The organism is Arenicella xantha, from assembly GCF_003315245.1.
Classification (GTDB): domain Bacteria; phylum Pseudomonadota; class Gammaproteobacteria; order Arenicellales; family Arenicellaceae; genus Arenicella; species Arenicella xantha.
Genome location: NZ_QNRT01000003.1, coordinates 303,888 through 361,558 on the forward strand (window position 1 = coordinate 303,888; position 57,671 = coordinate 361,558).

48 protein-coding genes (1 of these 48 only partly in view) are annotated in these 57,671 nt (G+C 46.2%); 33 read left to right on the forward strand and 15 right to left on the reverse strand.

All coding sequences use genetic code 11. From position 1 onward, the window contains the following. Positions 1–386: 386 nt before the first annotated feature. A complete protein-coding gene (gene lpxC / locus DFR28_RS13375; protein WP_113954860.1) occupies positions 387–1,295 on the forward strand; it encodes a UDP-3-O-acyl-N-acetylglucosamine deacetylase in 909 nt (302 codons plus the stop codon). A gap of 111 nt (positions 1,296–1,406) precedes the next feature. Here lpxC and DFR28_RS13380 read toward each other — a convergent pair whose 3' ends face one another. Continuing rightward, on the reverse strand, positions 1,407–1,970 hold the full coding sequence (locus DFR28_RS13380) for a hypothetical protein (protein WP_113954861.1): 564 nt from the start codon (positions 1,968–1,970) through the stop codon (positions 1,407–1,409). A 111-nt stretch (positions 1,971–2,081) separates the two neighbouring features. Here DFR28_RS13380 and DFR28_RS13385 point away from each other — a divergent pair, with 111 nt between their 5' ends. From DFR28_RS13385 to mutT, 4 genes are all read left to right on the forward strand, one after another. Further along, positions 2,082–3,014: a M23 family metallopeptidase gene (locus tag DFR28_RS13385; protein WP_113954862.1), complete on the forward strand. Its 933-nt coding sequence runs from the start codon at positions 2,082–2,084 to the stop codon at positions 3,012–3,014. A 264-nt stretch (positions 3,015–3,278) separates the two neighbouring features. Then, positions 3,279–5,957, forward strand: a complete 2,679-nt coding sequence (secA, locus tag DFR28_RS13390; RefSeq protein ID WP_113954863.1) for a preprotein translocase subunit SecA — start codon at positions 3,279–3,281, stop codon at positions 5,955–5,957. Between the two features lie 27 nt (positions 5,958–5,984). Then, positions 5,985–7,202, forward strand: coding sequence for a bifunctional glutamate N-acetyltransferase/amino-acid acetyltransferase ArgJ (gene argJ / locus DFR28_RS13395; RefSeq protein WP_113954864.1), 1,218 nt, complete (start codon positions 5,985–5,987; stop codon positions 7,200–7,202). 8 nt (positions 7,203–7,210) lie between these two features. Next, on the forward strand, positions 7,211–7,600 hold the full coding sequence (gene mutT / locus DFR28_RS13400) for an 8-oxo-dGTP diphosphatase MutT (protein ID WP_113954865.1): 390 nt from the start codon (positions 7,211–7,213) through the stop codon (positions 7,598–7,600). A 6-nt stretch (positions 7,601–7,606) separates the two neighbouring features. On the opposite strand, the gene coaE is transcribed toward mutT, so the two are convergent. The 4 genes from coaE to pilB form a co-directional block, all read right to left on the reverse strand. Beyond that, complete coding sequence (gene coaE, locus DFR28_RS13405) at positions 7,607–8,239, reverse strand: dephospho-CoA kinase (protein WP_170132098.1); 633 nt, start codon at positions 8,237–8,239, stop codon at positions 7,607–7,609. Then, positions 8,236–9,105 (reverse strand): prepilin peptidase, encoded by an 870-nt coding sequence (locus DFR28_RS13410; RefSeq protein WP_113954867.1) that lies wholly within the window; start codon positions 9,103–9,105, stop codon positions 8,236–8,238. The genes coaE and DFR28_RS13410 overlap by 4 nt, the downstream gene beginning before the upstream one ends. 15 nt (positions 9,106–9,120) lie before the next feature. Continuing rightward, positions 9,121–10,341, reverse strand: coding sequence for a type II secretion system F family protein (locus DFR28_RS13415; RefSeq protein ID WP_113954868.1), 1,221 nt, complete (start codon positions 10,339–10,341; stop codon positions 9,121–9,123). A 193-nt stretch (positions 10,342–10,534) separates the two neighbouring features. After that, entirely contained in the window at positions 10,535–12,235 is a 1,701-nt protein-coding gene (pilB, locus tag DFR28_RS13420; protein ID WP_113954869.1) for a type IV-A pilus assembly ATPase PilB, read from the reverse strand. Between the two features lie 224 nt (positions 12,236–12,459). Here pilB and DFR28_RS13425 point away from each other — a divergent pair, with 224 nt between their 5' ends. From DFR28_RS13425 to DFR28_RS13480, 12 genes are all read left to right on the forward strand, one after another. Further along, complete coding sequence (locus tag DFR28_RS13425; protein WP_113954870.1) at positions 12,460–13,233, forward strand: WecB/TagA/CpsF family glycosyltransferase; 774 nt, start codon at positions 12,460–12,462, stop codon at positions 13,231–13,233. A gap of 92 nt (positions 13,234–13,325) precedes the next feature. Continuing rightward, a complete protein-coding gene (gene pseB, locus DFR28_RS13430) occupies positions 13,326–14,336 on the forward strand; it encodes a UDP-N-acetylglucosamine 4,6-dehydratase (inverting) (RefSeq protein ID WP_113954871.1) in 1,011 nt (336 codons plus the stop codon). A gap of 5 nt (positions 14,337–14,341) precedes the next feature. Beyond that, positions 14,342–15,508, forward strand: a complete 1,167-nt coding sequence (pseC, locus tag DFR28_RS13435; protein ID WP_113954872.1) for a UDP-4-amino-4,6-dideoxy-N-acetyl-beta-L-altrosamine transaminase — start codon at positions 14,342–14,344, stop codon at positions 15,506–15,508. Further along, positions 15,505–16,206: a pseudaminic acid cytidylyltransferase gene (gene pseF, locus DFR28_RS13440; protein WP_113954873.1), complete on the forward strand. Its 702-nt coding sequence runs from the start codon at positions 15,505–15,507 to the stop codon at positions 16,204–16,206. The genes pseC and pseF overlap by 4 nt, the downstream gene beginning before the upstream one ends. Before the next feature lie 5 nt (positions 16,207–16,211). Continuing rightward, the gene (gene pseG, locus DFR28_RS13445) at positions 16,212–17,315 is read left to right on the forward strand and encodes a UDP-2,4-diacetamido-2,4,6-trideoxy-beta-L-altropyranose hydrolase (protein WP_113954874.1); all 1,104 of its coding nucleotides are present in this window, start codon (positions 16,212–16,214) and stop codon (positions 17,313–17,315) included. After that, positions 17,312–17,968, forward strand: coding sequence for a formyltransferase family protein (locus DFR28_RS13450; RefSeq protein WP_113954875.1), 657 nt, complete (start codon positions 17,312–17,314; stop codon positions 17,966–17,968). Before pseG ends, DFR28_RS13450 begins: the two co-directional genes overlap by 4 nt. After that, positions 17,961–19,004 (forward strand): pseudaminic acid synthase, encoded by a 1,044-nt coding sequence (gene pseI / locus DFR28_RS13455; protein WP_113954876.1) that lies wholly within the window; start codon positions 17,961–17,963, stop codon positions 19,002–19,004. The genes DFR28_RS13450 and pseI overlap by 8 nt, the downstream gene beginning before the upstream one ends. A gap of 12 nt (positions 19,005–19,016) precedes the next feature. Further along, positions 19,017–20,285, forward strand: a complete 1,269-nt coding sequence (locus DFR28_RS13460; protein ID WP_113954877.1) for an MATE family efflux transporter — start codon at positions 19,017–19,019, stop codon at positions 20,283–20,285. Continuing rightward, a complete protein-coding gene (locus tag DFR28_RS13465) occupies positions 20,282–21,634 on the forward strand; it encodes a capsular polysaccharide export protein, LipB/KpsS family (protein WP_113954878.1) in 1,353 nt (450 codons plus the stop codon). The genes DFR28_RS13460 and DFR28_RS13465 overlap by 4 nt, the downstream gene beginning before the upstream one ends. Further along, positions 21,634–22,425 (forward strand): class I SAM-dependent methyltransferase, encoded by a 792-nt coding sequence (locus tag DFR28_RS13470; RefSeq protein ID WP_113954879.1) that lies wholly within the window; start codon positions 21,634–21,636, stop codon positions 22,423–22,425. Before DFR28_RS13465 ends, DFR28_RS13470 begins: the two co-directional genes overlap by 1 nt. Positions 22,426–22,518: 93 nt before the next feature. Continuing rightward, positions 22,519–23,865, forward strand: coding sequence for a DUF4910 domain-containing protein (locus DFR28_RS13475; RefSeq protein ID WP_113954880.1), 1,347 nt, complete (start codon positions 22,519–22,521; stop codon positions 23,863–23,865). Further along, positions 23,862–24,656 (forward strand): formyltransferase family protein, encoded by a 795-nt coding sequence (locus DFR28_RS13480; protein ID WP_113954881.1) that lies wholly within the window; start codon positions 23,862–23,864, stop codon positions 24,654–24,656. The genes DFR28_RS13475 and DFR28_RS13480 overlap by 4 nt, the downstream gene beginning before the upstream one ends. Positions 24,657–24,707: 51 nt before the next feature. Here DFR28_RS13480 and DFR28_RS13485 read toward each other — a convergent pair whose 3' ends face one another. Then, positions 24,708–25,757, reverse strand: a complete 1,050-nt coding sequence (locus DFR28_RS13485) for a glycosyltransferase family 4 protein (RefSeq protein ID WP_170132099.1) — start codon at positions 25,755–25,757, stop codon at positions 24,708–24,710. Between the two features lie 169 nt (positions 25,758–25,926). Then, positions 25,927–27,303, reverse strand: coding sequence for an exopolysaccharide biosynthesis polyprenyl glycosylphosphotransferase (locus DFR28_RS13490; RefSeq protein ID WP_113954883.1), 1,377 nt, complete (start codon positions 27,301–27,303; stop codon positions 25,927–25,929). A gap of 362 nt (positions 27,304–27,665) precedes the next feature. Here DFR28_RS13490 and DFR28_RS13495 point away from each other — a divergent pair, with 362 nt between their 5' ends. Both DFR28_RS13495 and DFR28_RS13500 read left to right on the forward strand, forming a co-directional pair. Next, positions 27,666–28,319, forward strand: coding sequence for a peroxiredoxin (locus DFR28_RS13495; RefSeq protein WP_113954884.1), 654 nt, complete (start codon positions 27,666–27,668; stop codon positions 28,317–28,319). A 120-nt stretch (positions 28,320–28,439) separates the two neighbouring features. Then, complete coding sequence (locus DFR28_RS13500; protein ID WP_113954885.1) at positions 28,440–28,964, forward strand: NADPH-dependent FMN reductase; 525 nt, start codon at positions 28,440–28,442, stop codon at positions 28,962–28,964. A 126-nt stretch (positions 28,965–29,090) separates the two neighbouring features. Here DFR28_RS13500 and DFR28_RS13505 read toward each other — a convergent pair whose 3' ends face one another. Further along, positions 29,091–29,672, reverse strand: coding sequence for a hypothetical protein (locus DFR28_RS13505; RefSeq protein ID WP_113954886.1), 582 nt, complete (start codon positions 29,670–29,672; stop codon positions 29,091–29,093). Between the two features lie 233 nt (positions 29,673–29,905). Here DFR28_RS13505 and DFR28_RS13510 point away from each other — a divergent pair, with 233 nt between their 5' ends. Then, on the forward strand, positions 29,906–30,775 hold the full coding sequence (locus tag DFR28_RS13510; protein ID WP_170132100.1) for a mechanosensitive ion channel family protein: 870 nt from the start codon (positions 29,906–29,908) through the stop codon (positions 30,773–30,775). Positions 30,776–30,957: 182 nt separating this feature from the next. Here the strand turns inward: DFR28_RS13510 and DFR28_RS13515 are convergent, their stop codons facing one another. Further along, positions 30,958–31,536, reverse strand: a complete 579-nt coding sequence (locus tag DFR28_RS13515; protein ID WP_113954888.1) for a hypothetical protein — start codon at positions 31,534–31,536, stop codon at positions 30,958–30,960. A 1,097-nt stretch (positions 31,537–32,633) separates the two neighbouring features. On the opposite strand from DFR28_RS13515, the gene DFR28_RS13520 reads away from it, so the two are divergent. The 3 genes from DFR28_RS13520 (at position 32,634) to DFR28_RS13530 (ending at position 37,425) form a co-directional block, all read left to right on the forward strand. Further along, positions 32,634–35,024, forward strand: a complete 2,391-nt coding sequence (locus tag DFR28_RS13520) for a TonB-dependent receptor (protein ID WP_113954889.1) — start codon at positions 32,634–32,636, stop codon at positions 35,022–35,024. A 163-nt stretch (positions 35,025–35,187) separates the two neighbouring features. Next, positions 35,188–36,714, forward strand: coding sequence for a tryptophan halogenase family protein (locus DFR28_RS13525; protein WP_113954890.1), 1,527 nt, complete (start codon positions 35,188–35,190; stop codon positions 36,712–36,714). Between the two features lie 90 nt (positions 36,715–36,804). Beyond that, entirely contained in the window at positions 36,805–37,425 is a 621-nt protein-coding gene (locus DFR28_RS13530) for an SOUL family heme-binding protein (RefSeq protein ID WP_113954891.1), read from the forward strand. A gap of 108 nt (positions 37,426–37,533) precedes the next feature. Here DFR28_RS13530 and DFR28_RS13535 read toward each other — a convergent pair whose 3' ends face one another. Then, complete coding sequence (locus tag DFR28_RS13535; RefSeq protein WP_113954892.1) at positions 37,534–38,757, reverse strand: tetratricopeptide repeat protein; 1,224 nt, start codon at positions 38,755–38,757, stop codon at positions 37,534–37,536. 442 nt (positions 38,758–39,199) lie between these two features. On the opposite strand from DFR28_RS13535, the gene DFR28_RS13540 reads away from it, so the two are divergent. The 8 genes from DFR28_RS13540 to DFR28_RS13575 all read left to right on the forward strand — a co-directional run bounded on the left by DFR28_RS13540 (position 39,200) and on the right by DFR28_RS13575 (position 51,269). Then, entirely contained in the window at positions 39,200–42,817 is a 3,618-nt protein-coding gene (locus tag DFR28_RS13540) for a C25 family cysteine peptidase (protein ID WP_211316996.1), read from the forward strand. 179 nt (positions 42,818–42,996) lie between these two features. Then, positions 42,997–43,812, forward strand: a complete 816-nt coding sequence (locus DFR28_RS13545; RefSeq protein WP_211316997.1) for a mechanosensitive ion channel family protein — start codon at positions 42,997–42,999, stop codon at positions 43,810–43,812. A 221-nt stretch (positions 43,813–44,033) separates the two neighbouring features. Further along, a complete protein-coding gene (locus tag DFR28_RS13550; RefSeq protein WP_113954894.1) occupies positions 44,034–44,957 on the forward strand; it encodes an alpha/beta hydrolase family protein in 924 nt (307 codons plus the stop codon). After that, positions 44,950–45,630, forward strand: a complete 681-nt coding sequence (locus DFR28_RS13555) for an ABC transporter ATP-binding protein (RefSeq protein WP_113954895.1) — start codon at positions 44,950–44,952, stop codon at positions 45,628–45,630. The genes DFR28_RS13550 and DFR28_RS13555 overlap by 8 nt, the downstream gene beginning before the upstream one ends. Continuing rightward, positions 45,627–48,140 carry an ABC transporter permease gene (locus DFR28_RS13560; protein ID WP_113954896.1) on the forward strand — a complete coding sequence of 838 codons (2,514 nt, stop codon included), beginning with the start codon at positions 45,627–45,629 and terminating at the stop codon, positions 48,138–48,140. Before DFR28_RS13555 ends, DFR28_RS13560 begins: the two co-directional genes overlap by 4 nt. Before the next feature lie 14 nt (positions 48,141–48,154). Then, a complete protein-coding gene (locus DFR28_RS13565) occupies positions 48,155–48,844 on the forward strand; it encodes a response regulator transcription factor (protein ID WP_113954897.1) in 690 nt (229 codons plus the stop codon). Further along, on the forward strand, positions 48,834–50,120 hold the full coding sequence (locus DFR28_RS13570) for a sensor histidine kinase (protein WP_113954898.1): 1,287 nt from the start codon (positions 48,834–48,836) through the stop codon (positions 50,118–50,120). The genes DFR28_RS13565 and DFR28_RS13570 overlap by 11 nt, the downstream gene beginning before the upstream one ends. A gap of 141 nt (positions 50,121–50,261) precedes the next feature. Continuing rightward, positions 50,262–51,269 carry a PDDEXK family nuclease gene (locus DFR28_RS13575; protein WP_113954899.1) on the forward strand — a complete coding sequence of 336 codons (1,008 nt, stop codon included), beginning with the start codon at positions 50,262–50,264 and terminating at the stop codon, positions 51,267–51,269. A 100-nt stretch (positions 51,270–51,369) separates the two neighbouring features. Here the strand turns inward: DFR28_RS13575 and DFR28_RS13580 are convergent, their stop codons facing one another. Both DFR28_RS13580 and DFR28_RS13585 read right to left on the reverse strand, forming a co-directional pair. Beyond that, complete coding sequence (locus DFR28_RS13580; RefSeq protein ID WP_113954900.1) at positions 51,370–51,588, reverse strand: GMC family oxidoreductase; 219 nt, start codon at positions 51,586–51,588, stop codon at positions 51,370–51,372. 148 nt (positions 51,589–51,736) lie between these two features. Then, a complete protein-coding gene (locus DFR28_RS13585; protein ID WP_113954901.1) occupies positions 51,737–52,891 on the reverse strand; it encodes an acyltransferase family protein in 1,155 nt (384 codons plus the stop codon). Positions 52,892–53,066: 175 nt separating this feature from the next. Here DFR28_RS13585 and DFR28_RS13590 point away from each other — a divergent pair, with 175 nt between their 5' ends. Then, positions 53,067–53,915 carry a LytR/AlgR family response regulator transcription factor gene (locus tag DFR28_RS13590; RefSeq protein ID WP_113954902.1) on the forward strand — a complete coding sequence of 283 codons (849 nt, stop codon included), beginning with the start codon at positions 53,067–53,069 and terminating at the stop codon, positions 53,913–53,915. A gap of 58 nt (positions 53,916–53,973) precedes the next feature. On the opposite strand, the gene DFR28_RS13595 is transcribed toward DFR28_RS13590, so the two are convergent. Then, a complete protein-coding gene (locus DFR28_RS13595; RefSeq protein WP_113954903.1) occupies positions 53,974–55,905 on the reverse strand; it encodes a DUF5060 domain-containing protein in 1,932 nt (643 codons plus the stop codon). A gap of 159 nt (positions 55,906–56,064) precedes the next feature. Continuing rightward, positions 56,065–56,271 carry a hypothetical protein gene (locus DFR28_RS13600; protein ID WP_113954904.1) on the reverse strand — a complete coding sequence of 69 codons (207 nt, stop codon included), beginning with the start codon at positions 56,269–56,271 and terminating at the stop codon, positions 56,065–56,067. Between the two features lie 274 nt (positions 56,272–56,545). Between DFR28_RS13600 and DFR28_RS13605 the strand changes: the two genes are divergently transcribed. Further along, positions 56,546–57,304, forward strand: coding sequence for a transposase (locus DFR28_RS13605; RefSeq protein ID WP_113954905.1), 759 nt, complete (start codon positions 56,546–56,548; stop codon positions 57,302–57,304). On the opposite strand, the gene DFR28_RS13610 is transcribed toward DFR28_RS13605, so the two are convergent. After that, positions 57,279–57,671 carry the 3' end of a DMP19 family protein gene (locus DFR28_RS13610; protein ID WP_113954906.1) on the reverse strand. It continues 513 nt past the right edge of the window, so only the last 393 of its 906 coding nucleotides appear in the window; its start codon lies off the right edge, out of view — the gene reads right to left on this strand; it ends in the stop codon at positions 57,279–57,281. The two genes, DFR28_RS13605 and DFR28_RS13610, sit on opposite strands and share 26 nt — an antisense overlap.

Genomic DNA, 57,671 nt, shown 5'->3' on the forward strand with positions numbered 1-57,671 from the left:
GAGAGCGATGTTAGTTGAGTACGATGCTGGTGGCCTAAGGGGCGCATTAGTTGAGCAACTGAGCGTAAGATTGGGCGCATTAATACTGTGTCGCAAACCTACACAATTTCTCCCGTTTCGTGTAGGATTTGCGGCTTGGTTGATTTATGCTGGACTTTAGGCTCTTAAATGCGTTTAAATCCAAATTATTTGCATATTTATGACCACCATAATGACTCAAAAATTTGCGCATCAGTCTTTGTTGATTTGAATAATTGCCGCTAGAGACATGCAGTTTTGTTGAAACTCGATAGTTTTGATTCTCTTGTTCTCGGTGGCTCGTTTGAATATTAACTTGGGTAGCTAATTAAATGACGGACGCAGGTAAATGAAAAACGACATAAAGCATGATCAATCAACGTACTCTTAAAAACGTTATCCGGGCAACTGGTGTGGGGTTGCACACTGGTGAAAAGGTATATTTAACCTTACGGCCTGCAGCAGTAGACACCGGAATTGTTTTCCGACGCGTGGATTTAGATCCCGTGGTTGAACTGCACGCTAAGCCGAATAAAGTTGGCGATACGCGTCTCTCAACGGCACTAACGGAGGGCGGTGCAACGGTTTCTACTGTTGAGCACCTGATGTCTGCGTTGGCCGGTTTAGGTATCGATAATGTGTACGTCGAGCTCACCTCTCCCGAAGTGCCGATTATGGATGGCAGTGCGGCTCCCTTTGTATTCCTGATCCAGTCCGCTGGTGTTGTCGAACAAAGTGCTGCTAAGAAGTTCATCCGTGTTAAGAAGCCAATAATGGTTGAAGACGGAGACAAGTGGGCTAAATTTGAGCCGTTCGAAGGCTTCAAAGTGTCTTTTTCCATCAATTTTGATCATCCAATCTTCGCCAAGTCCCCGCAGCAAGCCACCGTCGATTTTTCCACGACATCATTCGTTAAAGAAGTAAGCCGAGCGCGAACTTTTGGGTTTATGCATGAAGTTGAGGCGTTGCGAGAAGCTGGCTTGGCGCTGGGCGGTAGTCATGACAATGCAATTGTCATGGACTCCTATACCATCTTAAACGACGACGGTCTTCGATACGAAGATGAATTCGTCAAACATAAAATTCTCGATGCAATTGGCGATCTCTATTTGTTAGGGCACCAATTGGTCGGTGAATTCAGCGCGTATAAATCAGGTCATGCGCTGAATAATAAATTAGTCTGTGCGTTAATGGCTCAACCAGATGCATGGGAATTGGTCACGTATGATGACCCGGCCGAGGCTCCAATTGCATTTATGCATTTGGCCAACGCTTGATAAATAGCTAAATAATAATAAAAAGAAGAGAATTGACGGTAATCTGGCGTCATTTGAACCGATTCAGGCATTGGTGTCTGATCACTCTATGGTTGGTACTTTGATTTGAAGCTATTGCTTCTTCAGTGTGTCGGCTAGTCGCGCTAGCGCTGCTGAGAGTGGTTCGTGTTTGATACGACGTTGGACTGACTCGATCGAATCGATAGAGGCCGTTTGCGGTTTTTCACGGTAAGTAAGTTTTTGGCTTAGGATCGGAATCTGGGAGTTTGTCTCATCTGTTGCGAGAGAGCTGTCCAGTTGTGGTTTTGGCGCCATACGTACTCGGATTTGACGAAGTTGATTGAATCCGGCGCGATGCAGTGTTTCTAAGAGACTCACTCGTTGGTGTTTCAGTAAGGTAGCTGTGTTCAAGTTACCGCACATTAACACCAAGATGTCGTGGTCTTGTATGGAAAGCTCGGTATCTTGTGCGGCTGAAAAATGGCGACTGCCCTTTTGTGAACGCTGTTGTTCACACCATTCAAACCAGACTGGTGTGAGTTTGAGGGTAAGCTGCTGTGATGCATTAAGTTGGCGGTGAAACGGCAGCTTTTGCACGATTGACGCAAGATTCAAAGAGCGGTGTTGAGTGCCGGTTCGGTTTGATTTGCTTGATGGTGGCTTTGGTTTAGTCATGACGTGAGTTTAGCGGCTTTACGGAGTTGATGTTGCGGGTTTTTCGGTGCGGCGGCAGGTTTGTCCACTCCTAGAAACAGCCATATACAGTTAAATATTATTGGGTTTATTTTGAAAGTAATTTTAATCAAAGATGACGCTGGACGAAATGGTGCGGTGTGTTGGTCGGGCCAAAGACTTCTGCTACTGGGCGCTCTGCTGATGGTGGCATTGCCGATCGGATTGGGGCTAGGTAGCTATTTGATCGTTTCCAAAATCGACCGCTCGTTGAATCCTTTTGTCGACCCCGAGTATCGCATTGCGGTCGAAAGTCGAGTTAATGAACAGCAGGAAGAAATGCTTAAAACGCGTGAATATGTTCGCCAACATATGGACGTTCTAGGTAGTCGAATTGGTAGTTTGCAGGCTCAAGTGTCTAGAATTAAAGCCGTTGAAATGCGGATATCTGAAGTCTCAGGTATCAATTTAAACGACTTTGAGTTCGAGCAAGATCCGCCAATTGGTGGTGCTCAAGCGGTTGAAACCGACTCAGAAGAAGTGGATATCGAGAATGCTATAGAGGAAATAGAAAAAGAGTTGGCCATTCGTGAATCGGAAATTGCGGCGGTTGACTTTTTGTTGTCTCGAAATACGCTCGAGTCGCAGCAAACCCCAGCTGGTTGGCCAGTTGAGGGGGGATGGATTTCATCGAACTTTGGTTCTCGCATGCATCCTATGACTGGCAAGAAGCAATTTCATCGAGGAGTGGATATTCCTGGTAAGTTAGGCGCTAAAATTGTCGCCGTTGCTGATGGTGTTGTTACTCGCTCAGAGAAAAATGGAAATTACGGATGGATGGTCGAAGTTGATCACGGCGACAGTTACACCACTTTATACGGCCACAACCGTAAGAATCTTGTTAAGACTGGTGAGACTGTGGTCAAAGGTCAAGAGATCGCCGAAATAGGCTCGACTGGCCGCTCGACAGGACCACACGTGCATTTTGAAGTGGCAAAAAGTAATCAAAATATAAATCCGGTTAAGTACTTGTATAAAAAGTCTTAAGATCAATCGTTGCTTGATTTGGCGGCTATGTCGCCAAACTACGGCGATTTTTAGACTCTTGTTTAGTAAGGTTTGCTCAAGCCTTCGGCACGTAACGTTTATAATTAGGTAAAACCCGCAAAATCATCAGATTTTGCGTCTTGGAATTTTGCTTTAAAACCTTATACTTGTTAACTACCAAGCGCACTAGCGCGTTCACCACGAATTTTGTGTCAAGCTCAGTACCTATCACAAACTTAAAAACAATCACCTAGGTTCCCTCCTGTGTTAAAGAAAATATTCGGCAGCCGCAACGATCGGCTGGTTCGACAAATGTCGAAACGCGTTAAGAAAATCAATGATTTAGAGCCAGAGGTGCAAGCGCTAAGCGACGAGCAATTAAAGTCAAAAACTCAAGAGTTCCGTGATCGCTTAAGTGCTGGCGAGACCTTGGATGACTTGCTGAATGAAGCGTTTGCGGTGGTTCGTGAGGCGTCGGTCCGTGCGCTGGGTATGCGTCACTATGATGTTCAGATGATCGGCGGTATGGTGCTGCACGAAGGCCGTATTTCTGAGATGCGCACTGGTGAGGGTAAGACTTTAATGGCTACCTTGGCTGCGTATTTGAACGCGCTTAGTGGCAGTGTGCATGTGGTTACTGTTAACGATTACCTTGCTGCTCGAGACGCTGAGTGGATGGCTAAGGTTTATAATTACATGGGGCTTACAGTCGGTGTAATTCGTTCAGGCCAGGCAACCGCCGAAAAACGCGAAGCGTATGCAAATGACATTGTGTACGGAACCAATAATGAATTTGGCTTCGATTATTTGCGCGACAATATGGCGTTTTCTGCCGATCAAAAAACACAAGGGGATCTTAGCTTTGCGATTGTCGATGAAGTCGACTCGATTCTCATCGATGAAGCTAGAACACCGCTGATTATCTCTGGCCCAGCTGATACGGCCGCTGAGGTTTACAGTAAGATCGATGTAATTGTGCCTCAGTTGGTTCGCCAAGAGGAAGAAGATGGCGCTGGCGACTACACCGTTGATGAGAAGTCTAAGCAGGCTTACTTAACCGAAGCAGGTCATGAAAAAGCTGAGCAGCTGATGGTTCGTATCGGTTTGCTAGACGAAGATTCGAGTCTTTATGACATTGGCAGTATTTCGTTATTGCACCACCTTTATGCCGCAATTCGCGCGCACACCTTGTTCAACCGCGATGTTGACTACGTTTTAGAAGACAATCAAATCGTAATTGTTGACGAATTTACCGGTCGTAAAATGCCGGGTCGTCGTTGGTCTGATGGCCTACATCAGGCGATTGAGGCAAAAGAAAAAGTGGCTATTCAGCGCGAGAATCAAACTCTCGCGTCGATCACCTTTCAGAACTACTTCCGCTTATACAATAAATTATCGGGTATGACTGGTACCGCTGATACTGAAGCGGTCGAATTTATGGAGATTTATGGCCTTGAAGTCGTGGTCATTCCAACTCATAAGGAAATGGTGCGTTTGGATCAACCTGACGTCATTTTTCGCACGATGCAAGAAAAATTTAATTCGATTGTGGAAGATGTCCGTGAGCGAAATGCCGCAGAACAACCGGTTTTGCTCGGCACGGCATCGATCGAAGTGTCTGAATTACTGTCTCGTGAATTTACTAAACACAAGATAAAGCATGAAGTGCTCAACGCTAAGCAGCATGAGCGTGAAGCGACAATTATCGCCACCGCAGGACGACCTGGCGCGGTTACCATTGCTACTAATATGGCGGGTCGCGGCACGGATATTGTGTTGGGCGGCAATCTTGAACTGCGTCTCGAGGGAATTACCGATCCAGCGCAGATAGAGCAGATTAAGCAAGATTGGCAGAAGGATCATCAGAAAGTGCTGGATAAAGGTGGTCTATATGTCATCGGTACCGAGCGACACGAATCACGACGCATCGATAACCAGTTGCGAGGCCGCTCGGGTCGACAAGGAGATGCGGGCGAAACTCGCTTCTACTTGTCAATGGATGATTCTCTGATGCGGATTTTTGGTTCGGAACGAATCTCAAATATGATGCAGCGTGTTGGCATGGAAGAAGGCGAGGCGATTGAAAGCCGTTTGGTGTCACGGGTTATCGAAAATGCTCAGCGGAAGGTCGAAGGTCACAACTTTGATATTCGTAAGCAATTACTCGAATACGATGATGTATCAAACGAGCAACGTAAACTGGTTTACTCTGAACGTAATGAGTTGATGGAAACCGAAGACGTATCGGACAATATTCAAGCTATGCGTGAGGAAGTGGTAGACCTTGTGGTGGATCGAAGTATTCCTCCACAAAGCCTGCCAGAACAGTGGGACATCGATCAATTAGAGGATGACCTGCGACTGGAATTTGGCGTAACTTTGCCAGTTTCAACTTGGTTGGAAGAAGATAAGCGTTTGTATGAAGAGACGTTGCGCGATCGCATTTTAGAGAACGTTGAAAAGGCATACCAAGAAAAAGAAACCCAGTATGGGCCTGAAATCATCCGTCATCTAGAGAAGGTGATCATGCTTCAGACGCTCGATACGCAGTGGAAAGAGCATCTTGCTGAGATGGATTACTTGCGCCAGGGTATCGGTTTACGTGGTTATGCCCAGAAGAACCCAAAGCAGGAATATAAGCGAGAAGCTTTCGAAATGTTCACGGCGATGTTGGACCGCGTGAAGATGGAGGTCGTGACTATTTTAGCCAAAGTGCAATTGCGCGAAGAGTCTGAGGTCGGTGAACTCGAACGGCGTCAGCAAGAGGCGTCACAGCGCGATCTCGAAATGCGCCATGCAGATGCGTCTGCGCCAGAGGCTGAAGCTGATCCAGCAGCCGAGTCCGCGCCGTTTATCCGCCAACAACCAAAAGTTGGTCGAAATGAGCCATGTCCCTGTGGGTCTGGCAAAAAATACAAACAATGTCATGGCAAGCTTAGTTAGTTGCGTGCACCTATAAGAGATTAGATCATGGCTGTAGGTTTAAGCCCGCCGGGCAAATTGTTCCCAGTTTCAGGTGTTACTTTGGGCGTCGTGTCCGCGGGTATTCGTTATCAAAATCGGAATGATCTGTTATTGATTGAGGTAAACGAAGGCACTACTGCGGCGGCGGTATTTACCCAGAATAAGTGTTGCGCTGCGCCGGTTTTGGTGGCTCAGCAGCATATGCAGCAGGCACCGGTTCGAGCGTTGTTGATCAACTCTGGCAATGCCAATGCTGTTACCGGAGAGCTTGGTGTAAATAATGCGGTTGGCAGTTGCGCCGCAGTAGCTGAACAGCTAGGTGTGGATGCCAATCAGGTCTTGCCATTCTCTACTGGTGTGATTGGTGAGCAGCTCAATATGACTGCGTTGTATGATGGAATTAAGTCGGTTGTTAGCGACATGCAGGAAGACAATTGGTTGGTCGCCGCTGAAGCGATTATGACAACCGATACTGTCGCTAAAGCGACATCACGTAGAATTGAAGTGGATGGCCAGCAAATAACGATTACCGGAATTGCCAAGGGGTCAGGCATGATTTGCCCCAATATGGCGACCATGCTGGCGTATGTTGCGACCGATGCTGGTATTGATCAGGCGGTGTTGGAGTCCTTCACACGACGTGCTGTGGCAGCGAGTTTTAATCGTATTACCGTGGATAGTGACACATCGACCAACGACGCGCTTGCGGTGTTAGCGACGGGTCGTTCTTCTTTGCAGATAAATGCGGTTGATGATGCTGCCGCCGAGCCATTCTATTGCGCGCTGGAGTCAGTGCTCATTGAACTGGCAACCGCGATCATTCGCGATGGTGAAGGCGCTACTAAATTTGTGCGTATTAATGTTACTGGCGCCTATTCTGAAAAGGATGCCCGCGCGGTCGCATTGTCAATTGCTCATTCGCCGTTAGTTAAAACGGCGTTGTTTGCCAGTGACCCTAATTGGGGGCGAATTTTAATGGCCTTAGGGAAGTCGCCAATCGGTCGATTAGATATGTCGAAAGTGGACATCAATATTGGTGGTGTGTCATTGATTGAGCAAGGCGAGCCAGCCCAGAGCTACACGGAGTCGCAAGGTAAAGCTGTATTTGAGCAGCCGGAAATTACGATTACTATCGACCTCAATGCTGGGGATGTGGATGACCATGTCTGGACCACCGATTTGTCACATGATTATGTGTCTATTAATGCGGACTATCGTAGCTAGTCAGTGCTATGAATCGTATTGTCGTTGCTGTTGGAATCGTTTATGACGAGCTAGGCCGATTGCTCGTAGGTCAACGAGTGGTGCGCGACCGGTACTTCAATAAATGGGAGTTTCCTGGTGGCAAGCTCGAGGACGGTGAGTCGGTGGAGCAAGCTCTTGTCAGGGAGTTTCAAGAAGAGGTCGGAATCCAAATAACGGCCAGCGAGCCGCTGATTGAAGTTAACCATGAATACCCCGACCGCAGCGTTAGATTGTTAGTTCGGACCGTTTTATCATATCAAGGGCAAGTTCGCTCGTTGGAAGGGCAGGCGCTTGCATGGGTTACCTTGGATGAGCTTGATGAGCTCGATTTTTTACAAGGCAATCAAGCGATTATTGATGCCTTACGCGGCGTCTGAGCTAATCTAAAGGCGCTTGGTGTCGTTCTGTTGGCTCAGCGTTAGATACTGATGGTGAAGCCGCTCTGTGGCTTGTCTTGCTGCAGCAAGGGTTGAGTTATTCTCGATCACATCATCGGCAAAGGCGAGTCGCTCAGTGTCAGACAGTTGGCTCGCCATAATTCGTTCAATTTCTTCGTGAGATAAGCCGCTGCGCGACTGTACTCGCCGAATCTTCGTTTCGTGGTCAGCGGTGACTACTAACACTCTGTTCATAATCTTGCCAAATTCAGATGTGCTGGTGAGTAACGGCACCACAACGACACAATACGAGAATTCGACCAACTGTATTTCTTGTAGCGTCGCGATGCGAATCGCCGGATGTGTGATCGCGTCTAGTTTGGCTTTGGTTTGGTCAGACTTGAAAGCTCGTTGACGTAGTTCGTTGCGGTTTAGTGAGCCATCTTCGAGCAGGATTTCATTACCAAAAAACTCCACTAGCGCGGAAAGGGCGGGCTGCCCGGGCTGAACTACTTGTCGAGCAATTACATCCGTGTCGATAATTGGTACGCCTAGGCTGCCTAAGTGGTCTGAAACCACCGTTTTGCCGCTTCCTATGCCACCAGTGAGTCCAACGGTGTAGATCGCCTGCTTGCTCAAGATAGGCCGCTTATGCGTAGATATAGATTATTTAATTGGTCGCCCCAAAGTAACGCGATCCATCCTGCTATGGCGATGTATGGGCCAAAAGGGATAGCGAGCTCGCCGTTCTCCTTTTTGGCAATCATGATCATGACACCGAAAATGCTTCCGAGTAAGGCGGAGATAAGAATGATCTGCGGCAAATATTGCCAGCCGAGCCAAGCACCGAGCATGGCCATCAACTTAAAGTCTCCAAAGCCCATACCTTCTTTGCCGGTTAGGCGCAGGAATACTTGGAACACGATCCAGAAACATAAGTATCCGGCGATAGCGCCGATTACAGCATCACTTGTTTGGCTGAAAACTGGCCATAGACTTAGTCCTAGGCCAAGCCATAAACTGGGTAGCACAATGTCATCGGGCAGTAGTTTGTGGTCGAAGTCGATAAATGATAGTGCGACCAATATCCAGGTCAATAGAACACCGAATGCGGCTTGAACGGACCATCCGAAATGGTATACCACTGCGGCGCTAAGCAGCCCCGTGAGCAACTCAACTAAGGGGTACCGAAGGCTGATGCTGACGCCGCACTGAGCGCACTTGCCGCGTAGCAGTAGGTAGCTGATTAGCGGGATATTCTGCCAAGGTTTAATCGGGGTCTTGCAATGCCCGCAATGTGATGCGGGCTTTGACAGTGTGGCTGGTTCAATTGCATCGTCGGGCGGTAGTTCAAGCCATTCTCTCGACTGCACAGTCCACTGGTATTTCATCATATTCGGCAAGCGATAGATGACAACGTTTAGAAAGCTACCAACCAATAGCCCAAACAATAGGCCGATAGAGGCGAGCGCACTGTGTGGAAGTGCTGATAGCTGTTCTAGCATGACGAACCTTGATGGTTAGAATACAGACGCCATCTTGAATATTGGCATATACATTGCCAATACCATGGTGCCGATAATTCCGCCTAAGACTGCGATCATCAACGGCTCAATAATGCTGCTTAGCGCCTCGACCGCATCGTCAACCTCTCGTTCAAAAAAGTCCGCTACTTTGTCGAGCATAACTTCTAGCTCACCGGACTCCTCACCACTGGCAACCATTTGTAACATCATATTCGGAAACATTTTAGTTTGAGCCATCGAATTTTCTAGTCCGCGGCCAGTGCTGATATCAGCTTTTACATCACTTACAGCTTTTTGATAGACTCGGTTGCCTGTTGCTGCACCAACAGTATCCATGCCATCTACTAATGGAACACCTGCGCCAAATACAATGGATAGAGTTCTTGCAAACCGTGCTAACGAGGACTTTTTTAAGATTGGGCCAAACATTGGCAGTCGGATCAGTAATCTATCTATGGCAAACTTCATTTTTTCAGATCGCTTATAAGCTGCAAAAAATGAGACGAAGCCTCCGGCTACTACAAGTACGAATATCCACCAGTAGCTTTGCATCCATTTGGACATATCTACGATTACTCGGGTCAACGTAGGTAAATCTGCACCTACTCCTTGGAATAAAACCTCGAACTGTGGAATAACGAATAGCAACAGTAAGATTGTGACTAGACATGCAATAAAGAGCACAATGGTTGGATACATCATTGCCGATTTGACTTTGCTTTTGATGGCTTCTAATTTTTCATTGTATGTGGCTACTCGCTCTAGCATTGTGTCTAACTTACCTGACTCTTCCCCGGCTTCAGTTAAGCTAGTGAAAAGCCGATTGAAGTACTTAGGATGCTTTTTTAGGGAGTTGCTGAGAGAGGTGCCTGACTCAACTTCGCGGGCTAGTTCAAGCATTAATTTTTCCATTGCTTGGCTGTCATGGCCCTTGCCGATTCCCCTCAATGTTTGAGCGATGGGTATGCCCGCGCCGATCATTGTCGCCATTTGCCGTGACGCAAATGAAATATCGACTGTTTTGATCGGTCGGCTGCCACTGAATAACGGCTTAGGCTTGCGCCTTATTTTGGTGACGCGAACTCCACGTTGCCGAAGAGTGGCACGTGCCTGAGATAGAGATGGTGCCTCAATGCTTCCACCGGTAGACGCACGTTTTTGGTTAACGCCTTCCCATTCGAATTCAAATACTTTTTTTTGGGTTGTTTTTGCCATAAGAGTTTGTTCTTGCACGCTGAAGCTTTAGTTTGGCTGTTTTGCCTGGAACATCTATAGATGTTGTGCCTTTGCTATTTCGAGTTGTGAGAATAGCGCGGCCTTGATGTTTGGATTACCTATAACTTAACACTAGGCCTACGAATATTATACTAAACTACTGATGTAAAAAGAAAAATATAGTATGAGTATATTATACGTTAGTGACTCGTTCAATTTCTTCAAGTGAGGTCACACCTTCTTTTACTTTGATTAAACCCGATCTTCGGAGGTCGATGGTGCCTTCTTTCTGGGCGGCAACCTCGATATCTTTTTCTGTACATCCTTCCATGATCAAGGTCTTAATATGATCAGATATTGGCATTACCTGAAATACCCCGGCGCGGCCCTTGTATCCTTCTGTGCATGATGGACACCCTTTCAGGTTAGGAGTGAAGGGGGTAAATGTACCGATTTCAGTTTCGGTAAAGCCTGCATCGAGTAGTGCTTTTGGTGGAAGCTCAGTCTCAACGCGGCAATGTTGACACAATTTTCTAACCAAACGTTGCGCAACAATGAGTTGCACAGCTGACGCGACATTAAATGCGGGAACGCCCATATTGAGTAACCGAGTTAAGGTTGCTGGGGCATCGTTGGTATGTAATGTACTTAGAACCATGTGACCAGTTTGCGCTGCTTTAATTGCGATCTCAGCGGTTTCTAAGTCTCGAATCTCGCCCAGCATTAGAATGTCTGGATCCTGCCGCAAAAACGCACGCAGAGCATCAGCAAAACCCATATTGGCTTTTTCGTTAATGTTAACCTGCGTGATGCCCGGTAATTGAATTTCCACTGGGTCCTCAACTGTTGAAATGTTCTTGGTTGGGTCATTCAGCATATTGAGAGCAGAATAGAGCGTCACGGTTTTACCGCTACCCGTTGGGCCAGTAATTAGTACCATGCCATAGGGGCGCTGAACAATGGCCTGATAGAGATCTAATTGCTGTGTAGTAAACCCGAGCGTGGTCAAATCTAAATTTGCCGCGCTGGAGTCAAGAATACGCATAACCACTTTTTCGCCGTATACCGTAGGAAGCGTGTTGACACGAAAATCGTAGGCTTTGGTGCGTGAAATTTTTAACTTGACGCGACCATCTTGAGGTATGCGCCTTTCGGCAATGTCTAGTTTAGCGATGATTTTGATTCGCGCGACGATTCGTGGCGCAATCGAAATGGGTTGCGTGGTGATTTTATGAAGAATGCCGTCGATCCGAAATCGAATTCTTAGTTCTCGTTCAAACGGCTCTATATGAATATCCGAGGTGCCGCGATTGATGGCATCAAGCAAAATTTTATTAACGTATTTAACAACCGGTGCTTCGTTTGGATCAAAATCTAAATCATCTTTAGGTTTGTCGTCACTGTCCTCACCTAAGTCTAGTTCGAGGTCACCTTCACCTAAGAAATCGTCCAAGGTGTCTTGCTGCTCTTCCTGAATTCTACTGATCGCCTTGGAGAGCGATGTCAGCTCAGTTTGGATTGGTAGAATTTGCAACCCGGTGTAGAACTTAATCTCGTCGATTGCCGATTTATTTGTTGGGTCAAACATCGCAACAAATAGATTTTTGCCACGGCGGAATAAGGGCAGCGCCATATGCCGTTCCACAAGTTTCATGTCGACATGATCCATCGGGATTTGCGTTACATCAAACGCATCCATATCAAACAATGGGCTACCGAAACGGTCAGAAAATTGTTTGCTTAGGTCATAGCTTGAGAGAATTCCTCGGTCATTTATTTGAGCGACAATATCTCTAGGTTCCTTATGCTCGACGATGATTTCTTCAATATCGTTGCGGCTAACCAACTCTAGATTGATTAGTGTTTGAGCGAGGGCTGGCAGTGGTTTGTTCATGTTGTAAAGCGATTTCTGTGCTGCTGGCGAGTGGATATAAATATACTCCAATTATCTAGAGTTTGCTCGGAATCTCCGTTGTTGAAGACAAGTGATTGTTTGTGATGGTGTCAAATGTAGGAAGGTTTCCTGCTTAGTTACGCTAATTTTGATGGGAATTATCTCGATTATGCAGGGTGATACTGCGCTAAAATAGCTCAATACTATTTGGATCACACACATTAATGCAGAGTAATGAACGCCCGGCAACGGCAGACGTATTTGGAATCCCCTATGCGATCACTGACTATACTGACGCGGCCAAGCGTGTTGTAACGCATGCGGTGGCTCGAACCAGTTTTTCTGTGTTTGCTTTGCCAGTGCATGGTGTGGTGGAGCGTCGTCGCGATGCAGAGTTCGCCGCCGCCATCGACTCTGCAAGTCTGGTTGTTCCAGATGGCCAGCCTATTCGGTGGGTGATGAATTGGTTGCATGGTGCGGGGTTAACGGATCGTGTGTATGGGCCGACTCTGTTGCATCATGTGCTGGCATCCCCACGTGAAACAGAGTTTAGGGTTTTTGTTTATGGCGGTAGAACGATCGAGGTACAACAAGCCTTTGTGCGGCACATCGAGCAACAATATCCGCACGTCGTGGTTTGTGGAGCCTATCGTGAGGAGCGTCCAGATGTGCAGACGTTATCGGCTGCGATAGTACAGGACACCAAGCCGAATTTAGTTGTCGTGGGGCTTGGTTGCCCCAAGCAAGAGAAATGGATTGCCACCAACCAGAATCAAATTGACGCGGCGTTAATGGGGGTTGGAGCAGCCTTTAGTTTTTTTTCAGGAGACCAACAGTCGGCACCACAATGGATGCAGGATCGCGGTCTTGAGTGGTTATATCGGCTGATAAAAGAACCGAAGCGATTGTGGCGCCGTTATTTTTATACGAATACAGTATTCATTATTCTTGTTTTTAAAGCGTTCGCTAATAGGGCTATACTCAAATTGATCAGATAGCTAGGTTGGTTGGCCACAGCTTAGATACGTTGACGCCGACGTACCTATTCGTGTAGGTTGGCACACATATAAGAACCCTAATTATTCAACTCATGTTTGCAAAGAAATCGATACTTATTACCGGCGGTACGGGGTCCTTTGGAATTGCGTTTACCCGTGAGCTTCTCAGTCGGTATCCGGACGTGCGCCGTGTCGTTATTTTTTCTCGTGACGAATTGAAGCAATATGAGATGGCTCAGGAGTTTCCTAACACTGAGTGGCCACAAATAAGGTTCTTTATCGGTGATGTAAGAGATAAAGAACGCCTACAAAGAGCTCTTCAAGGGATTGATACCGTGGTTCATGCTGCGGCGCTGAAGCAAGTGCCGGCAGCGGAATATAATCCATTTGAGTGCATTAAAACAAATGTGTTAGGCGCGCAAAATCTAATCGAGGCTTGTCTAGACACTGAGGTTGAGAATGTGGTCGCTTTGTCGACCGACAAGGCCGCTGCGCCAATCAACTTGTACGGCGCCACTAAGCTGTGTTCCGATAAATTGTTTGTCTCTGCAAATAATATTAAAGGGCGCAAACAAATCAAGTTCAGTGTTGTTCGGTACGGGAATGTGATGGGCAGTAGGGGCTCGGTAATACCTTTCTTTCTAAAGCAGCGGAGTCAGGGTACCCTTACAATCACCGACCCTCAAATGACGCGCTTCAATATCTCTTTGACAGAGGGCGTGGACATGGTGTTTTGGTCGCTTGAAAATGCCTGTGGTGGAGAAGTGTTTGTACCAAAGATACCGTCATACCGTATCACCGATGTTGCTGAAGCGATTGCTCCAGGCATGCAAACCGACGTTGTGGGGATTAGACCTGGTGAAAAATTGCACGAGGAAATGATTACCGAAAGTGATAGTTTGAATACCGCAGATCTTGGTCGCTACTTTGCTATATTGCCGGCCGGCCAAGGTATGTCTTTGCTGGATTATTGCGCTAAACAGGGTGGTGCCCCTGTAGAGCTTGGTTTTAAATATGACAGTGGCGGTAATACTGATTTTTTGAGTGTTGCAGAAATAAGGCAGCTGATTATTGATCATGTCGATTCAGACTTTACGGTTTAACAATTATGGTTAGCTACATACCGTATGGTCGGCAATCGATTAACGATGATGATATACGTGCGGTTACGGATGTTCTTACGTCGGATTTCTTGACCCAAGGTCCTGAAGTGCCGCGTTTTGAGGACGCTGTGCGGCATTTAGTCGATGCGCGGCATGGAGTTGCGGTAAATAGTGCAACTTCGGCGTTACACATTGCTTGTCTTGCGTTAGGCGTTGGGCCAGGCGATAGAGTATGGACCAGCCCAATTACTTTTGTGGCTAGTGCTAATGCAGCTCTGTACTGTGGTGCTGAGATTGACTTTGTCGATATTGATTTAGATACCATCAACATATCGGTTGCCGCTTTGGAGTCTAAACTAAAAATTGCTAAGCAAAGTGGTAACCTTCCGAAGGTTGTTATCGCTGTACACATGTGTGGGCAATCATGTGACATGGAGCGGATTTTCGAGCTAGGGCGTGAGTATGGTTTTAAGATAATTGAAGACGCGTCGCACGCTATCGGAGGTTATTATCAAAACCGCCCTATTGGTAACTGTCGTTATAGCGATATCTGCGTTTTTAGTTTTCACCCAGTGAAAATCATCACCACTGGCGAAGGAGGTATGGCACTTACCAATGACGATAAATTGGCTCGCAGAATGGAGCTTCTCCGCTCTCATGGTGTCACTCGAGAAGAGTCTGAAATGATTGATCAAAGTGATGGTGACTGGTTTTACCAGCAGATCGATTTAGGATTCAATTATAGAATGACTGATCTGCAGGCGGCGTTAGGGAGAAGCCAACTAAATAGATTAAGCTCTTTTGTTAAAGAGCGGCGTAATCAAGCGCTGCGTTACGAAGGTTTGCTTAAAAATAGTTCGATCCAGCTTCCGTTTGAAAGTGAGCACTGCCATAGTAGCTATCATCTATTTGTGGTTAGACTAAGTATCGATGCTTGTAAGGGACGATCCAAAGTGTTCGAAGATATGCGCAGTGCTAATATTGGTGTAAACGTGCATTATATTCCAGTATACAAGCAGCCTTACTATCGCCGATTAGGGTTTGTAGATAACTATTGTGAAAATGCTGAGTTATATTATTCCCAAGCATTAACTTTGCCTCTTTACCCTAGCTTAAGCATCGCAGATCAAGAGCGTGTAGTACAAGTATTAGAGGAGGCCGTGTTGAAATGAACGTGGCAGTAATTCCAGCGCGTGGCGGGAGCAAGCGAATCCCCAGAAAAAATATTAAGGACTTTCATGGCAAACCTATACTTGCATGGTCAATTAAAGTTGCACTGCAATGTGGTTTGTTTGATCGGGTTTTGGTGTCAACAGATGATGAGGAGATTGCTAGGATTGCTCAACAGTTTGGTGCTGAAGTACCTTTTTTGCGTCCTGATGATCTAGCTGATGATTTTACGACCACTGTTGAAGTGATCGCGCATGCCGCGAGATGGCTAGAGAGTGATGATTCTAAAACTGACACCATCTGTTGTATCTATCCGACTGCGCCATTTCTCGATGTGAGTGATTTAACTACCGCATGGCATCGAATCAGTGCAGGGGGGCACTTGTACGTGGTCTCTGCAACACTGCTTGAAACATCGATTTATCGTTCGTTTGAAACCGGTGTTGACGGGCAAATTGAGTTGGTGTTTCCAGAGCACCTTAGTACCCGAAGTCAAGACCTCCCATTGTCATGGTGTGATGCTGGTATGTTTTACTGGGGTACTAGTGAAGCTTGGCTGGCACGCAAGGGTCTCTTGGAGAGCCATTCAGTGGTAACTCAGATTCCTCGTTGGAGGGTTGTAGACATCGACACCGTTGAAGATTGGGAGCGTGCTGAATTAATGGCTCCTCTAGTGTTTGATCGAATCCATTCTTGTTAACAAACATGCAAGTTGCAATCCGAGCAGACGCCAGTGTGGATACTGGTATCGGCCATATTATGAGAACGCTGGTGCTAGCCAATGAACTGGATCGTCGCGGCGCGGACATAAGCTTTTTTTGTCGACGCATTCCCTGTTACCTCGCAGATAAAATACGTAAGGAAGGTCATCAAGTGTTTATGCTTGGTGGCGGCAGTGATGCGAACATTGACGCGGTCTCACTGCTAGAATTTCCTTGGCTTGGCGTCTCGCAAGAGCAAGATGCACTAGATTTTGAATCAAAGCTTGATCAGGCAAGCTGGGACTGGCTTATCGTAGATCATTACGGGCTTGATCGGAGTTGGGAGTCACTGGTCGATAACTGCTTCCAGCGGAGCTTGGTGATTGATGACCTGGCAAACCGTAACCATCAGTGTGATTTTCTGCTAGATCAGACTTATGCAAGGGAGCCTGCTATGTACGCGCATTTAGTTCAGCCAGATACTGTAATTTTTGTTGGAGCTAACTACGCGTTACTAAGAGATGAATTTCGGGCTATGCGGGACAAGAGTCTTCGGAGCAGAGGTTGTCGAGATTTGCAGCGCATACTTATCATGATGGGTGGTACTGATCCAGGCAATATCGCTGGCCTGGTACTGGCGAATTTGGCGAAGATCAAGGACTGTAAATTTGAGTTTGTCCAACTTGTGGTAGGATCTCAATCGCCTAAGTTGGCTGATTTGAAGATGCAACTGCCGAGTTTGCCATTTGAGACTGAACTACTAATTGATACAGATAATGTTGCTGATCTCTTGTATCGAGCAGATTTGGTAATCGGTGCAGCAGGGAGTTCTGCTTGGGAGCGATGTTGCCTTGGCGTGCCGTCATTGATAGTTGAAGTTGCTGAAAACCAGAAGCAGATAGCATTATCGTTGCATTCGGTTGGGGCTGCATTCAATATGGGCAGTATCGACGATGAAAATTTTTCTATAAAAATGATCGAGAAGTGTTCTGAGCTGTTTCATGACCCTGCCATGCTTAAAGCTATGAGTGACAAAGCAGCGGAGATTACGAGAGGTGATGGCGCTAAACAAATTGCAAACGCCATGATGAGGTATTCAACGATATGAATGTTACGATTCTTTGCTCTTCGGCTGAGCATCCGGTGATGCCCTACCTTGTCGATTTCGCGCGAAGTAATTTAGCTACCCATTCTGTGTCTATAATTACTAATATCGAAGATTTAAGCGAGGGTGATATCCTGTTTTTGGTTTCATGTTCCGAAGTAGTGCCTTGTGCGGTGCGAGAAAAATATAGCGCCGCTATTGTGCTGCACGCTAGTGCATTGCCTGAAGGGCGGGGTTGGAGTCCACATGTTTGGGCGTTGCTAGAGGGCCGGGATACGCTCACCGTTAGTGCAATAAACGCGGAAGACATAGTCGATACTGGAGATATTTGGGCGCAGGAAGAGGTGGTGATCCCCAGGACGGCTCTTTATGACGAAGTTAATTCGATAATTTTTACTACTGAAATTAAATTGATGCAGTTTGTTTTAGATAATATGGATCATATTGAGCCAGCGCCCCAGGCAGATAGCGGTACCTCATCTTACTACCGGCGCAGGACTCCAGCGGATAGTGAGCTAAATCCCAATGACACCCTTGAAGCGAATTTCGACTTGTTGCGAGTTTGTGATCCTGTTCGGTATCCAGCGTTTTTTCGTTTACGAGGCAAGGTATATAAATTAAGTCTAGAAAGAATGGAAGAGATCAATAATGATTAAAATCGGACAATCTGTAATCGATGAGGGTTCTCGGCCATATGTCATTGCTGAGATGTCTGCAAATCACAATGGCAAGATAGAAAATGCGTTTGAAATTATTCGGCAGGCTAAGTTAGCAGGTGCTGATGCGGTAAAGATTCAAACCTATCGACCTGACACCATAACACTTGATAGTTCACTTCCCGATTTCCAGATTACAGAAGGGCTATGGAGTGGGAAAACCCTCTATGAACTATATGAATGGGCGCATACTCCTTGGGGTTGGCACAAAGAACTTTTCAATAAGGCTAAGGAGTACGACATTACCTTATTTAGTTCACCGTTTGATAATACCGCGGTCGATCTATTAGAGGACTTGGGTGCCCCCGCATATAAAATTGCTTCGTTTGAGGCAGTCGACCACCAACTCATTGAATATGCCGCAAGTACCAGTAAACCATTAATTATATCGACAGGTATGGCGAATGAGACAGAAATTGAAGAGGCTATTGATGTCGCTAAACAGGCAGGATGCACTCAACTTGCGATTTTGCACTGCGTGAGTGGATATCCGGCTCCGGCTGCTGATTATAATTTAAGCACTATCTTAGATATGCGTAATCGTTATGGTGTATTGACCGGTTTATCCGACCATACTCTCTCTAACACAACTGCTTTGGCTAGCGTTGCGTTGGGAGCAAAGATAATTGAAAAACATTTTACTCTTGATAGAAACGGTGGTGGCCCCGACGACAGTTTTTCTATAACTCCTAGTCAGTTGGTCGAGCTTGTCCAAGGGTGTCGTGAGGTCTGGAGCGCAGTAGGCAAACCAAGCTATCATCAAAAGGACAGTGAGAAAGATAATATAAAGTTTAGGCGGTCACTTTACTTCGTAAAGGATGCTTCTGCTGGCACTATTGTTAACGAACAGCATATTCGCAGTGTTCGGCCAGGGTATGGAATTGCGCCGAAGTTCTATAAGGAATTAGTGGGGAAGCGCTTAGTCAAAGATGTGTCGCGCGGTACAAGGGTTGCATGGGATGCCTTCGAGGACTAATTTTAATCCTCAATGAGTAAATTAGACTTCATTCGAAAATCGGCCTTATCGCTGAACTATCTGGGTCTTGTTCTTCGAGGCTTATCTATGTTCAGCAAATTGGTTTTAGTCTTGCTGTTGACCAAATATTCGGGATTGGAACAGCTGGGTATATATGGCTTGTTTGTATCCAGTGTCGCAGTGCTGAACTACTTGCAAGGGTTAGAGTTTTATCGATACACGGCTAGAGAGCTATCCCTCTCAGACCCGGAGCGCAATACTCAGATGATAGTGAATCAATTTGCTATTCATCTGGTGACTTACCTTGTAATTCTCCCAATATCAGTATTTGCATTCTGTGGTAATTTTTTGCCATGGGAGTTGCTTGGTTTCTTTTTGTGGATATCGGTGTGTTCACACATTGGGCAAGAAGCTAATCGATTGCTTATTGTGTTTGGAGGTATAACTCAAGCCTATATTGTATCTTTTGTTGTGCATGGTTTATGGGCATGCATCGCCATAGCTATATTTTTTTACTATCCTGAGCAAGCCAACCTGAGGTCGATTCTTTGGCTTTGGGGCGCGTCATCTTTAGTGGGTGTTGTGTTGGGTGGAGGCTATCTTTCTCAATATATTGTGCTGGGTAGCTTAGTTTTGAAAGTTGATTATGGTTGGGTGGTTCGTGGCCTTAAGGTTTGTGCCAAATTTTTTGTTGCAGTTATGGCTGTGAAGACAATTGAGTTGAGTGATCGATTCTTTTTGCAGTACTACTATGATGAAGCTTTGGTTGGTGTGTATACGATGTTTGGCAGCGTAGCGAAATTGGTTCAGGAATTTGTTTATACGGGCTTGATTGTCACTGTAATACCTTTGTTGCTTAGTCACTATCGTGAAAAAAAATTCGCTGAATACGAAAGGTTGTTGTGGGGGTTACAAAAAAACATTGTCATTTTTTCGCTGTTGATCACGGTCGTTGGAATAGCCGCGATGTATCTTCTTTTGATTTATTTAGATCGAGTCGAGCTCAAAGACAATATATTCACTTACTTTATTCTGCTATTTAGTGCCTTTGTTATCAACTTAAGTATGATTCCATATTATCGACTTTACCTTGCGGGTAAGGAAATGATTTTGGCTAAGACGGCACTGGTTGGAATGCTTATTAATACGATGCTTAATCTATTGCTAGTGCCGGTCTTTGGCGCGATTGGAGCGGCTACTGCTACAATCGTTTCATTCTGTTTTATTTACCTTGCGAATATGTATTTGGCTTCCAAATACACTTTGAGGCATGCAAGATGAAAAAGGTCCTAATCCTATTAGGCGATTGCCCAGGGCAATACGTTCCATTAATGCATAAAATTGCTTCCCAGCTAATTAGTGATGGGGTGGAGGTGGTTTTTGCTGCGACCTCTCCGTTTTATGAGCGGTTTACCAATACGAATTGTGGAGAAGTAGCGCCTATCTATTACCTTTCAGATTATTTAAACAATGAGTTTGATGCTGAAACATTAGCCTCCATAGAGATCGACTATTGGACTGCATATCCCACATTTATTAGAGATAATTATTTCTATGGTCGCCATCGTTCAAGTTGGGATGAATATAAAAAAATCGTGATGTTTTTTGATGAAATATTTGCGGGCAATCGGTTTGATGTTGTTGTCAGCGAACCGCCATCAAACTCATTTCTCTATATTGGCTATTCTAAGGCTAAGCAGGTGGGAGCTGAGTTTATTGGCTTTATGCCTGCGCGTGTTGAGGCGCATGTTAATATTTTTCAGGATCCTTACGGGGAGAAGTTATTGACAAATTCCTCGGAGGTGATTGGCGCCTCGGTTGATTACACTAAACCGCCAGACTACCTCAAGCCTCGGAAAGGGGAGCTGGCGTTTTTAAAGACTATCCATCGGTTAATCCGATCGTTCAATTTAATATCCCTGAAGTCGCACGAAACCGGTAAGACTTTTCTGCACCAGCTTCGAGCTTATTATAAAAAGTATATTTGGAGAAGGATTCGCTACCGCTGGGTCAGCCTTTCAGATGTGTTCGTGGACGATATTCAATCACCGGATACGATAAACGTGCTTTTCCCAATGCATTTACGGCCTGAGTCGTCAACTTCGGTTTTGTCTCGCTATTATGAATATGACTTGGAATTATTGAAAAATATTGCCTTTTCGCTGCCGAGTAACGCTCGGCTCATAGTGAAGGAACACAAGCAGGCGTTAGGCACCAGAGATATATCTTTCTACAGATATGTTGCATCTTTACCTAATACTTATTTATTGAATCCGAATTTTGACTTAAAACCGAATATTAACCGCTTTGATGCTTTAGTTACGCTTACCAGCACCGCTGGCTTTGAAGCGCTTTGTGCAGGAGTTCCTGTTTTACAGATGGGGAGAACCTTTTATTCGAATTATGATGGAGTCGTTCTGGTGGACTCCTTCGCAAAATTGGAAAGCGCGCTCAGAGGATTAGAGAAAAAGTTGCTAAAGCCAAACCCACAAGTAATGCATCACTATATGTCTAAGTGTTTTCCTGGGCATTTCAATTACATGCATGATGAGGTGTTGTCCGACCAAAATGTACAAAGATTGCTGTTCCCGATTTATAGTGTTCTTAAACTAACAGGTGAATTAAACTGATGAAGCACGATTCGGTAGTTGAGGAGAATAAGCGTTTTTACAATGCGCAGTATCAAAACAAGAACTTATTCTTGGTCTTTTTGCATACCCTAGTTTCTTTCGATCAACAGTCAAAGGCACGAGTGAATGCCCGTGTTTTGTTGCCAGTCATTGACGAATTCCTCTCTACTAATGATTCAGGTTCGGTTAGCCTACTCGATTTTGGTTGTGGTTGGGGTAGTTTGTTATTGAAAATGCCTAAGAGAATTCAGCTTTATTGTTTCGATTTGTCAAGTCAGGCGATGACCAATGTTTGTAAGATATTAAGCTGGTCAGGTCGTTCGGTGATTCCTGCGCGGATTGAGGATTCATCTATCCTTGAGCCAGCAGAGTTGGATTTTATAACCTGTTCACATGTTTTAGAGCATGTTTCAGATGATGAGAGTATTTTGCTTGCATTTCATGCCTCGCTAAGCGACCAAGGAGTGCTCTTGATAAATGTGCCGATAAATGAGGTATGGGATGACCCGAAACATGTTCGCCCTTATACCAGGGCTTCATTACGTCAATTGTTGATTAGATGTGGGTTTGAGCCGATGCATGAGGAGGCTTGTGACAAATGGACTGGGTATTTTTTAGAAAAACAATTTGTTGGAGCTGATGCTCGTTTGGGGACTCGGGTCATAATTCGATGTGCCAAATTGGTTTTAGCGCTCACTCCACTTAAGCTAGTTGAGTGGAGTGAGCGAAGATTTTTTGAACATCGAGAACCGCAGCAATTAATAGTATTGGCGCGTAAGGCTAGGTACTAGAGCTTCGGAACTTGCGATGGTTGTCGTGTTCGTCCGAAGTGGTATTAGTAACTATTTAACGAAATACATATAACAGAGCCAGTAAGAAAAAATATGCCTAAACCTGCAAGTGAACATGATTTTTTAGAGCAGTGCTTCGACGATCTTTTCCCGATGTTTCGCTCAATTACAGGACCCGGGATTGAACAGTCGATCGAGTATTTGACTCAATTTATGCCGCTGGTTTTGGAAAAGGTTCCGTCGGGCTCTAAGGTATTTGATTGGACAACTCCGCGTGAATGGCACTGTCAGAGAGCTCGGCTCTGGGGGCCGAATGGCGCACTGATTTGTGACACAGATATAAATAACCTTCAGGTCGTTAATTACTCAACTCCAATCGACAGAGATGTGTCATTAGAAGAACTGAAACAGCACTTGCATCATTTACCCGACCTGCCGACAGCTATTCCATACGTCACCAGCTACTACAAAGAAAACTGGGGTTTTTGTATTTCTAATGATGTTTATGAATCGCTTTCAAATGGTACTTATCGAGTTCTAATCGAGGCAAAATTTATTGATGGAGGTGTCCCTTTTGCATCTTGTGTTTTGCCTGGGGAAAGCGAAAAGGAAGTTTTACTCAGTAGCTATTTATGTCACCCATCACTGGCGAACAATGAGCTGAGTGGCCCGCTTGCGTTGTTGTCACTATATCGAAGGCTTTCTAGCTGGAAAAAAAGAAGATATACATATCGATTCTTAGTTAACCCAGAGACTATTGGTTCTCTGTGTTTTATTCATCGTTATCAGGACCATCTAAATAAATTTCTAGTTGGTGGCTTGATTCTAACTTGCGTAGGTGGGCCAGCCGAAAGGCTGCGTTACAAAGCCAGTCGTCGTGGCGACACGATTATGGATGAACTGATGTTCGCGCTAAGCGAAGGTAAAGAAGGCTGCGGAATATCGCTTGAGTATCAAAACTTTGATCCAACAAGCGGCAGTGACGAACGACAGTATTGTGCACCAGGATTTAACTATCCTATGGGGCAAATTTCGCGGACGGTGTATGGTGAATATGATGGTTATCATAATTCCTTAGATGATAAACAGTTTATGGGAATAGATTCATTGCTAAACAGTGTTGATGCTATTGAGAGAGTACTTACGGTATTTGAGATTAGTGGCTATCCCGTAAATCAATCACCTTTCGGAGAACCTCAACTGGGTAAGCGAAATTTATATCCGAGCATGAATTCGCAGAGTACCCGTGATAAGTCTGACGATATGACCATTGACTCTCGAACTAAGTTAAATCGTATATTAACTTTATTAAATATGGGCGATGGACTTAACCGCATGCGAGTGGTGGCAGATGCCTGCCATTGCAGTGTTGAAGAGTTGCGATATACTGTCGAGGAACTAGAGGAGCAAGGCCTGTTGAAGTTGGAAGTTAGATCATGAATATCATATTTATTACGGGCAATCACCCGCGTCATAAGTACATAGCAAGAAGAATTGCTGAGACTGGACATCTTTCCACTGTTATTAGCGAGGTGCGTGAGAATCATGTGCCAGCCCCGCCGACCGGTTTGTCAGAGCATGCTGAGTCCTTGTTCAGTATGCATTTTCAAAAGCGTCAAGAAGCCGAGTCGAAGTTTTTCGAAGATAAAGATTGGCCGGATTGCAGGGTTGTTGAGATTACTCGCGAACAGCTAAACGGCCCTATCGTTAAGTCGATCTTATCCGAAAATCCAGTTGACTTGCTTTTAAGCTATGGGTGCCACAGGCTCGATGATCCTACTTTAGATTTGGTGGTAGGCGAGAGATGGAATATTCATGGTGGTTTGTCGCCTTGGTATAGAGGGGCGATCACACATTTTTGGCCCAGTTATTTTCTGGAACCTCAAATGACTGGTATGACTATTCACGAATTGACAAAGGAATTAGATGCTGGGGCCGTGGTTCATCAAGCTGCTGCCGACTTGGTTCGTGGTGACGGTGTACATGATTTGGCTTGTCGCGCGGTTTTAAAGGTTGGTGAAGAGCTGCCTACGGTAATCAGTTTGTTGCGTGGATCCTCTGTTCCCCTGATTAAGAAGCATCATAGTACTAGTGGCAAACTTTGGTTGGTTAATGACTGGAGGCCGGAGCACTTGCAGTTGATCTACGAGACTTATGGAGACAAGGTTGTCGACCAGTATCTCGATGGAGCATTTCAAAATAGAGAACCGAAGCTATTTAGGCAGTTTTAGCTAACTAATCTAAATAATTGGATTTTAATCAATTATATAATCTAGTCTTGATCACAATATTACCTCCTTGAACATCCTTTCCATTCTTTCTGTGAAAATTTCTTTAGAGTAATTGGTTTCAAATTTTCTCCGACCATTTTCGCCAAGTTTTTTTACAAGGCCCGGAGCTTCGAGTAGCTGCTGGATCGTTAAGGCTAATGCAGTGCTGTCTTGTGTTGGAATTAGGAGTCCTGTCTGTGAATTGTCAACAATTGATGGAACACCACGCCAGAAAGTTGAAATCACGGGTAGCCCAAATTGCATGGCCTCTAGAATAACTAGGCCAAATGTCTCAGATTCGTAAAAAGTTGGGAAGCAAAGTACATCGGCATCTTCGTATGCTTTCCATTTAATGTCACCCGTTAGTACGCCCTTGAATGTGACTTGTTCTATTAGTCTAGAGTTCTGTACTATAGCTAAGCATTTTGTTTCGAACTCAGGGGATTCAAAGGCGCCAAGGAAACTTGCTGTAAACTGATGTCCTGCTTTACATAATTGTTTCAGCGCCGATAATAAGACTAGTACACCTTTCGATTCGCATAGGACCCCAACAAATAGTATGTGCTGAGGGTTGCGAGGGTAGGTTCGGGTAAACATTCGGTCTGTTGCATAGTCGTGAATACCATAGGGAATGATATAGCTACGTTTTGCTTTCAATACATGGTCGTCTCTGGGATTTTCTTGAGCGAGTAAAATTGCAGCATCGGCACTAAAATAAGCAGCTCTGTAAAGGGTTTTTAAGGTTGTTGAAAGCGTGGGGTATAGCTCACTAACGCCACCTGCATGATAATGAAATACGGTTTTTTTAAACATCCAACGAGTGCAGAGAAGTATTGTGATGTCTCTATACATCGGAAGTTTATTTGGGCCGGCGGGGGGGTAATATAGGATGGTTGCTCCAGTGCGAATTCTAGCTAAAGCAATACGAAAAATAGTTTGAGCCAAATGCCAGACTTTCTTGATTTTAAATATGCCTATCTCGTCGATTGTTGCAGAAAATGCCATCCGAACATGAAAGGTTTGTATTTCTTTATACTTACTCCTTATTAGATTTTCTATCATAATTGATTGACCGTTATGTGGCGGTGGCGTCTGGCCTACCACTAATACTCGGGTCTGTTGTTTCGATTTTCGTTTAAAAAAATACATTAAGTAATAATTGATTGAGCAATTAGGTTTGACTTGAGCATTAACTTACATGTGCGCGGTATAAACTTTGAGTGCTTTAAGATCAAACGGCTTTGTCCGTGACTAAGATATGTTTGATAGTGGCAAATAGTATTTTTATGTCTAACAAGACACTCCAGTTTTGGACGTAGTCGAGATCGCATTTAATTCGATTTTCCATCATCTCCTGGGTCGAAGTCTCTCCTCTATAACCATTTACTTGGGCAAGGCCGGTAATTCCCGGTTTAACCGAATGTCTCGCCATGTATTGATCAATCTTATGGCGAAAGTCATGATTGAGTTCGACTGGGTGAGGTCTTGGGCCAACTAACGACATAGTTCCGTTTAGCACGTTAATTAATTGGGGGAGCTCGTCAAGTGATGTTCGTCTTAACCATTTCCCAAACTTCGTGATACGAGCATCGTCTGTCACTGCTTGTCTGAATACTTCATTTCCACCGCTAAAATACATAGTTCTGAATTTGAATACATTAAACTTTTTGCCCGCAAACCCGTGACGAGGCTGAGTAAATAGCGTGGGGCCTTTGGAATCCAATTTTATTAGTATGGCGATGATCGTCATTACTGGCAGTGCTGCCAATAAGAGTATAGTTGCACCAACCTTATCCTCGAGGTATTTGAAGAAAATATTCACTTTTCGCGATTTCCGATGACCGGAGTTTAAAGTTGGAACCCCCATCACTGAATCCACCTTGCGAATGTCGAACCCTGCCAATAGAGGCATCTCTGGGATGTAAACAACCGTCGCTGAGACGTCGCTGATTAGTAGCTCGAATTCGGCAATAGGCTGATTGCTAAATACATCAGCGGTCAACCAGACTTCCGATACAGGAATCGACCTTTTAGAGTGACTTGAGTGCTCACGGATAAAATCTACTGATTTCCTTATAGCATCCTTGGGGTCTGATTCTTTGAGGACGTCAAAGCGCCGTAGCAGCGTAATGCCTTGGTTAGCTGCAGCCTGACTGGATAATTTTTCTTCAGCTTTGATGGCGGTTTGATTACCACCAATAATAACAATAGCTTGTCTTCCTAATGACGTAGAAAACATGCGAGCTAAAATAAGTCTAGAGGATAAGATGGCAGAGAGAGAGATTGCGACGGTGCCAATAAACCATATCCTTGAAAAGGATTGCCCCGTTTTAGTGAGATACATCATAGTGGTGGTGATCAACACTGCGATGGCTATTGCGCTAATTACTGCAGTTAGTTTCCGTGATGATAGTCCTGAGTTTGTGTCACCATAAAAGCCGGATATTGCTAATGAGTACGATGCAGACAGCGCATATATTGTTGTTGGGAGTATGTAGTCTGTCGCTAGCCTAAATTCGCCAAACCTAAGCCAATAAGCTAATACCGCTGCAAATATAATGGCGAAAAGGTCTAGCGTCTTATAATAGGGGGTGCTTATTGTTCGCATGGGTTTCTATTTAATAACTGTGATTATTTCTCTAATTATGTTTTGGCTAAACGGCAGAATGGTTTAATCGACTTGTTATACGCGACTATAACTTATTCAGTTTTATTGGCCTTAAATTAGTGAGCTCAAAAAACTGATGAGTTATGGTGTGACTGATTTAGCGGTAACTACTGAATACCATACGGTATGACGACGATTTTTAATTAAATACAAGCTAGGTTGTTGGTTTGGATGCCAATGGTTTGATTCATTGTAATTGTATCTCAAGAGGTATGGCGTAGTAATTAACGAGTAGTAGGATGCTTTGACTCAATAAGCTATATCATTGTAAATTAACTGAACAACTACTGAGGGTTACTTTTATGGCTATTCGGATTAACGATATTGCTCCAGATTTCACGGTGGACTCCACCGCTGGTACGCTGACTTTGCACGACTGGATTGGCGACAGCTACGCCATCCTTTTTTCACATCCTAAAGACTTTACGCCGGTGTGTACCACCGAGTTCGGTGCGGTGGCACAACTTGTTCCTGAGTTTGCTAAACGCAACACTAAGGTGATGGGCGTGTCGGTCGACAACGTTGAAGAGCACAAAAAATGGAAGCGCGACATTGAGGCTTTTTCTGGCGCGCCGGCAGACTTTCCGATCATCGATGATACATCGCTGAAGGTCTCTAAGCTCTACGATATGCTACCGGCTGATGCGTATTTGCCCGACGGTCGGACACCGGCTCATAGTGCGACGGTTAGAACCGTTTTTATTATTGGCCCTGACAAAAAGGTTCGATTAACAATGTCATACCCAATGTCAGTAGGGCGGAACTTTGCCGAAATATTACGTGCGCTAGATGCTGTTCAGGTTACTGATGGTGCCCCTATTGCAACGCCGGCGAATTGGATGCCAGGCCAAGACGTGATTGTTGCGCTTACCCTGAATGATGATCAGGCGAAAGAGAAGTTTGGAGAAATCGATACGAAATTACCGTATTTGCGTTTTGCTAAGACTCCAACCTAATTGGTGTGAAGTAAGGTTTATTGTAAGGCAGCAGGACACCGAGCGATGCGTTAGGTTTAACGTATCGCCCGACTGCTGAGTACGTCGAAATCGAACTAAGTTTAATGTGGGAGCTTAGAAATGAAGTTGTTGGCTCTTGCAGGAAGTTTGCGGAAACGATCGTACAACCGAGTCGCGCTCGAGGCACTGAGGGAGTTGGCGCCCAATAATCTAGAAATAGTGATCGGAGACATAAGCCGGTTGCCGCTTTTCAATCCTGATTTGGATGATCAGGTCATAGATGCCTTGGTTAACATTAACGTTCAGTTGGCTGATTCTGCGGGCTTGATTATAGCTAGTCCAGAATACGCTCATGGTATAAGTGGTCCAATGAAGAATGCGTTGGACTGGTTGGTCAGCGGAGTCGAATTTCCCGGCAAACCGATCATGCTTGTCAATACGTCACCGCGCGCATCTCATGCTTTAGCGTCTTTGAGAGAAGTGCTTGTGACGATGTCTGGTAGCGTTATTGAGGACGCTTGTGTGGACATTCCGCTATTAGGTAGCGAGCTTGATATGCAAGGCGTTCTTCAAGATCAGGTGTTGTCGGATGCTCTTAAAAACGCCTTAGATAGGTTCCATAAACGACTCTCTGTGACTAATTAGAACGTTAGAACGCTGTGGCTCGCTAGAACGCTGTGGCTCGCTAGAAAGGCTAATTGTGGCGTTGCGTAAAGTTGCACTCTTACAAAAACATCTGACATCGTTAGAAGTGATGTCAGATGTTTTATCTCATTTTGAGTAAGCCGTGTCGATGTCGCCTTTGCCAAAGTCCTCTTTGTTTAATGACTTGAGCTCTCGGTTGCGATGGGGTACGTCAAATAAAAATGGAAATTCCATGGCGCATGGCTCGCCGGCACAAGTGGCTGGGTGAAACTTTAAGTTGAACACGACCGTGGTTGCCAATTCGGCTAATTCCTCGGTTGGACTTTTGTAAACAGTCACTTTTTGCGCAACACCTTCCTCGTCGATATCGGCAAATAGCAATAGTTCGCCGCCACCACCGATCCTTGCATGACCTTGGATGAGAGGCTCGTATATTTGATTGACGCCGCCTTCAGGGAATGGCGGAATTTGATCTGGCTGTAGGCCTTGGAAATCAGCGCGATAGATCTTTTTCTGACGTTCGGACAGCTGGGAGTATTCTTTATTGAAGGGAATATAGGAAGTGGCTTCAATTGGCCGCAATTTGGACCCTTTAGGCGCATCGCCATACAGTTTATATAGCCTGTCCTTTTCGTTAGCGCTCGTTGTGCTAGGTGCTCCGAGCATGATTAGGGTAATAAAAATACCGAGCAGAGTGGTCTTGTGCATGATGCCTCCTATTGAACCAACTAACTGAATATGTCCGTTTATGTATATGTGTCCATTATCCTAGCACAAAATGCAATCGCTTTTTCTTGATTAGATATGAGCACTTGAGAGGCCCAGTTCTGTTATTTACTTTGGCTGCTAGTTGCTTGCTTCTAGACCGCATGAGTTCTTAAGGTAAGTATCTCGATGTCGATTTTGATAGTATGTTTTTTTGTATAGATGACAATCGTGTTATGGAAAAAATAAACCAATTCACTAATCACTTTTCTGGGTTTTGGCACAGTTTGCCGGTTCTGGGCCAATCTCTGCTTGCCGTGGTAGCGACAATTATATTTTTCTACCTAGCCAGGTTCGTAGTGCTGCAGCGACTTGAACGAATCGCTGCAAGAACCGACAATGATTTCGATGACCGCCTAATCCATTTCTTAAAACAGTTTTTATGGCTAGTGGCGCTGTTCGCAGGTTTGATTTGGGTGCTGAAAATTAATGGCATTCAAGTTGGACCCGTGTTGGCCGGTGCGGGTATTTTCGGCATCGCAATTGGCCTGGCGGCCAAAGAGACTTTAGCCGACATTCTGGCCGGTATTTTCTTGATTGCCGATCGGCCTATTCGGATCGGCGACCGTATTATTATCGATAAAATCGGCAAGCATTGGGGCGGTTGGGGCGATGTCGTTGAAATTGGCCTACGCCGTACGGTGATTCGCAACACTGACGGGGTCTTGGTGAACTATCCAAATGCGGTGCTGGCTGGGTCAACCATTAAGAACTTCTCGATGGATCCGCAGCCGGTGAGAGCCCGAATTCGCTTTCAAACCGAATTCTCTGCTAATCCTGCGCTTGTTAAAGAGAAGACCATTGAGGCGATAGAACGCGTGGAAGGTATTATTAATGGCACTACAACCGTGGTTATTCGATCTATCTGGGACGACGAACAAGGGCATTTGCTGTCAGGTGTTTTGTATGAAGCCCGCTACCGTCTAGAAGATGTAAAAACTCGAACTGTATTGCGATCAACTGTTCTTGAGGCTTTGATTGAAGTCTTTCAGGAGAATGATATTGCTATGGCCGCGTTGCCGATTAGGCAGGTATCTTCAGCTTAGCTTCGTATAGCTGAGGTAGCGCCAGCCGGAGGAACAACGCGACTAACGAGTTGCTAGTTACTCAAGACGTGTGAGTGGGTTCGGATAAATAAGAAGGGGAAAAAGAATGCCTCAAAGCATCGCTGACTTTGAGGCATCTGGTTCTTACTGTTTACAAACGAGGTTTCTCGAATGGGTTCAGTCTAATTAACGATCTTTGACTCGCCTTTACCAAAATCTTCTTTATTCAAGGATTTTAGCTCTCTAACGCGATGCGGTACGTCGAACAGAAACGGGAACTCCATGGCGCACGGTTCGCCAGCGCAGGTTGCAGGGTTGAATTTTACGTTGAACATTACGGTGGTGGCCAGTTCGGCGAGTTGTTCTGACGGGCTACGGTACACAGTTACTTTCTGAACAGTGCCTTTTTTATCGATATTGGCAAATAGTAAAAGCTCTCCGCCACCGCCGATTCGGGCGTGGCCCTTGATTAACGGGCCATAAATTTCCCTAGTGCCGCCTTTGGGGAATGGGGGAATTTGATTTGCTTGTAGGCCTTCAAAATCCGCACGATAGATCTTTTTTTGTCGGTCTGATAATTCAGTGTAATCTTTATTAAATGGAATGTAAGAGGTGGCTTCCACTGGACGCATCTTGCTGCCCTTAGGAGCTGTTCCATACCATTTATATAGTTTGTCATCGCTTTCTTCCGCGTGACTGATAGTAGATACTCCGAGCATCATTAGGGAGGTGAAAAGTGAGAGTAGAATATTTTTAGACATGCAGCGTGCTCCGGTTTTGCTAGCTTATAATTGAATTCTATGTATACCTGCTGCTCACGATATTACCATAAAGGGCTGCCGTTTTGCTGTGTCTGCTTATCACCGAGTGATCAATTGTCGGAGTTTGCTTAGTTGTAGTTTGTCATCTTTTTTTTAGTTTATGGCAAGATAGTTTACGACCTGGGTTAGCTGCTTCGTGCTCGGATTTGGCTCTGATGCAACTGACTCTTTTTCTGAAAATTTTGACACTGATGTAGCCGTTCAAGGCTTCTTTTGATTCCAGTCGTAATTGGTATTCGGCTGCGGACGCAGTGGCGCTATACAATACAAAGGGCACTAGGCAGCTCATTACTAAAGTTGTTTTTACAGGCATTATTTACCGCTCTCGTTATAGAGTGATGTGGCTTCAAACAAGCGATTCAGTTAACGTGCTTCGACTTTAAGACGAGGATCGTGATGAGTCTGGTGCTGACACGCTGAATATGAGAATAGAGGGGCTCATAACTTTTAGCCGATAACTTGTGAGAAGTGTTAACTCGCTTGATGTACCAAATTAAGGTACGAAGCAAGAACATTTTATGCCCGGCCTTGGGCTGGATCTTGGTGCGGAAAAAGCATCAAGCCTTGGAGTGTGTATACGGCGCTGTATGTGTCTATATTGGACGGGCTAAACGAATAGACCACCTAATGGCTATTATCATACCAAGCTGATTCAAGATTTAAAGAGGCCGATTAGTAATAATAAGAGTTCCTAGAGTAATCGGTGCGCCTATTGCTAGTTCAAGAATTCTTACTTACAAAGCGTACGTTTTGTTCGATAAACTAATTGACTACAACGGCACCGTGATTGGCTATGACTCGCCGGAATGACGATGGTGGCGGAGATAAATCAGTAGATTATTCGGAATCTAAGCCAGCTTTCTGATGTTTATCAATTATTCGTTTGACATTCGCCTAGCGACTATCTATCTTTACGATGGTAAACGTTTACCACATTACAATAATAAAAAGGCTCTAATGGGAAAACGATTACATGTGGCCGCTCCTGAACCGCTGTGGTGAGGAGATCAAGTTGAGAACCAAAGGAAAATTTGAGTATGAATACACCTAAGAGAAAAACTATTGCGCTCGCCGTCGCCGCGAGCTTGTCCATTCCGGCATCATCTGTGTTTGCTGCAGACCTCGAGGAAATTGTGGTAACGGCTACAAAACGTGCCACTAGTCTACAAGATACGCCGTTGGCGATTTCAGCATTTTCGGGCAGTGATCTAGAAGAAAACCATATAACAAACATTTATGACCTGCGTGCCATGGCACCAACTTTGCAGGTTCGCCATAATGGCGATCACGGTGTGCCGTTGATCTTTATTCGTGGCCAAGGAACAATTGACCAAACTGAAGCGGGAGACCAAGCGGTTGCATTTTATACCGATGGCGTATTCTCAGCTCGTTCGCAAGGTTCAACTGCCTTGATGTATGACATGGAGCGCGTTGAAATTTTACGTGGCCCGCAGGGCACATTGTTTGGACGTAACTCAACTGCTGGTGCGGTTAGCCTAGTAACGGCTAAGCCATCTATGGATGAGTTTAAAGGCAAAGCCAGCATGACTTTCGGTAGTCGTGATAAACAAGAAGTTCGTGCAGCAGTGAATGCGCCGATTAGTGATACTTGGGCGATTCGTGTGGCTGGTGTTATCGACCAACAAGATGGTGAGACTAAATTCGCCAGCGGCAATGAGTTCGCAACCGCGCGTAACTATGGCACACGAGATATGTCATCGTTCCGAATCAGTTCTTTGTTTGAGCCATCTGACAACGTTTCATGGCATTTGTCGTACGAGAACTTCAATAACAATGGAACCGGTGACGTTCCTACGTTTGATTTTGACAATCGAGTACAAAACCCAACCGCTGCCGGCAACATTGACCTGTCCAGTGACGTTATTCGTACTCGCTTTGACTACGAGTTTGATAATGGCCTAACTGCATCGTATATCGGTGGTTACACTGAAATGAGTCAGAGCCAGATTTATGGCAACGAATTTCAAGGTGATACGCGTGAAACGGTATCGTCGGGACACACCGCAACACAACATGAATTACAGTTGAAAAACTCGGATGATTCCAAGTTCCGTTGGACAGCTGGTTTGTTCTCGTTCGAAGAAGAAAACGATATTCGATTCGACATTCTGCATGGTAGCTGGGGATTTACTAGCCAAGATGGTGCGGGTCAATTCAACGCTGATGGCACGCCAAACAACACTGTATTGTCAACATTCGTGCAACCAAACCGCGGTTTGGATTCAACCAGTGCGTATTTTCAAGGCACATTGGATATAACGGATTCATTTAGAGTGACTGGTGGTATCCGTCATACTAGCGATGAGCGTAGCGATGTTGGTGGCCGAAGTATTGACTGTACGTTTGCGCAAGGTCCTGGACCAATCACTATCAATTTTCCAAACCAAGCGGCTGCCGATGCGTCTAACCAAGCGGGTTGCTACTATCGTCAAATCAATGACATGAAAGGCGACTGGTCAAATGAAACTTATTTGGCGCGTGCTGAGTGGGACATGAATGACGACGTATTGTTATTTTTGTCATACGCGACTGGTTGGAAATCGGGCGTGTTAGTTGATGGTAATAACGCCAGCTTAACCAACTCTAATAGCAGTCCAGATGTCGCTGGAAATAGCTTGCTAGTGCAAAACCCTGAAGAAAACGACAGTCTTGAGTTGGGTATGAAGGCAACATTGATGGACGGAAGAATGCGTCTGAATGCCAATATCTTCACTATGGATTACACCGACATGCAGGTGACTGCAGCGGTAATTAATCCTGTGACTGGTGAGTCAACATTGACTAAAACCAATGCGGGTTCAGCGGGTATCGACGGCATCGAATTTGATTCGACTATCTTAGTTGGAGACAACGGAACTTTCGGTATTAGTGGTGCCTATTTGGATGCTAAATATGAAGAGTTTTTGGGATCAGAGACAAACTTCAACAATCAAAATGGATTGCAATGGAATTCATGTGCTTTCGGTCAAGCGGCTGACGGTGGTTGTGTAGGTGGTGTTTGGGATTTTGCAGGCAATACCTTGCCAAACGCGCCTGAAGTATCATTTAGCGCTAGCTATAAGCACGAGTTTGAATTGGCCTCGGGTGGTGTGTTTACCCCACGCGTACGTTTGACATATCAGGATGATACCTACTTAACTCAGGAGAATCGTGGAGATCGTGCTCCAGGTACTTATGGTGCAACAGATCCCGGTGAGTCTAACTTTGATATTCAAGAGTCGTACACCAAGCTTGACTTGAGTCTAATCTACGCTAGCCCTGATTCACGTTGGACTGCGGAGCTTTATCTCAATAACGCTACTGATGAAGCGATTAAGCAGGAAGTTCAAATTGGCGGTACACGTACTGCTTACACTTGGGCACCGTCGCGAGAAGGCGGCTTACGTTTGAGCTATAACTTCAACTAATTTGTGTTTTGAAGTCCCATCACTACCTCCTCCTTTGGTAGTGATGGTTTTGAGCCCGACCAATTGCTGGTCGGGCTTAATTTTATCGGCGTTGGTAATCCCCGCAGCTTAACTGTGTGAGTTATTATCAGTGCGAATTTAACTTCCATTCGATACGTCAGCTATGACCAATCAACAATCCAACAACCCTGTCCAGAATGTTGTGATCGTGGGCGGCGGAACGGCGGGCTGGATAACTGCCGCTGCATTTTCTCGAGTTCTGGTTCCCCAAGGCTATAACGTAACGCTTATTGAGTCTGATGCCATCGGCACCGTTGGAGTTGGCGAGGCGACGATCCCCCCGATTCGCGATTTTCATCGAATGCTAGGTATTAATGAAGCGGACTTCGTTAAGGAAACCCAAGCTACCTTTAAGTTGGGAATAGAGTTCAATGGTTGGTCCAATCCTGAATCTAGGTATTTTCATCCCTTCGGTGAGTACGGAAGAAAATTAGATTCGGTGCAGTTTCATCAATATTGGCAGCGGGCAAGTTCGTTGACGGACTGTGGAGAACTATCGGACTTCTCGCTATGCAGCGTTGCCGCTTATCAGGGAAAGTTTGCGCCTACCAGTCAAGACCCCGAGTCGATCCTTTCGGGTATCGGTTACGCGTATCATTTTGATGCATCTCGCTATGCGCGATTTTTACGAAGTTATTCGGAACAACGTGGTGTTCGTCGGGTAGAGGGTAAGGTCGTCGACGTATTGCAAAATGCAAATAACGGCTTTATCGAGGGAGTTCAGCTCGAATCCTCTGATGTGATAAAGGGGGATTTCTTTATCGACTGTACTGGTTTTGCGGCACTACTAATTTCCAAAACATTGAATGTTGAATACGAAGACTGGAGTGATTTGTTACCGGCGGACAGCGCGGTAGCAGTGCAGTGTAAAAAGAGTTCGACTCCGATTAGGCCGTATACTCAAACATTCGCGCAAGACGGTGGTTGGCGCTGGCGGATTCCGTTGCAGCACCGTACCGGCAATGGCTTTGTATACTCCAGCAAGTTCACATCCGACGAAGACGCGGTTAGTACATTGCTAGCGGGTCTCGATGGTGAGCCCTTGAGTGAACCTCGAAAGCTCAAATTCAGAACAGGTAAACGCCAACAAAGTTGGTCACATAATTGTGTCGCAGTGGGGCTGTCAGCCGGTTTTCTGGAACCGCTTGAGTCGACATCAATTCACTTGATTCAAACAGCCGTTATTCGACTTCTGAGTATGTTCCCAGGCAAAGAATTCGAGCCAGCTCAGATACAAGAATACAATCAGCAAGTGAACGACGAAGTGGCCTTCATTCGCGACTTTATTATTCTGCACTACCATCTAAATGATCGCCCTGAACCGCTTTGGACATATTGTCGAGAGATGTCGATACCGGACAGCCTTGCGCAGAAAATCAGTCTATTCAAGTCGCGCGGTCATGTTGTAGAAGCTCAATATGATTTGTTTAAAACAGCGAGTTGGGTTGCGGTTATGCGTGGTCAAGGTGTTCATCCGAGCTATTACGACCCGATGGCTGAGAGCAAGCCCGAAAAACAATTGCTCGGAATTATGCAGGAGTTAAAAGCGGCTTATCAGCGAGCCAGTGAAGCAATGCCTGCGCATGACGAGTTTATTGCACAACACTGCCAAGCGGCCGTTCCGAAATAGCTAGCTGAATAAATCAGCGATCAGCCTACACAGGCAGTCCACTTAAGCCGTATACACTCTCGCTATTGTCAAGCAACAGGAGAGTCAGCTATGCGGGGTCTGATTTTTGTAGTGGTTTTAACGTTTTGTCTACCATTGTCAGTGCTTGCGGTCGACGAGCCACCACATACGGTGGTGCTTAAAGACCATAAGTTTGAGCTGCGGCAATATCGCGCCATGTTGATTGCTGAGGTAACAGTCACTGGCGATATGCGGCGTGCCGGGAATAGTGGTTTTAAGCCTTTGGCGGACTATATCTTTGGCAATAATACATCGGCTGAAAAAATGCAGATGACGGCGCCAGTAACGCGTACTGAGTCGACTAAAATTGCAATGACGGCACCGGTGACTCGTGTCGAAAATGATGATAAAAGCTGGACTGTAGCCTTTGTGATGCCGGTTAAATGGACTAAAGAAACTCTGCCGCAACCCAATAATCCGGATATTTCTATTCGTGAGGTGCCGGCAGAATTAATCGCCAGTATCCGCTTTTCAGGCCGTGGTAGTGAAGTTAGCCATAAGAAAAAACAGCTTGAGCTAGAGCAGTGGATCGACCAGCAAGGTTATGTGGTCGCCGGAGAGCCACGCTACGCTGGCTATGATGCACCATGGGTGCTATGGCCATTGCGGCGCAATGAGGTGATGATTCCGGTGGTTAGTGAAAATCTTTAGTTCGCGCTGGTAGGTGCTGATCACGATGTAACAAACCTTTCGGCTCGACAATTGACTGCGTGTCGAGCAGACCGAATAGCGCCGAGAAGCATGGACTCTTCAGCGGTATTAGTATTCTTTGCGAGACTGACTTGATTGCAAGGCAGTTAATTTTTTCTCGTATAGCTTTTTAGCGGGATCATTTTCTGCCGTCTTGATGGCACGGAAGAAGTCTTTCTCGGCGCTGACATTAGCGCCATTCTTGAAATTGGCTACCGCCGAATAGAGATGCAGCTCATGTAGGTCAGGGGCGATGGCAAGCGCGCGCCGATAATTCAAGACCGCAACACCGTAATCTTGTTGTTGTTCGGCTTCTTGTCCTGCGCGGATGAATTCAGCTAACTTGTTGGAATTGAGTTTTTTTATTTCTTCACTCACGGCAGCGAGTTCTTCGAAACGTTTTTCGCTTTTGAGTATGGTAGATAAATTGCGTAGAAAAATCGCTTTGCTTGGATGCCGCTGAGAACCGTATTGGTAGATCGATTCAGCGGTTACGTTATCGCCAAGCCTGCGGTGTAATATACCAAGCGTATTAAGCGCTGATAAGCTATTAGGGTTAATCGAGAGTGCGTGTTTGGCATGCGAGAATGCCAAATTATATTGTCGCTCAGCAGCATACTCGACCGCCTTATTGCTGTAGTACATTGAGTCTTTTTCATGCGACGGTATTTGGTCGATGTAGCTTAGACCGTCAGTTTGAAAATAGTCGATACGTATTGAGCTGTTCGACCGAAAAGCTCCCTCTGCACTCTCAACCCATGGGCCATGAATCACAGAACGCATATGGTCTGATCTAATTAACAGGTCATTATCAAGGCTATAAACTGGGTTCTGCTCAAGCAGTTGATACTCAATATTAATACCCGACAGTTTGGCAAATGCATCGGTTACCAACACCAATGACAGACAATTTCCAGACATTGATTGCAGGGCTTTTTCGGCCGTTAGGGTTTTTTCTGAGTATTTAAACTGATCTAAGATGATCCCCAGGTAATTGGCGACGCGTTCATGAGGCGGCGTTTGTTGATTAATAGGGGCATTGAAGTAATTCAAGAAATGCGCTTTTTGCGGTGCGCTGAGGCTAGTAATAGCACCGGGCTCAATCAGCGATATTTCGGTGAAAAGTTGCTGATTAAATGTCGGTAGTGCCGTTTTTGATTGGCCTTCAGTCGGGCGAGAAACTGGAGCATGACTGACGCAAGCAATCAACGTCGTAGCCATGCCAAGCAGGAAAATATGACGAAAAAAATGGCGGTAGACGCTGCTATAACTTGTGTTTCGTCGCTTTGGCATTGATCAGTGCTCCTCTTTAAATAACATGGCTAACAGGATTGTGTGAAACCAGCTTGTTGTCTAACGACCGGTGCAACACGGCGTCGTGCTATGGTTCCGCCATTACCCAACTAGCAATATAGAATAGCAGACTATACGTTTTATGCTCGAATGGTTCGGAGCGCTCTCACGCATAGCCATGCTAGGTGTCTATTTTTGCTAGCGGTTTACTTCAAGGGCTGATTGGTTGTCGTAGTTGTTGGACGACTGTAGAGTTTTCTCGACATTATATTGAACAAATGTTAACTCTCTAATGAATGTCACTTAAGAGACAGCCTTAAGTTGAGTAAACCGTAAATTGACACTTTGTCGTATTGTTAGCGGCAATTTAATCGATATATAGCACCTTAGCGCGAGGCAGAGTTTGAAGATGATACCGTTAAAATTAGGAGCAAAAGTTCAAATGCAAATGAAGAATTGTTGTTTGTTAGCTCTATTAGTCTTTGGCGGATCCATGCATTGTGCGGCATACGGCGCCGCCAATACCTTTCAAGTTGGTTCGGGCACTATTCACGATACCTTTGCTAACAACTCGTTTGACGAATTTCCTCTCTCGCCTGATTTCGCTGATACTCCGGCAGTCTTTATTTTAGGCAATACCGCTGGCAGTAATAGTTGTGAAGTTCGGTTGCAGAATATCGATACCGACTCATTTGAAGCGGTATGCCCAGAGGATAGTTCTTGGGACGGAGAGCACGCGGCGGTTCCGGTGCAGTTCGCGGCGATTGCTGAGGGCGTTCAAACCATACCGACTAATAACGGCGGTAGTGTAACGTTTGAAGTGGGTTGTGTGACCACCAATGCTGTGCAACATAATTGTACCACCGGCTGTGATACTGAGAGCTACGAGCCGATTATGTTCAGCTCGACGTTTTCCTCGGCGCCGGTTGTTATTGCCAATATTCAAACGGTGGAAAACATGACCTTAGGTGCGCCACCGAGCAACCCAATTGAACCAATGTTATCGGTCGCGATTGATGACATTACTGGCACTGGATTCAATTTAGCGTTGGACTTGAACAAGGAAGACAATGTTGGCAGCCTGAATGATGAAAAGATCTGTTGGTTGGCGGTAGAGGAAACCAGTCACTGTGATCTTGTCGGAACCGACGACACGCTCAACTTTAGTGCGATTGGCGGCCCAGCTTCAGTCGCCTTTGAAGCGATCATAACGCCCGACAATATTGACGGTTGGGACAATAATTGTAACAACACAGAAGAAGCGACCTTTACGCCAGGTTGTTTTACCTCAACGCCGGTAGCGATAGCGACTAAGCGCGGGCGTCAAGAGCCTGAAGGATGGCTGCGCTATTGCCGGCTGAATACAAGTGAACTGAGATTGACCATTGATGAGCAACGCGTCGCGGGGCAAAACCGTGAGCATGTTGACGAAACTGCCAGTGTGATCGCGTTCGGGTCTAGCTTTACCACGCCCGTATCGCTGGCTCGATTTGAAACCTCTTTAAACAAATCCAATCGAGTGGTGTTTGAATGGGAGACCGAGTCGGAATCTTTCAACTTTGGTTTTAATCTTTGGGCTGAGGTTGCCGGAGAATGGACGCAACTAAATAAAAGTATCATCGTTAGCAACACCGATGGGTTAGCCGGTGGGCAGTCTTACCGAAAGACGCTGAGGTTAAATCCAGACTTGCTGGCTGAGGCAACTGCATTTGGCCTTTCATCTTACGATACGAGCGGTTATGAGGAGTTTTTTGGTCCGTTTACACTCGGCGAAGAATACGGACAAACCTCTGAAATGCGCCCAATTGAATGGACCGCAATTCGCGCTGAATACAATCAACGGATGCAGCAATCGGGCTACCTCGAACTAAACGGTCGTTGGAAACGCTCAACGCGGGCTCGAAAAGCCATTCGTGATAAGAATGAATATCAGCTAGGTAAAGAAGTAATCAATCTGCTATCAGCTGAGCCTGGACTGCACCGAGTTTCATTTAGTGAGCTATCAGCAGCCGGCGCAGATTGGCATGGCATACCAGTCAGTGAGTTAGCTATCACTTACCAAGGGCGGGCAATACCTCGCGCCGTTCAATCGGATAACAGCACCTTTGATCAGGGTGATTCTATCGTCTATTACGTCGGTGATTTATCCGCTAAAGACGCGCTATATACACAAGAAATGGTCTACCGAATTCAGCGTGACTCGAGCAAAGCGATTGACGCGGATCGTGTGATGAGTAGCCCACAGGCTGATGCTACACGCTCTGCGAGTGTGCTAACTCCTTACAAAGTTAGTGATAATAATATTTACGTAGCGACCAGTTCTAATGGTGACCCTTGGGTTGATCGAAAGTTGCTCGCCTATGGTCGCGAAGCCGCTACTACTTATACGTTCAATATCACCAAAGCGATCGTCGATAAGCCTGCATTACTCACGGTTAGGTTGGTTGGCGGCATAGATTTTCCTTCAGTGCCGCTTGAAAATCCGGATCACCACGTGCTGGTTAAGGTAAATGGCCGAACCGCTGCTGCGACGCGTTTTGACGGTTTTCAGCATCAGCTAATCGAAGCGTTAGTACCGGCAAGTGATTTGCTCAGTGGGCTGAATACCGTGGAAATTGTGCTGCCTGGTGATACTGGTCAGATCGCTGACTTGATGTACATCAATGACGTTGAGCTAGCGGTACACCATCCGAGTGAATTGCTTGACCAAGGTGTCGTGATTCCTGCCGAATCGGACATCGAGGTGTATGACATCGAAGCGAATCTAGGTGCACAAGCGGCCGAGGTTTTCGCTTACCAATCGAGCGGTAATTTGGCGGTGCTGGATGGCGTTGAGTTGAATGGCTCGGTACTTTCGTTTTCTGCGCTAAGCGGGATCAAGCCAGACAATACCTTCTACGCGGTCATGACTGATAGTGCCTTCCGGCGTCCGTCGATATCACTAGAACGACCAATTAACTTTGGTACAAACCTAGGTGCGGACTATCTGATCGTTGCACATCCTTCATTTATTAATGCTGATTTACAACGTTTCGCTGCGGCTAAGCGCCGAGCTGGGCTACGAACCACTATTGTAAGTTGGTTAGATATTGTCGATTCGTATGGTTTTGGCATGCCGACGCCAGAAGCAATTCGAAACTTTTTAAAAAGCGCAGACCAACGTAATAAGATCAAGTATGTGTTGATTGTTGGTGGCCACAGTTACGACTATAACAATCACCTCGCGCTGGGCAATGTTAGCTTTATTCCGACGATGTATGAAAGCGTGTCCAAGGACTTTATGTTTGCGCCAACGGATACTCCGATAGTCGATATAACGGGTGATGGTTTGCCAAATAAAGCAATCGGTCGCTGGCCGGTAAGAACTGAGCAAGATCTGCGAAATATTGTAAATAAGACCTTACGTTGGCAGGCCGATAGTCACCTTTACCGTGGCAATGTGCTATTGCTAGCTGATGTCGAGGATACGGCTCGCGCGCAGAATTTCAGCTCGCAACTTGAAGAGCTAGCGACCCACTCGGGTATCTTATCGTCGGCCAATAACGTGCAGAGGATCTATCTTGATGATTATTTAGCCATCGACACGCCGACTCCTATTGCGGATGCGCGAGCGGACTTGCTTGGTCGATTTGATGCGTCGTCGGCTGGCGTTGGTTTGACCGTGTATAACGGGCATTCGAGCAGTAGTCGTTGGACCTTTCGAAACCTATTTAATGCTCAAGACGCTAGCGCAATGAACAACCATAGTAGCCCGACTTTCGTACTACCACTGGCGTGCTACACAACGCTCTATGAATCACCGTCAATGAATAGCTTGGCTCATCAACTTCTATTTGCAAGTGAAGCCGGTGCGGTGGCTTTATCTGGCGCGGCATACCTGAGTGAATATCGTGAAAATGCGGAGTTTGCTAACCGTTTGATATCTCAAGCCAAACACGGAAATATGACCGTGGGGCAGGCTATCTTAGCTGTGAAATCGAAAATGCAGCCGTGGAACGATATGGTGACAAACTGGTCGCTACTCGGTGATCCGAGCATTCGTCTTGCAGGATCGCAGTAAGCAATTTTCATCAAGATGTACCCATCAGGCGGTAGTAACGGGAGTCTAGCGCTGGTGCTGGGGTGCTCGAAGTTGAAACACTGTTTAACATCGGTAGTGTTCAGTTCTCATTATACTAAGTTGAGCTGTTCTGCTTACTAAGCAGAACAGGCCTTACAAACTAGTTTTAAGGAGATACCATGGAAATGATCCAAACCTACCTTCCGACCATTCAACAGAATGCAATGATATACGGCTTGAACTTCATCAAGGCAATAGCCATCTTTATCATAGGGAAATTCATTGTGAGCTTGCTGGCCAAAGCAATAGGAAAGGGCGTGGCTCGATCCGGTGCTGACCCCATGTTGGCGAAATTTGTGACTAATATTGCGTATGCATTAATGCTGACATTCGTAACCATTGCAGCAATTTCTCAGCTTGGTGTTCAAACCGCCTCATTAGTTGCGATTTTAGGTGCGGCAGGTTTGGCGATAGGCTTAGCACTACAAGGTTCGCTAGCCAACTTTGCGGCTGGTGTCATGACCATTATTTTCAGACCTTACAGCGTTGGCGACGTGGTTGAAGTGGCAGGACAAACTGGCCAAGTCGAGGAGGTTGATGTGTTTACCACCACACTTCGCTTGCCGGACAAAACTAAGATTATTATTCCGAACGGCCAAGCCTTAGATGGGCCGATTACTAATTTCACCGAGGCCGGCGATCGACGCATGAATTTGGCTGTGGGTATTTCCTACGATGCCAATATCCAAGAGGCTCGAGAGGTTATCTTAAAGGCAATCGCCAAGTCAGACTATGTTTTGGAAAGCCCCGCAGCGACAGTCGGTGTCACTGAGCTGGGCGACAATAGCGTGAATCTCACGGTGCGGCCGTGGGCTAAAGCGGCAGATCATCCGGCTGCAAGTTTAGAGTTGCTTGAGCGCATTAAAGTAGCATTAGATGAAGCGAAGATTGGTATTCCATACCCACAACGTGATGTGCATATTTACAATCATTAGACCTCGATAGTTTTGCAACACTTCGCGGCGATCATGATGTTTATGGTCGCCGTCCGGCGTTAAATTAGTATGTGCGCTGAATTTTATCTTCAAATCCTTAGCTATTTATCCACCGGTTGCCCCTGATAAAAATCGATACTGCGTTTGCTGATTTGAAGTTCATTTGAACCTTCGGCCATTACTCTCTTCCATATTCAGAATAATAGATATGGGAAATAGTTATGAATTTAGTTCAAGGTTTTATGCGTCGAGTGTTGCTTTGCATATTGGTGTCAACAACGCTTAACAGCAATGCCGCGCCGACGGCCAGCCAATCATTGGCTAGTGACTATCTGTCACAGTGGTTCTCCTACGACTCAAGTGTACCGATAGATCTAACCATGACGACCTTGGCAAGAGACCAAATCGGCGAACGTGCCGAGTTGCGATTTCTGAGTGACGATGGCCAAGCGGTCAATGGGCTGATTGCCTTTCCGAGCAACCATTCGTCGCTGAAACCTAAATTGGCATTTGCGTTGCATCCGATGGGAACCAATCAACAGTTTTGGTGGAGCGAGAGCAGCGCGCTTGCGGCTCAGAACCTAACGTCTCACTTACGGCAAAAAGGTTATATCGTTATCAGTTTGGATGCGCGACTGCATGGTGAGCGTGGCCGCCAAGGGTTCGGGCCGCGAGAGCTTATTGCGCGGGCACACAGCGACGAGCCTCGGCTTTACATAGACACGATTATTGGTTCAGTCAGAGACTACCGATTGGCATTGCATTGGGCTTTGCAGGAATTTGATCCTCAAGAAGTTCTTGTTATGGGGTACAGCATGGGTGCGCAAATGAGCCTGCTGCTAGCGAGTTTGGAGCCGAGTGTAACTACCGTGCTAGCCATGGTGCCGCCATACGTTGAGTCGGCGATCTCACCGGTTGCTCCACGAGTGCATGTCCCAGCGATTAGTAAAGCAAAGGTCTTATGGTTGGCTGGTCGTGATGATCCTTATTCAAGCAAAGATCAAACCGAACAAACATTTGAGCAAATCGGCTCTCAAGATAAAACTGTTGTCTGGTTTGATTCCGGTCATCGACTGCCGCCAGACTTTATTGAGGTAGCTTTGTCCTTTTTCGATTCGCTTCAAGATGGGGGCAGCAATGAGTAACCCATTAATTGCGCGTTCCATAAAGCAACAAATTAACACTGCGTCGGGTGTGATCTCAATTCTTGAAGATGTGAGTTTAGAGCTTAAGGTTGGAGAATCAGTCGCGATTCAAGGTGCTTCTGGCAGCGGCAAGTCTACTCTGCTCGGTATTTTGGCTGGATTAGATCTTCCACTGCATGGCAAGATTTGGATGAACGGTAGAGATCTAACTGAGCTGGATGAGGACGAGCGAGCCTTATTGCGTGCCGACCAAGTAGGGTTTGTGTTTCAGTCTTTCTATTTGATGGATGATTTAACGGCAATAGAGAATGTAGCGTTGCCCCTTGAACTATTTGGTCAGGCGAATGCATTTTCTAAGGCCGAAGAATGGTTGCAAAAGCTTGGTATGGGCCACCGTATGAGGCACTTTCCACGCCAGCTGTCGGGCGGAGAGCAGCAGAGAGTCGCATTATGTCGCGCTTTCTCAGTTCAGCCCGCAATATTGTTTGCTGATGAACCAACAGCCAACCTCGATACGGTGACCGCCGCGGCAGTTCTGGATCAACTTTTCTGTTTGCAGCGCGAGCATAGTACTAGCATGGTTATTGCAACGCATGACCGCGCTTTAGCACAACGTTGCGATCGTGTTTTACATCTGCGTTCAGGCCGACTCGTTGCGGAGGATCAAGCATGAATCAGCTTGTGCAGATAGCCATATTGATGAAGCGTTTAGGGCGTCGCACGCTTGCGCAGCGTGCCAATTACTTATTGAGCCTGAGTATTGTGGTGTGTTCCGGCGTAGCCGCCAGCCTTGGATTTTTTGCAAACAGTGTTCAGACTGCATTGGACAACGATATTGCGAATTATCTTGGTGCGCCGTTGGTGGTGCGCTCCGATCACGCTCTGCCGTTGCATGTGTTTAGGCAAAAGGGGCTTGAGCCGGTGGTGGTTACTAGTAGCTTTACTACCGGCGCGATTGGCAAAAGCTCGACATCAAATAACGTCTCTAAATTCGGATCGGCTAAACACAGCGCCTACCAAAGTGTCTCTTTGAAGGGGGTGTCGAATAATTATCCATTACAAGGCGATTTGATCATTCGAACCGCAAATGGTTCATCTAGTTTGCGTGTTTCTGCCCTCAAAACCGACTCAGTATGGCTCGACCCGCGTGCAATGACTGAGCTCAATGCGCACTTAGGCGAGCTTATTCAAGTTGGCGCAGCATGGTTGACGGTTGCCGGAGTGATCGAGCATGAACCTGATCGTTTAACTCAGTTTCAGCACGCACTGCCGCGAGCCATGGTTAATCTAGAGACATTGGCGAATACTAAGGTTAGTGTTGATAATGACCGAGGCAAATACCGCGTGTTGGTGGCGGGAAAGGCGGACGCACTATCGCAACTTGAGTCGCAGTTAGTAGCGGAGTTTGGTGATCAGTTTGAGATTCTAAAGCCGAATAAAGGACAACATCCGTTTTCACGCATCAGTGTTCGTGCAGAACGCATGCTCAGCGTGGTTCTGGTCTTAATCTTGTTAATGTGTGGCGGTGCTGCGGCAACGCTCGCGGGATATACGGTTCAGGGGTATGCCATGCCCGCAACGGTTTTACGCTGTATGGGTGTGAGTCGGCGAGCGGTTGCGTGGGCCCTGTGTTTGCAATTGCTGGCACTGGCATTGGTTATGGGTTTAGTCGGTTGTTTGCTTGGCTGGTTGGTGCAGCCGTTGCTTATCAGTGTTATGGAGCCGCATATGACCTTGATGGTGGCGCAATTTAATTGGAAGGGTTTGTTTGGCCCTGTTGGTATGGGCTTGGTTACGGTGATTGCGTTTGTCGTACCAAAGTTTCAAAGCCTTGGCTCCATGCCGGTGACCAGGGTGTTGCGCGGTGATATTGAGCAACCTAAGCGTTTTTATTCAACCACATTATTTGCCGCGAGCATTGTGCTTGGTATGTTGTGGTACAGCAGTGACAATCTACAGCTAACCATGATGTTGGCCGGTGCGGTGATCGTTTTAATTGCTCTATCAATTGGGTTTGGCTGGGGGCTAAGTAAATTATGTGGGCAGGCACATCGACTGTTGAGTGGCCCATTGAAAGTAGCGGTGCGTTCAATTGCACGCTCGCCGGGACGACATATGACGGCCTTGGTGAGTGTGTCTATTGTAATGATGGCAATTTTGATGACGGTCACTCTGCGTGGTAGTTTTCTGGATATGTTACAAGTTCAGATGCTCGAGACCGACGGCAACTATATTTTTACTGGTTTGCCGACTGAGCACGGTGACGAATTTAGAGAACTCATTGAGTCTCGCGAGGCCATGTTAAAAGGCATGTATCCAACGGTGTCGGCTAAGCTCGTTAGTATTAACGGCGAGGCCATTGAAAGTGCCTTGAATAAGGAAAGTGATACACGTGAGGAAACGCGATCTAAAGTGCGTCTGTCATGGTCTGAAAGTTTGCCTGACAATAATAGCTTGTTAAGCGGTGTTTGGCCTGAGCCGGATAGCAATGAGGTTTCGGTAGAGCATGAAGTCATGACTGATTTGGGCTTGAAAGTTGGCGATCAGCTAGGTTTTCAAATAGGCGATGCTTTTCTCAGCTCGACAATTACCAGTCAGCGCGAGTATCGAGGCGGAGGCTCGCGTATGATGTTTTGGTTTATGTTCTCGCGCCAAGCTCTCGAGCCGTTTGAGCAGCGTTATATGGGTGGGTTACTGCTTAAGCAGCAAGCGCATGAGTTTCTCAGCGAGTTAAGTCAACGTTTTCCACAAGTTCGTATTACCGATCTCGAGCGTCAAATAGCCGGTATCCGCAGCATGATGAAGGCGCTAACCAGGTTGATGAATACGACCTTGTGTTTGTTATTGGCTGGCGCAGTGATGTTAATTTTGGCAACCTCTTTTGTTAGTGCGTCACACCGCCAAACTCAAAGCAGCTTGATGCGTGCGCTCGGGTTGCGACGGGCTCAGTGCTATGTCATGAACACCTGCGAACAATTGATGATTGGCTTGGTTGCGTGTCTGGTCGGAGCATTGGGTGTTCAGCTGATAGCTGGCATGATGTTTGATCAGCTGTTTGCCTTGCCATATGAGCTAGAGTGGGGGCTTGCTTTTAGTCTGGCCGCGCTGATATGCAGTGCATTTGTCGGTCTAGGTTGGCTATTTGCCTTTCGCCAATTACAACAAGCTGTCAAACTGTCATAGAAGCGAGGCGGAGTATGAGAATTCTGATTGTTGAAGACAATCCTGATATCGCCGGCAGTGTCGGCGATTATCTGGAAATGCAAGGTCATGTTGTCGATTTTGCCTACGATGGTGTAGTCGGACTGCGGTTAGCGTCGGAACATATTTTTGACGCTGTCATCTTAGATATTAATTTGCCGCGCATGGATGGTTTTGAAGTATGCCGACAATTACGCGAGGAATTACAGCTCGATACACCTGTGTTAATGCTAACCGCGCGGGATTCGCTGGCCGACAAAGTCGCAGGATTCCAGCAAGGAGCCTGGGACTATCTGGTCAAGCCATTTGAACTAAAGGAATTGGCCATGCGGCTTGATGCGCTTAAGCTTAGGCGCGCGCCAAATCATAGCCGAGTGTTGGCGGTCGGCGACCTAACTCTTAACTTAGATACTTGGCAAGCAGTGCGCGCGGGCCAGTCTTTGAAGTTACACCGTGCCAGTGTGCGTATTCTTGAAATGTTAATGCGGGCCTCACCTAACGTTGTTACCCGTCAAGATATAGAATTCTTGTTATGGGGCGACGAATCACCGGGTAGCGATCCTCTGCGTTCGCATATGTACGAACTGCGGCGAGAGCTGGATAAACCGTTTGAATTTAATATGTTAACAACGATGCGTGGAATTGGTTTTGCGTTAAGTGCCGAGGAGAGTGAGTATGGCGATTAGTATTCGCGCGCGGATTCGCAATACCTTGATCGGTCTCGCAATTGTGTTGTGCTTGCTGTTCAGCGGCCTGATCTTTTTGTTAGTCTACGTTATTGAAGATCAAGTCTTTGTTAATCAGTTGAAAACTGAACAGGCGGCATTCGAGCGAGTTATTGCCAGCGGGAATGCCGTGTTGATTGAAGCTTGGCAACCAACCCATACCCATATGCGTCGTATTGACGCGGTTGACCTGCGTTCATCAGCGCTGTCAGAAGATAAACTCAGGCGCGTGTTAGCTAAGCCGGGTGTGCATGAGTATTTCGATAACGCACAAGCTATGTTTATTGCACATTGGGTGCGGCCGGATACCGGTGTTCCATATTACCTATTGTATGACGTTAGGGAATTGTTGGCGGTGCGCGGTAGCAAAACTACTTTGTTTGCATTGATTGCGGGCGTGACAGTATTGATTATGCTGCTTGCTGGATTGGTGGCTAGTCGTTTAACGAAATCAGCTTTAGCGCCAGTGTCGCGGTTAACTGGCGCACTGCAAAACGACGATCTTGATGGCGTGGTGATTCAGCTAGCAAACGAGTTTTCTCAGGATGAAATTGGTGTTCTAACGCAAGAGCTCGCGTTGGCATTAGAGAGCGTTCGCAAAGCCGCTCAACGAGAGTATGAGTTCAATCGCGGCGTGAGCCATGAGCTCCGATCGCCGATTCAGGTCGCACGATCCGCCGCCGAACTGCTCCAAATTCATGCCGATGAGACCGCCCCTCAAATCGATAAAGCCGTATCCCGATTATGTCGATCAGTGGATGAGATGAACGAGATAGCGGAAGCATTTTTATGGTTAGCCAGTGAACGAATCGTGGAGCAAAGCGAGATGTGTCCAGCCTCGGCGTTATCCGCCACGTTGACCACACTCCAAGCAACTTTCCCTGATCAAGAAATCGTATTTGAGGTTTCAACCTTGCCAACCTTTACGTACCCAATGCCGCGCGCTGTACTGTCGCTGGTACTTAGAAGTCTGGTCCGCAATGCTATGATTCATGGAGACCAAGCCGTCATTGCGGTCGAAATTAATATTCAGGGAGTTTTGGTTAATAATGCGGTCAAGTCATCAACCTTGCCGAATCGAGGCTTTGGCTTGGGTTTGACGATTGTGCAGCGGATTTGTGAACGATTTGAGTGTGCACTGAACACACACCAGACAGATGATGGACATTATCAGGCAGCGATTGTTTTTGCGGGGAACAACAATCATTCGATTAATGACCTTGCTCTCGCTAACTAATATTGGTTCCAAACGTAAGGCACATACTCATAAGCAAACTAGTGTTTGATAAGTTAAGGACTAACTTGTAGAGTGACTTCGAAAATATACTATTTAAAACTGTCTGCTAGTTAGACGATTATCAAAGGAGCTGGAGTCTTCATGGCAATTTTCCGATGCAACGAGTGCGGTCATGTACGAGAAGTAGGTAATAATTATTTGGGTAATCCAGTGAAGTGCCCCAAGTGTAAGCGGGTTGCTCACGTGCATGACACGACCACCTTTGTTAAAGCCATTGTTGGTAAGTTATTGGTACAAAAGAAGGAGTTAGAGGAGCTACGCTCAAACCAAGACACTCCTCTTGCCAAAACTCATGTGGACCTCTCGGAAGACCTGATCTTTGATGGTGTGGATGTTAATAATACTAATGTCTTGGCTCAGGAAAGTAATCTCTCGGTTATTGCCAATTGGTTTGATCAGCGTCAAATCGAGGCTGAGTTTAATCCCGATGCGGCTGATACAACGGGCTTTTTTGACGAAGTCGCTTTACGTCTTGGTGACGATTTCGAACTACTGTCGGGCGTCACTAAACAGATCAAATATATTCAAAACAAAGGCTATGCAAATGCGAAGCTGGACGTGTCTAAACATAGTCAGCAAGACTTAGCCAAGGTTCAAGCATTCTGTAGCGAGCTTTACGATTACTCTTTTGTTGCTAAAAATTTCCACAACAAGAAAACTAAGGCGATTCATTTAACGCTGCAAACTGCGCCGAAGATACGGGACTTTTTCAATGGTTATTGGATGGAGTGGTACGTGTTGATTAAGTTGATGCAGTTCATCGATAACAACAAGATTGCCGCCGCTTGTACGCGCTCGGTGAATGTGAAATTTAAAGCGGGCAATGCCAACGAGCTGGATTTGTTCATGCTCTCAGCAGATGGTGTGCCATTGTGTATTGAATGCAAAACGGGTGAGTTTCGCCACGATATCGATAAGTATTTGTCCTTACGCAAACAGTTAGGTATTCGACAAAGCCAGTTTGTGATTTGTGTGTTTGGGTTGAGTGATGAGCAAGCCATCGGCATGACCAGTATGTATGATCTCACTTTCGTTAATGAACGAACGCTGATGGGGCACGTTGAGTCGGTGCTCAAGTATAGTAATTAGCGCTAAGTTTACAGCGTGTCAGAATGTGCTTTCGCTACGCTAGAGTTGGCAAGGATAACCTATAAAAAAACTAGCGTTACGAGAGCTTATTACTGCTCGTTTATACGTTTTCAGCAGCCTTCGCAAGGTGATCGGCGAGTCGAATCGACAATGCAATAATCGTTAGTGTCGGGTTAGATACGCCCGGTGACGCCCAAACCGAAGAACCGGCGACATAGAGATTGTCGGTAGCGTGAACTTTAAGGTTGTTGTCCACCACACCGTCTTCAGGTTGGGCGGACATTCTTGTTGTGCCTAAATGGTGGCCGTTAATAACCAAGTGATTTTTTACCTCAGACTAAGGCCCAATAATACGCATTAGAATGGCCCGAAACCGCCAAATTTGCCTGACTCCATGAAGCTTGAGCCAGGCGAGTACTTAACGAGCCGAATATGACTAGCTAGCCTCTTGTTCTCTCGCCATACACTTACTTCATTCCAAACACTATTTTTAGCAAATTGCTGCGTGCAATTACAGCTTCGGTGAGAATGTAGCAACCAGCAAAGGTGGTGAGTGTTACCAAGCCAAACTCCACTAGGCCACCTAGCGAATACTTTGCTAACCAGAATGCGACAATAATGGTGATAGTTTGATGCAGGATATACCATGGATAGATACGGTTATTGGCGTAGGTAAGTAGTGAGCTTGGTTGGTTTAACAATCGAGCCGCCCAACCCATAACGCACAGCAGCCAGAGCCATTGGTTAAAAGTTGCGATCACGCCTTCTAGGTGATCAAGCCATCCGTCGGTGTCGATAACAAACCAAAACAACAACAGCGTTAAGTAGCAGGCTACGGCGCTCAACAATGTAATCCACCTTAGCCGCACTATAACGCGCCATAGTGCGACATGGTCGGAGAGCAGATACCCAATTAGGAAATAGCTGCCGAACATGGCGTGTGCATAGCCGTCATCGTATAGAGCATGTGAGATCGGCTTTTCGTCATTCAGGCTTAACTGCCAGATGATTTGTATTATCACGGGCGCCAGCATTAAAGTCACGGCACCTGCTTGCCGAATGGCGAGCTCTATTTTGCTTTTACGTAATACCCAACTTACAGGTATTAGTACAATTGTGTACAGAAATAGATAAGGAATGAACCACAGATGATTCCATGTGAAGCCGAACTCACTGCCATCGAAGCTGCCCGCAGGCCAGCCTTGAAATGTAAAGTAGTGGCTGAGAAACTTTAGGTAGTTCATGCCTGGGAAATGCTGTTCAATGGTGCCATTAGCGATCGCTTGCAAATACGCTTGCGGTGGCACAATGAGTATCACGCCGGCTAGAAAGGGGATTAGCAAGCGATCGCTGCGACTGTTAATGAACGCTGCGGGGCCTATTTTTCGTAACAAAAAGCTCGAGGCAATACCCGACACTAAAAACAGTAAAGGCATACGCCATTGATTAATCAACAGCATTGGAAATTTTACCCATTGATATTGATAGTCACTTTTAATATGCCAGCCCCAGCCGTCCACGTACAACATGCTAACGTGATAAAGAATGAGGCACAGAAATGCGAGCACTCGTAGTGCGTCAATGTCGTATCGTCGCGGGTTGTTGGATTGCGTCAGGCTCATCGTTGAAGTGGTAGGTCGTTAGCAGATACACTCTATTGCAGACTTAACCAGACGCGCACTCAAGCCCTAAGTTACCAACGGCTAGATTTGTGTGACCAACCGTGGAAACCAGTGATCAAATTTAGCCCCCTATGCTTATCCTAGCGTCTACTCTAATTAAATTGGCTGACCACCGATGACGCTTGAACGCTATCTGGCAATACGTCGCTATATTGAGGTGGGCTTTTGGGGCGCATTATTCTCAATAATTTTCGTTAGCGAAACCGCGGTGCAAATTATTGACGTAAACCGACTTGGGCTTGGCTACCAAGCATGGGAAGTCATATGCTGGGAGGGCACTAGCATTTTTACGCTGTTATTGCTGGTTCCGGTTCTCTTGTTTTTTGATCGGCGTTACCCGCTTCGTTGGAGCAACTTAGCCCGTGCTATTCCTGCTCACATTCTGTTTAGCGTGCTGTTCTCGGCGCTGCATGTGAGCATCATGGTTGCCATGCGTAAGCTGATTTATTGGTTCAATAACAGCTATTATGATTTTGGCAATGTGGCAGAGCAGTTCGTCTATGAGTACCTAAAAGATTTTCGCACCTATGCGCTTTCGTTGGCATTAATCTATTTGTATCGTCATGTGGTTTTACGTTTGCAAGGCGAGGCCAGCTTGCTGAGTGAACCCGATGTTGGTTTGAACGCTGAACCCAGTGAGCAGCCTGAACGCATATTGGTTAAGAAGCTCGGTCGAGAGTTTTTGATAGTAGTGAACGATATTGAACGCATCGAGGCGTCCGGTAATTATGTGAACCTGCATATTGGTGATCGGGTCTATCCTTTACGCGAGACCATGACCAAAATAGAGCAGCGTTTAAACAATAAGCAGTTTAAGCGCATTCACCGATCTCATATCATCAACTTAGATTACCTTCAGGAAATCATTCCGCTAGAGAGCGGCGACGCTCAGGTTGTGGTTAAAGCCGGCGCTATATTGCCGATGAGCCGAACCTATCGAAACGCCGTTGCTGAAGCGGTTTAAAGCTAAAACCGCCCCAGCAATATCGGCTGCCTGTTAGGCTGCCACTGGCCGCTGCTTGTTACGTGCGCTTAACCAGAACAACCCAGTCGTCTTCGTCGTCTGTGCTGCTGACGGGCGGGTTGCCCAAAGCTCGGCTTGCACCACCGTTGATGTTGCTGATGCTTCCGGTCATCAATGCGCCACCAGAGCGTGGGTTATACCAGCGTACCTCATAAGTACCGGTTTGGTTCGTGAGGTCTAGGCTGACGCGTTTGTCGTCGGGCAAGTAAATAGCGTACACCTCACCGAGCTTGGCTAAGCAGTAACCGTCGTTGTCGCTGTTGTCAGCATTGTCGATTAAGTCATCACGGCTTTGCATGTCGGCGAACGGTAAGTGGTTTTTGAAGAACTGTAATGCATAGCGGTTGTAATCCCACATCGCGTCACGACTGCGGTAGTCCTCACAGTTGAGATCATTGCATGGCTGTTGATAGCCAAAGTAGTACTCAACGCCCGCGCCGCCCGCCATTAAATTACCCCATAGCGTTTCATGACGAATATCACCTTGCGAAACGCTCGTGCCCGCATACGGGGTGCTTTCAGGAGAGTCTTGATAGCCATTGTCAGGTGGTACGCCGATGTTTGCGCTACCTTGTTCATCATTGGCTACAACCCACACATTGTTGGCATCGGCATCGCGACTTTCGTTGATCCAACGCAGCGTATCGCGATGTACATTGCTGTAACTGGTTTGCACCGACGCGCCGGTTATCCGCGACAAGCTTCCGAGTAGAGGCGGGTAAACATCCGCTTGCTGATTGGGGTAAGTGTGAATCACAATATGGTTGTGATATGGGTCGTTCAGATAGAAGTACTCAGCCATTGCGCGTCGTTGCTCGGTAGTCTGCGTGTTCTCTTCGCCCAGGTTCCAGTTCAATGCCAAATGATGGCCGAAGCGTGCAATGAGTTCTCGAAAATACAGGCTGCGTTCTGGGCCCATGTCACCGCCGTCGAGACCGCTAGACCCATTGTCATTCTCGGTTTCCTGCAATTTAAAGTGTAGATATAAGCCGAGTTGATCGGCGTGGCTGAAGACGCGTTCCCATTGTGCGAGCTTGGACACGTCGTATCGCAGTCGGTCGGTGGCGGCAATAAATGGCCACACGGTTTTCGAATCACCTCCAACGCTATAAGTGAGAAAACTGAACGCGTTTTGCTCTTCGCTGGCAAGGTAATTTAATGCGCCAATCAAGCCTTTGCCAAGACCGCCTTGCCAACTTGGGTCGCCAGCCTGCCAATCGTTTACGTGTTTGCTAAACGACTTGATTCCGGCGTCAGTACCATTTTGATTGAGCGTGCCATCAAAGTCGGCATAGCCTAATAATCCCTCAGGTGCGTCGGCACCGACCTTAACGAAATACTCTTGAGTGCCCGCGTGGCGGAGGTAGCGCTTACCAACGTATTCAAGCCGCCCCTTACCTCTGAAGTCGCGCCCAGACTTATTACTCGCCGACACGTTAAAACGGCCAGTTACACCGTGTAAGTCGGCTACCGGTGTTCCGCCGCCATTGATCGCAACGTCGTTGCCTTGGGTAAACTGATAGCGGTATGACCAAACTCCAGTTTTATTTGGGGTGAATCGGGTTCGCCAAATAGCTCCGCTGGTGGCTGATGTTTCGCTAGCATTGCCGTCCGCAGCAAAGAAGCCCGGCACCACAAACTCTTGAGCGCCCTGGGTAAATACAACGTCAAGACGGTAATCCGTGAATGGGTTGGGGCTGCCGGTTTCGGATGCTTGCGGGCCAATTACATCGAAGGTAAGCGTGTGCCAGACCCGTTGTTCTCCGCTTAAACGAACTGGGCCAGTGGCGGTGACCTCATCGTCCATGAGCAATAGAATCGGCGCGATTACTTTATTGGGTGTTTGGCTAAGTGCAAGTGGTGCTGCAAACAGATTGCAATTCAACAGCACGCTCACCAGAAATAATTTGGTAGAGAGAGGACGAAACATAGAACGATCCAATGGGTATTTGGTAGGGTCGTTTTAGAATAGTCCAGTCTGCTTAGCGTCTCAAGTCGCGAGTTCGGCGATTGTATTTTTGACGACAAATCGATGAGTGGGTCGGCAGCGCTTCAAACATTAATTCAAGCGCTACCGAGCCAGGTCAGCCTAGCGTGATGTATGTAGGCATTGCAGCTTTGCTGCGCTACTAAAATTAGCTTGAGTATTAGTGGCCGCGTCAATATAGGAGATGCCCGGGTTGCTCAAGTCCGACGAGTTTGCAGCCCCAATAGCATGCGTAGCAAAGCTCAGAATCGCCATGCTCATAAGCACGTTAGCCGCTGGTTTAGAAAGAGAAGGTAGTTTGAAGTTCATAGATACTCCGTCAAGCGGTGTGGTCATTCGAGTAAGGAACTGAACAATAGTCCTGTAATACAAAAAACGGAATTACAGACGATTACAGCAAGTGTCAGGAAGGGCGCGCGAGATTTTACGGGTTTTATTCTGAGTAAAATGGACAATTAGAATGTGCGAAAACTTGAGGCGAATTTGTCGATTCCATTTGACCTTAATATTACATTTCGTTAATCTAACGCGCAGGATGTTTGGACAACGACAAACAAGTGGATGTCAATGAGAACGATATTTCTTGACCGTATTAGGCAGCGTGTGTGAACGCTACAACTGGGTATGTCATGCGTACTGCTTGATGAGTAATCATTATCACCTTCTCATTGAGACGCCCGATGGAAATCTGTCAAAAGGTATGCGCCAGCTCAATGGTGTTTATACTCAAACTTTTAATCAGACGAATGATCGAGTCGGTCATGTTTTTCAAGGGCGTTATAAAGGGATTTTGGTTGAGAAACAAAGTTACCTACTAGAGCTAGCTCGATATATCGTGCTAAATCCAGTGCGCGCTCATATGGTTCATGCGGCTGGGGATTGGCCGTGGAGTAGTTATCGAGCAACGTCTGGGATATCGGATGCCCCGAAGTGGTTAGAAGTGGATTGGTTGTTGGCTAGTTTTAGTGGGAGTAAGAAGAACGCGATTAAGTCGTATCGTAATTTTGTTATGGAAGGTAAGGGGCAGCCCTCTCCTTGGGCGGAGTTGAGGAATCAGGTATATTTGGGGAGCAGTGAATTTGTTACGCAAATGGTAGCGCTCATTGATGGAGATAAAGATCTTAGTGAGATTCCTTCATCTCAACGGCGACCAAAACCAAGGACATTGAAACAATATTTTGAGCAGGCACAGGATCGTAATCATGCAATAGTAACTGCTTACAAAAGTGGAGGTTACACCCTTAAGGAGATCGGCAGTTACTTTGGATTGCATTACACTACCGTTAGCGGGATTGTGAAGAACTATGGTGTTACAACTAAGATTCGGTGGCAATATCGCTGATGTTAGCCTTTATATAGTCGACAATATTCCCTTCTAAGTCATTATTAGTCAGATCATATACATTCATTGCATCATCAATTTCATGCAGCTCTTTGTAGCTAGAGCTTCCTTTAAAAGCATTGAACCACGATAAATTTGCTACGTTGTGTGCGTATTCGGCGCTAATACTCCCATCCTCATCCGGCTCCAGACTTAACGCAATTCCCATCCCTAGCGCTTCGACGAGCTTTTTATGTCCTACAGCTTGCAAAGCTGCATAGCAGCCTCTTACTTCATGACCGTGTCCCTGAAGTACAAAGGAGTCGATGCCATTACCGCCCACCTCACATTGAAACATCCAAAGGTAATACAAGTGCATGATCGGTTC

What these genes read in the sequence shown, in the direction of transcription:
- lpxC (WP_113954860.1), top strand. Translation starts at nt 387, where the DNA reads ATGATCAATCAACGTACTCTTAAAAACGTTATCCGGGCAACTGGTGTG.
- DFR28_RS13380 (WP_113954861.1), bottom strand. Translation starts at nt 1,970, where the DNA reads ATGACTAAACCAAAGCCACCATCAAGCAAATCAAACCGAACCGGCACT.
- argJ (WP_113954864.1), top strand. Translation starts at nt 5,985, where the DNA reads ATGGCTGTAGGTTTAAGCCCGCCGGGCAAATTGTTCCCAGTTTCAGGT.
- mutT (WP_113954865.1), top strand. Translation starts at nt 7,211, where the DNA reads ATGAATCGTATTGTCGTTGCTGTTGGAATCGTTTATGACGAGCTAGGC.
- DFR28_RS13410 (WP_113954867.1), bottom strand. Translation starts at nt 9,105, where the DNA reads ATGCTAGAACAGCTATCAGCACTTCCACACAGTGCGCTCGCCTCTATC.
- DFR28_RS13415 (WP_113954868.1), bottom strand. Translation starts at nt 10,341, where the DNA reads ATGGCAAAAACAACCCAAAAAAAAGTATTTGAATTCGAATGGGAAGGC.
- pilB (WP_113954869.1), bottom strand. Translation starts at nt 12,235, where the DNA reads ATGAACAAACCACTGCCAGCCCTCGCTCAAACACTAATCAATCTAGAG.
- DFR28_RS13425 (WP_113954870.1), top strand. Translation starts at nt 12,460, where the DNA reads ATGCAGAGTAATGAACGCCCGGCAACGGCAGACGTATTTGGAATCCCC.
- pseB (WP_113954871.1), top strand. Translation starts at nt 13,326, where the DNA reads ATGTTTGCAAAGAAATCGATACTTATTACCGGCGGTACGGGGTCCTTT.
- pseC (WP_113954872.1), top strand. Translation starts at nt 14,342, where the DNA reads ATGGTTAGCTACATACCGTATGGTCGGCAATCGATTAACGATGATGAT.
- pseF (WP_113954873.1), top strand. Translation starts at nt 15,505, where the DNA reads ATGAACGTGGCAGTAATTCCAGCGCGTGGCGGGAGCAAGCGAATCCCC.
- pseG (WP_113954874.1), top strand. Translation starts at nt 16,212, where the DNA reads ATGCAAGTTGCAATCCGAGCAGACGCCAGTGTGGATACTGGTATCGGC.
- DFR28_RS13450 (WP_113954875.1), top strand. Translation starts at nt 17,312, where the DNA reads ATGAATGTTACGATTCTTTGCTCTTCGGCTGAGCATCCGGTGATGCCC.
- pseI (WP_113954876.1), top strand. Translation starts at nt 17,961, where the DNA reads ATGATTAAAATCGGACAATCTGTAATCGATGAGGGTTCTCGGCCATAT.
- DFR28_RS13460 (WP_113954877.1), top strand. Translation starts at nt 19,017, where the DNA reads ATGAGTAAATTAGACTTCATTCGAAAATCGGCCTTATCGCTGAACTAT.
- DFR28_RS13465 (WP_113954878.1), top strand. Translation starts at nt 20,282, where the DNA reads ATGAAAAAGGTCCTAATCCTATTAGGCGATTGCCCAGGGCAATACGTT.
- DFR28_RS13470 (WP_113954879.1), top strand. Translation starts at nt 21,634, where the DNA reads ATGAAGCACGATTCGGTAGTTGAGGAGAATAAGCGTTTTTACAATGCG.
- DFR28_RS13475 (WP_113954880.1), top strand. Translation starts at nt 22,519, where the DNA reads ATGCCTAAACCTGCAAGTGAACATGATTTTTTAGAGCAGTGCTTCGAC.
- DFR28_RS13480 (WP_113954881.1), top strand. Translation starts at nt 23,862, where the DNA reads ATGAATATCATATTTATTACGGGCAATCACCCGCGTCATAAGTACATA.
- DFR28_RS13485 (WP_170132099.1), bottom strand. Translation starts at nt 25,757, where the DNA reads ATGATAGAAAATCTAATAAGGAGTAAGTATAAAGAAATACAAACCTTT.
- DFR28_RS13490 (WP_113954883.1), bottom strand. Translation starts at nt 27,303, where the DNA reads ATGCGAACAATAAGCACCCCCTATTATAAGACGCTAGACCTTTTCGCC.
- DFR28_RS13495 (WP_113954884.1), top strand. Translation starts at nt 27,666, where the DNA reads ATGGCTATTCGGATTAACGATATTGCTCCAGATTTCACGGTGGACTCC.
- DFR28_RS13500 (WP_113954885.1), top strand. Translation starts at nt 28,440, where the DNA reads ATGAAGTTGTTGGCTCTTGCAGGAAGTTTGCGGAAACGATCGTACAAC.
- DFR28_RS13505 (WP_113954886.1), bottom strand. Translation starts at nt 29,672, where the DNA reads ATGCACAAGACCACTCTGCTCGGTATTTTTATTACCCTAATCATGCTC.
- DFR28_RS13510 (WP_170132100.1), top strand. Translation starts at nt 29,906, where the DNA reads ATGGAAAAAATAAACCAATTCACTAATCACTTTTCTGGGTTTTGGCAC.
- DFR28_RS13515 (WP_113954888.1), bottom strand. Translation starts at nt 31,536, where the DNA reads ATGTCTAAAAATATTCTACTCTCACTTTTCACCTCCCTAATGATGCTC.
- DFR28_RS13520 (WP_113954889.1), top strand. Translation starts at nt 32,634, where the DNA reads ATGAATACACCTAAGAGAAAAACTATTGCGCTCGCCGTCGCCGCGAGC.
- DFR28_RS13525 (WP_113954890.1), top strand. Translation starts at nt 35,188, where the DNA reads ATGACCAATCAACAATCCAACAACCCTGTCCAGAATGTTGTGATCGTG.
- DFR28_RS13530 (WP_113954891.1), top strand. Translation starts at nt 36,805, where the DNA reads ATGCGGGGTCTGATTTTTGTAGTGGTTTTAACGTTTTGTCTACCATTG.
- DFR28_RS13535 (WP_113954892.1), bottom strand. Translation starts at nt 38,757, where the DNA reads ATGCCAAAGCGACGAAACACAAGTTATAGCAGCGTCTACCGCCATTTT.
- DFR28_RS13540 (WP_211316996.1), top strand. Translation starts at nt 39,200, where the DNA reads ATGCAAATGAAGAATTGTTGTTTGTTAGCTCTATTAGTCTTTGGCGGA.
- DFR28_RS13545 (WP_211316997.1), top strand. Translation starts at nt 42,997, where the DNA reads ATGGAAATGATCCAAACCTACCTTCCGACCATTCAACAGAATGCAATG.
- DFR28_RS13550 (WP_113954894.1), top strand. Translation starts at nt 44,034, where the DNA reads ATGAATTTAGTTCAAGGTTTTATGCGTCGAGTGTTGCTTTGCATATTG.
- DFR28_RS13555 (WP_113954895.1), top strand. Translation starts at nt 44,950, where the DNA reads ATGAGTAACCCATTAATTGCGCGTTCCATAAAGCAACAAATTAACACT.
- DFR28_RS13560 (WP_113954896.1), top strand. Translation starts at nt 45,627, where the DNA reads ATGAATCAGCTTGTGCAGATAGCCATATTGATGAAGCGTTTAGGGCGT.
- DFR28_RS13565 (WP_113954897.1), top strand. Translation starts at nt 48,155, where the DNA reads ATGAGAATTCTGATTGTTGAAGACAATCCTGATATCGCCGGCAGTGTC.
- DFR28_RS13570 (WP_113954898.1), top strand. Translation starts at nt 48,834, where the DNA reads ATGGCGATTAGTATTCGCGCGCGGATTCGCAATACCTTGATCGGTCTC.
- DFR28_RS13575 (WP_113954899.1), top strand. Translation starts at nt 50,262, where the DNA reads ATGGCAATTTTCCGATGCAACGAGTGCGGTCATGTACGAGAAGTAGGT.
- DFR28_RS13585 (WP_113954901.1), bottom strand. Translation starts at nt 52,891, where the DNA reads ATGAGCCTGACGCAATCCAACAACCCGCGACGATACGACATTGACGCA.
- DFR28_RS13590 (WP_113954902.1), top strand. Translation starts at nt 53,067, where the DNA reads ATGACGCTTGAACGCTATCTGGCAATACGTCGCTATATTGAGGTGGGC.
- DFR28_RS13595 (WP_113954903.1), bottom strand. Translation starts at nt 55,905, where the DNA reads ATGTTTCGTCCTCTCTCTACCAAATTATTTCTGGTGAGCGTGCTGTTG.
- DFR28_RS13600 (WP_113954904.1), bottom strand. Translation starts at nt 56,271, where the DNA reads ATGAACTTCAAACTACCTTCTCTTTCTAAACCAGCGGCTAACGTGCTT.